Here is a 56258-nt window from a genome sequence, read left to right as displayed (position 1 = left end):
GGCGAGCCAACGGGCATGCGCCCGGTGCGCATGCACAAGGGCATCCTCATGGAGGCGGTGCGCATCACCGGGCGTTCCGGCCATTCCAGCGACCCCCGTCTCGGCAACAACGCCCTGGAAGGCATGCACAAGGCGATCGCCGAGATTCTTGCCTGGCGCCACGAACTGCAGCAGCGCTACAGCAACCCCCTGTTCAAGGTGGCCACGCCGACGCTCAACCTGGGCCACATCCACGGCGGCGACAACCCCAACCGCATCTGCGGCCACTGCGAACTGCACATCGACCTGCGCCCCCTACCGGGCATGGACCTGGACGAACTGCGCGATGCCCTGGAAACGCGGCTCGCGCGCACCCTGGCCGACACCGGCCTGGGGCTCGAGGTGTTCCGCCTGTTCGACGGCACGCCGGCCATGGAGACCCCGGCGGATGCGCCCATTGTGCGCGCCGCGGAGATGCTCACCGGCCACCCCGCCGGGGCGGTAGCCTTCGGCACCGAAGGACCCTACCTGCGCGACCTGGACATGGACGTGGTGGTGCTCGGGCCCGGCGACATCGAACAGGCCCATCAGCCCGACGAGTACCTGGCCCTGGACCGCATCCCGCCGACCCTGGACATGCTGCGTTCGCTGATCACCAGTTTCTGTCTCAAGCCGACACGCTGACGTGGCGCGTGGGCTTCCGGTATGCTCGAACATTGAGACAGGCACCCGGGTAATCCCTTGATGAAGAAGAACAACAGGCCCGAACTTTCCCAGATCAACTGGTTTCGCAACGCCGCCCCCTACATCAACGCCCACCGGGGGCGCACCTTCGTCATCGCCTTCGGCGGCGAGGCGGTGCAGGACGCGAGCTTTCCCCAGCTGATCCACGACATCGCCATGCTGCACAGCCTGGGCGTGCGCCTGGTCCTGGTGCACGGTGCGCGCCCGCAGATCGAGCAGCGCCTGCGCGCCCGGGGCCTGGAGTTCCGCTACGAGCATGGCCTGCGGGTCACCGACAGCGACGCCCTGGCCGTGGTCAAGGAAGCGGCCGGCTGCCTGCGGGTGGAGATCGAGGCCCTGCTGTCCATGGGGCTGTCCAACACCCCCATGAGCGGCGCGCGCATCCGCGTGGCCTCGGGCAACCACGTCATCGCCAAGCCCCTGGGCGTGCGCGACGGGGTGGACTACCAGCACACCGGCGAGGTGCGTCGCATCGATGCCGAGGGCATCCGCCGGCACCTGGAATCGGGGGAGCTGGCCCTGCTCTCGCCGCTGGGTTACTCGCCCACCGGCGAGGTGTTCAACCTGAGCGCCGAGGACGTGGCCACGGCCACCGCCATCGCCCTCAAGGCGGACAAGCTCATCTTCCTCACCGAGACCCAGACCCTGCGCGACGGACGCCGCCGGCCGGTGACCCAGCTCACCGCCGCCGAGGCCCAGGCGTGGCTGGACAAGCGCCGCAGCCTGGCGCCGGAGACCGCCCAGCACTTGAAGAGTGCCATCCACGCCTGCCGACAGGCGGTGGAGCGGGTACACCTGGTGGACCGGTCCCTGGATGGTGCCCTGCTGCTGGAGCTCTACACCCGGGACGGCGTGGGCACCCTGATCACCGGCGAGACCTACGAGCGCCTGCGCCGGGCCACCATCGACGACGTGGGCGGCATCCTGGAACTGATCCAGCCCCTGGAGGCAGAAGGCATGCTGGTGCGCCGTTCACGGGAACAGCTGGAACTGGAGATCGACCGTTTCTGCGTCATCGAGCGCGACGGCGTGGTGCTGGGCTGCGCGGCCCTGTATCCCTTCCCCGAGGAGGCGGTGGGGGAACTGGCCTGCGTGGCCATCCACCCGCAGTACCGTGCCGCGGGACGGGGAGATCGTCTGCTGGAGTTCGTGGAATCGGAGGCGAAAGCCCTGGGCATCGGCCGGTTGTTCGTACTCACCACCCGCACCGCCCACTGGTTCCGGGAACGGGGCTTCGAGCCCGGCGACATCAAGGCCCTGCCCCTGCGCAGACGGGAGCTTTACAACTATCAGCGCAATTCGAAGATATTCATCAAGGCGATAGGGGTGAAGCGGAAGGCGTGAGGCGCGGCAATCCGCCATGCCTGACAGAACAACAAACTACCTTTTAGCCACAGAGGTCACAGAGTCAAATCAAGACATGCATTAACGTAGGTCGGGCTTCAGCCCGACAGCGGTGCAACACGAAGCATTGGCTGTCGGGCTGAAGCCCGACCTACGCAAAGCACACGCCAATCGCTTTTTCTCTGTGACCTCTGTGTCCTCTGTGGCAAATCGCGTTTTGCCTTGCGCCTAGCGCCGCTCGTCCCGCTCGTGGCGCTCCTGGGCCTCGACGGTCAGGGTGGCAATAGGGCGGGCCTCAAGGCGCGCCAGGCCGATGGGCTCGCCGGTCTCATCACAGTAGCCGTAACTGCCGTCATCGATGCGCCGCAGGGCGGCGTCGATCTTGCCGATCAGCTTGCGGTAGCGGTCGCGGGTGCGCAGTTCCAGACTCGCGTCGCTCTCCCGGCTGGCCCGGTCGTTGGGATCCGGCTCGCGCCATTCCTCGTTGCGCAGGTTGCGGATGGTTTCCTCGGACTCGTCGAGCAGTTCATCACGCCACTGCAACAGCTTGCGCCGGAAATAGGCCAGCTGCATCGGGCTCATGTAGGGCTCGGACTCGGAGGGACGGTAGTCCTCGGGAAGATCTTCTTGCATGGGGGCCTAGCCTCCCTGGGGGGCCGTTGCAACGGCCCAAAAAGGACAGTATAGGCAGGTTATGCCGCACATCACAGGCCCGCGGACAGACGCCATCCACCCCTCTGTCATTGCAGTGCAGTCCCGCATCCGTATACTCTCGCGCCATTTCATCCAGACCGGTCAGGACAGACCATGAACCGATCCCGTCCACTCACGGTGGTGCAGATCACCGACCCGCACCTGGGCGCGCCCTCCGAAGGCATGTACGGGGTGGCCATCGACACCGGCGCGACCCTGGCCCGGGTGCTCGCGGACATCCGTGCCCGCTGCCCCCAGGCGGACCTCATGCTCGCCACCGGCGATCTGGCCGAACGCCCCGTGCCCGCCACCTACGCGCAATTGCGCAAGGTGCTGTCCGGCCTCCCCATGCCCGTGCACTGCCTGCCGGGCAACCACGATGAACCCCAGGTCATGGAAGAGGCACTCGCGGATGCACCGGGCATCGACTGTGCCCGGGTGATCACCCGGGAAGACTGGGTCGTGGTGATGCTGGACAGCACCATCCCGGGCCATGCCGGGGGCGCTCTCGATACCGACGAACTGGAATTCCTGGAAGAGACCCTGTCCCGCCACCCGGCCCGCAATGCGCTGATCTGCCTGCATCACCCGGTCGTGGCCGTGGGCAGCCGGTGGATGGATCGCATGAAACTGGCCGATGCCGAGGCCCTGTTCCAGATCACCGACCGCCACCCCCAGGTGCGCGGCCTGCTGTTCGGCCACATCCACCAGGACTTCGAGGCCGTGCGCAAGGGCGTGAGGCTCATCGGCACCCCCTCCACCTGCCTGCAGTTCCTGCCGGAAAGCGACGACTTCGCACTGGACGCCCTGCCCCCCGCCTGGCGGCACCTCACCCTGCACCCGGACGGCCGCATCGAGACGCAGGTGATCTACGTGGACGAACCGTCCAAGGCGATGCGCTCCGTATCGCGATGAAAAATCTAAAAGCAAACCGCAAAGGTCGCGAAGGGTTGCGCTAAGGTCGCAAGGGTTCTTTAGTTAAAAAGTGTTCCTTCGCGCTCTTTGCGCAGCCCTTTGCGCCCTTTGCGTTCCGGCTTTTGATCTTCAGCGATCGTTCGCCGGATCCGGCCCCACCATGCGCACCGGGAAGGGATCGGTGACACTGCCGGTGTACAGGGTCATGTGCGGGAACGGGATCTCGATGCCCTCGGCGTCGAAGGCCTTCTTGATCTCGATCTGCATGCTGTTGCGCAGGTCCAGGAAGTTCTCCCGCTTGGCCCAGACCGAGAACTGGATGTTCAGGGACGAATCGCCGAAGCCGTTGAAGATGAACAGCGGCTTGGGCTCGTCCAGGCACAAGGGATTCCTGTCCGCCACGTCCATGAGCACCTTGCGCACCCGCTCGATGTCCTCCTTGTAGGCCACCCCCACCTGCAGGTCGAAGCGGCGGATGGGGAAGCGGGTCAGCGTGGTCACCTCGCTCTTGATCAGGGTCTCGTTCGGGATGCGCACGAACAGGTTGTCGAAGGTGCGCAGCTTCACCGACAGCAGGTCCACGGACAGCACCTCGCCGGTGGTGTTGCCCACCTTGATCACGTCCCCGGCGCCGAAAGGCCGCTCGCCGATCAGGAACAGGCCGCTGATGAGATTGGAGGCCGAGGTCTGGGAGGCAAAGCCGATGGCGACCGAGAGCACGCCCGCCGCACCCAGCAGCACCGCCAGGTTGAAGCCCAGTTCGCGCAGGGCCGAGGCCGCGAACAGGCCCAGGATGAGATAGAAGGCCAGGCGCCGGAAGATCATGGCGTGGTGGGCCGTGAAGCGACGCAGCATGAGCCGCTGCACCAGGCGCGAGACCACCCGTGCCAGGACGAAGCCCACCAGCAGGAACAGGATGGCGCGCAGGGCACCCATCACCTGATCGCTGGCCAGATAGTTCAGAATCGTGTCGATCATCAATCGCTCCAAGGGAGCCATTCAAGATTCAAAATTCAAGATTCAAAGGGGAGACCAGCTGTTCTTGGCGCCTGCCGCAGCTTCAAGCTTTGAATTTTGAATCTTGAATCTTGAATCGCCGTTAACCAAATAGATCCGTAAACGCCCGCACCAGCCCACCGCGTCCTGGCTCCGTCCGCGGCCCGCTCAGCCGTTCTGCCCGGGGCGCATGGCCGGGCACACCTGGCACCACCCGCAGGGCCGCCATGTCGCTGTCCGCTGAACGGGTCAAGTGCACCTCCTCGGTCCACAGGCCCTTGTCGGTATCTCCATAGACCGACAGCAGCGGCACCGGCAGGTTGAGCTTCTCGATGGGCAGCAGTGTGCTGGCCTCATTGCGCACCTTCACCGGCGTGATCGCCCGGTGCGGACGGCGCGGCACCTGTTCCAGGTGATTGCGCGCATGGGTGCGTGCCGCGTAGCAGAGCTCTCCCTCCCGGGTGGAGGGGCCGAACCAGGTGTCGGAGAGCTGGGATACGAGTATCTCGCGCAGGCTGCGCGCCGGATCACCAAGATCCAGGGAGATCCACACGGGTGAGCTCAGGTAAAGGGTGGCCTCCTCGCCAGGGGGCACAAACACCGACTGGCGCGCGCGGATGACCACGGAGCGGTCAGCAAGCATGGGGCGCAAGCGCAGGGACGCGGGACTGTTGCCGAACACGAAGCGCTCGGCGTCTTCCTCGCCAGGCATGTTGGTGAGCCGCTCCACCAGCGCCTCGGAGGGCTGCGTCTCGTCGGCCGGCACGCGTGCGGTCCAGAGACGCCAGGAGTTACGGCTGCGAAACAGCTGCAGCGTCAGGGGTCCGATGACATAGCGCAGCCCCTCCCCCACCGGCACCTCACGGCGATCCCACCAGACCTCGGATTGCGACTTGTCGTTCACATCCTCTCCTCTTCTATTACCATCGTCCCTTGCATCAACACTAGATCAGGCCGTCGCAGTCCTGCACCGGCTTGACCGGTCGGCTGGTGTTGATGAGCAGCACCACCGAACGGCCCTGCAGGGGATAGTATTCGTGACTGTGAAAATTGCGCCGGTCCGCGCGTTCCCCATCCTCGAAATGGGTATCCACCAGCACCGCCCAGCGGGTCCGGGCTGGCTCGGCCGGAAGACGGAAGTCGATGGGCGCGTGATGGGCGTTGAACAGCAGGATCAGGTCCGAGTCCTGGATCCTGCGCCCGTACTCGTCATATTCCTCAAAGGCATCGCCGGCCACGAACATGCCCAGCACCCGCCCGAAGGGCTGATGCCAGTCCACGTCGGTCATCTCCTCGCCATCGGGACGCAACCAGGTGAGATCCTTCAGGTGCCCGCCATTGACGTGGTGTCCCCGGAAGAACTGGCGACGGCGCAGCGCCGGGTGCTCACGGCGCAGGCGGATGAGCCGGCGCACGAAACTCAGCAGCGTTCTGCGCTCGCTGTCCAGTTCCCAGTCGAGCCAGCTCAGCGCGTTGTCCTGGCAATAGGCGTTATTGTTTCCCTGCTGAGTCCGCCCGCGTTCGTCGCCCGCCGTGAGCATGGGAATGCCCTGGGACAGGAACAGGGTGGCCAGCAGGTTGCGTTTCTGGCGCGCGCGCAAAGCGCGGATATGGCCGTTGGTCGTAGGACCTTCCTCGCCACAGTTCCAGGACAGGTTGTGAGCCTCGCCATCGCGGTTGCCCTCGCCGTTGGCCTCGTTGTGCTTGTGGTTGTAGCTGACCAGGTCCTCGAGGGTGAAGCCGTCGTGACAGGTGATGAAATTGATACTGGCGTAGGGACGGCGTCCACTGGATTCGTAGAGATCCGAGGACCCGGTCAGCCGGTAGGCCATGTCCGCCATCATGGCCTCGTCGCCCCTCCAGTAGGCGCGCGCGGAATCCCGGTAGCGACCGTTCCACTCGGTCCAACCCACCGGGAAATTGCCCACCTGGTAACCGCCTTCGCCCAGGTCCCAGGGTTCGGCGATGAGCTTCACCTGGGAGAGCACCGGGTCCTGGTGAATGATGTCAAAGAAGGCGCCCAGGCGGTCCACCGCGTGCAGCTCGCGGGCCAGCGCCGAGGCGAGATCGAAGCGGAAGCCGTCCACGTGCATCTCCTGCACCCAGTAGCGCAGGGAATCCATGATCAGCTGCAACACCCGCGGATGACGCATGTTCAGCGTATTTCCGCAGCCGGTGTAGTCCATGTAGAAACGCCGGTCCTCGTTGACCAGGCGATAGTAGGCACTGTTGTCGATGCCCCGGAAACAGAAGGTCGGTCCCAGCTGATTGCCTTCGGCGGTGTGGTTATAGACCACGTCCAGTATCACCTCGATGCCGGCGCTGTGCAGGGTCTTGACCATGGTCTTGAATTCATCGACCTCACCCGAGGCGCTGTAGCGCAGGTCCGGTGCGAAGTAGCCGATGGAGTTATAGCCCCAGTAGTTGCGCAGTCCCTGGGCCACCAGGTTGCGGTCATCGACGAAGGCGTGCACCGGCATCAGCTCCACCGCGGTGACGCCCAGGCGCTTGAGATAGCTGATCACCGGCGCGGTGGCGAGGCCCGCATAGGTGCCGCGCAGGGTCGGCGGCACCAGCTCGTTGAGCGCTGTGAACCCTTTGACATGCAGTTCGTAGATCACCGTATCGTGCCAGGGCACCTTCGGATGGCGATCGTCGCCCCAGGTGAAGGCGGTGTCGATCACCTGGCAGCGGGGCATGCCCGGGGCTGAATCGCGGCGGTCCATCTGCAGGTCTTCCCTGGGCGCACCGATGCGGTAGCCGAACAGGGCGTCGCTCCAGCGCACCTGTCCCACCAACTGCTTCGCATAGGGATCCAGCAACAGCTTGTGATGGTTGAAGCGATGGCCCTGGGACGGATCGTAGGGTCCGTAGACGCGGTAACCGTAGAGCTGCCCCGGGCGGATCTCGGGCAGATAGGCATGAAACACCTGGTCGGTCTGCCAGCGCAGTTCGATGCGCTGCACCTCGCGCTTGCCCCGGGGATCGAACAGGCACAACTCCACCCGTTCCGCGTGCTCGGAAAACAGCGCGAAGTTCACGCCCTCGCCGTCCCAGGTGGCACCCAGGGGATAGGGACTGCCAGGCCAGACGGCCAACCCGGTCCGGCTCATGGGTGGGCCTCACGAAGACAGGTGATGGGTGGCGACACGGATGCTCCGGGATCGGTGCAGGACGGCCGACGCGTGTGATTCACTGTCCACGCGCAGGCCCGGGAAGATGAACTAACCCGAATGTTTCATGAATTGCGCGCGCCCTCGCTTGTCTCTTGTCCGCACAGGGGATTTTCCTCAGTCGGCCGTATAGCCCTATACGGCGCTCCCTCGGAAAATCCCCTGTGCGGCCAATATCCTGCGCGATCATCGCGCGAATTCATGAAACATTCGGGCTAAGAGTATAGAAGCCGGCTTCTTGACCTTGCAATCTTGGATGGCTGCGCAGGACGCACAGGCGACAGCGGCACGGGAATGCTGCACAATTTCGGATCGCCCGTCTCTTCCCAGGCCCTCACACACCCCATGAGCGACACCACGGACACGGATCCGCGACGCGACGCCCTCAACGCCTGGCTCTCCGGCGTGCTCGGCCCCGGCGTGCGCGCAACCCGCCCCCTGTCCGCCGATGCGAGCTTCCGTCGCTACTTCCGCGTGGGCGACGCCAGGCACAGCTGGATCGTCATGGACGCGCCCCCGGAACGGGAGCACCCCGCCGCCTTCGTGCACATCGCCGGCTGTCTCGAGCAGCTGGGCCTGAGCGTGCCCCGGGTGCTCGGCGCCGACACCGGGGCCGGCTTCCTGCTGCTGGAGGACCTGGGGGATCGCACCTTCACCCGGGCACTGGCCGCTGGCGACGACGAAGCCGCCCTCTACACCCTGGCCACGGATACCCTGGCCGCCCTGCACACCCGCTGGTGGGCCGATCACACCCTGGAACCGCCACCGGTGTACGGCGAGGAGGAACTGCTGCGCGAGGCGCGCCTCCTGATCGAGTGGTACTGGCCCGAGGTGTTTGGCACCCCGTGCCCCGAGGACGTCAGTCGCGCCTTCGAAGACACCTGGCGCGCGGTGCTGCCCGCAGCCACCCGGACCCTGATGCCGGTGCTGGTGCTGCGCGATTTCCACGTGGACAACCTGATGGTCCTGAAGGACCGCGAAGGCATCGCCGCCTGCGGCCTGCTGGATTTCCAGGATGCCCTGCTGGGATCGCCGGCCTATGACCTGGTCTCCCTGCTGCGCGATGCGCGCCGCGATGTGCCCGCCGAGCTGGCCAGCCGGATGCGCGAGCGCTATCTGGCGGCCCACCCGGAACTGGATCGCGCAGAGTTTGAATCCGCGTACTGGGTGCTGGGCGCTCAGCGCACCACCAAGATCATCGGCATCTTCACCCGACTGTGGCGCCGTGATGCCAAGCCCGTCTACCTGCGCCACCTGCCCCGGCTCTGGCGCCTGCTGGAAGAGGAGCTGGCGCAGCCGGCACTGGCCCCGGTGCGCGCCTGGTTCGAGCACTACCTGCCAGCCGCACAACGGCGCGAACTGCGAGGCTGAGACATGCACGCCATGATCCTGGCCGCAGGTCGCGGCGAACGCATGCGCCCGCTCACCGACCACACCCCCAAGCCCCTGCTCATGGCGGGTGGCCGGGCGCTCATCGAGCACCACCTGCTGCGCCTGGCGCAGGCGGGCTACCACGACATCGTCATCAACCTGGCGCACCTGGGCGAGCAGATCCAGGCGCACCTGGGAGACGGCTCGCGCTTCGGACTGCGCATCCGCTACTCACCGGAAGGCGAGGCCCTGGAGACCGGCGGCGGCATTCGCCGCGCACTGCCGCTGCTGGGCAATGAGGCCTTCCTGGTGGTCAACGGCGATGTCTGGTGCGATCACCCCCTGACACCCCCGCGCCTTGCCGAGCAGGATCTGGCGCACCTGGTCCTGGTGGACAACCCGGGGCATCACCCGAACGGTGACTTCGCACTGACACATGGACGGGTGCACAGCGAGGGCGCACCGAGACTCACCTTCAGCGGCATCGGCTGGTACCGGCCTGAACTCTTCGCAGACCACGCCGAGGGACGCTTCCCCCTCGCCCCCCTGCTGCGCGCCGCCATGGCCGGGGACCGCGTCAGCGGCGAACATCACCGCGGCCGCTGGCTGGACGTGGGCACACCGGAAAGACTCGCGCAGCTCGATGCCTGGCTTGTTGCCGGAGACGAGTCAGACGTGAAGGGATAGACGGCAACCCTGACGCTTAACTCCTCACACCTCACACCTCTCGCCCGCCCCCTCACGCATAAAAAAGCCCGGGACATGCCCGGGCTCAATCCTGTTACAGGAGGAATCCGCGATTCGTGATCAGGGCTTGATGTAGGTGTAACCCTGGGCCTGCAGGTAGGACAGGTGGGCCACGCCGCTGGGGACCACGTCGGCGGGCTTGGCGTCGTACAGATCATTGGCCAGGTCCAGCTTGCGACCCACGATGGTGTTGTTGCAGATCTGGAACTCCACGTTCTGCATCTTCAGGTTGTCCACGCTGGCGCGCAGATCGGCATTTTCCTTGGCGTTGATCAGCAGGTTCAGGCCGGCACCGTGCATGACCACCTTGATGTCCATGTTCTCGGCGCCCACGGCATTGATGTGGTTCTGGATGTTGCGCATGGCCAGCTGGTTCTGCTGGGGATCACCGCCGTTGATGTGGTAAACCACCTTCTGCTTGCCGTAATCCACGGCCAGGGCGGTGCCGGGCAGGACCATCATCAGGGCGGCCAGGGCCATCAGGGATACAAGAATCTTTTTCATGACTGCTCCACTCCTTCACTCGATCTAATGGTTATGGTTGATGCTTACAGGGGCTACTGCCTTGCTGATTCCCGGGGTCAGACCTGGATATAGGCCCAGCCCTGGGACTGGCGACGGATCACCTCCGCCACGCCAGAATTGATCACCTGCGCCGCGGGCAGCAGGCGCACGTGGATGTTCTCTTCCCGCCGCAGACGCTCGATGGTGTTGAGGCAGGCGGTGAAACTCAGGTGGTGAGGAAAACGTTCCGCGAGCATGGCCACCCGCTGTGGAAAGGGCGAGACGTCCTCGCGCAGCAGGGCCAGACCCTCGCCATGGGTCACCACCTGGATCTGCAGGGCCACACCCTGCTGCTCGGCGGCAGCCATGAGCAGTTCCACCTCGTCGAGCATGTTGGCGATGCGTTCCACGTCCGCGGTATTCACATGCAGCAGGATGCGGCTGGCTTCGCGCATCGTGCCGTGCAGGGGCTGGCTGAGATCCGCCGTGCTGACACGCACGGTCTGCGGCGCGGGCTCCTGGAGGCTCAGCCCCACGCCGGTGATGCCGGCTACCGAGAGCATCATCACCACCGCGGCGGCGGCAGGACCGAGCAGTCCGCCCCGGGCGCTGCGACCCCGGGCATGGCGCAGGGGCGGCGGCGGCACCCGCTCGTAGGCCAGGTTCACCATCTCCTTGAGCTGGCAGAGATCGCAGACCTCCCGGCTCAGCTGCTCATCCGCGGAGATCTGCTTGAGGGTGGCCAGGCGCTCCTCGGGGCAGAATTCGCCGTCCACGAAGGCGTTGAGGATCTCTTCGCTGGGCTTATCCGTTTTCATGCTGGTTCCTTACGAGCTTGAGACTGGTTGCGGCGCCGGCCTTGCGTTCGTTGCGCAGCAGCTCGCGCTTGAGCTGCTGGCGAGCCCGGCTCAGGCGGCTCATGACCGTGCCGATAGGGACCTCCAGGATCTCGGCCACCTCGCTGTAAGAAAAGCCTTCCAGGTCCACCAGGGTGAGCACCTTGCGCTGGTCGTCGCTCAGGCCGCGCACCGCCTCGCGCACGCTCTTCACCGTGGCGGCCCGTTCGGCATTCATCTCCGGGCAGTCCTCGCAGGGCAGGTCCACCTCGTACACATCCACCGTGTCCTTCTGCCGGCGCAGCCAGTCCCGGTGGCAATTGGTCATGATGCGGAACAACCAGGGCTTGAGCGCATCCTCGTCCTGCAGGGTGCGCAGACGGGAGATGGCCTTGACCAGCGCCTCGTGCACCAGATCATCGGCCCGCGCCGGGTCATGACACCAGGCATAGGCGGTCCGATATAATTGCGGCCTGAGATCCGCGATGCGGTTCTTCAGTCGCCTTTGCAGCAGCCAGTTGATGACGGCCATGGATGTTCCTGTGGATCGTTGCTGTCACTTAGGACGCCACAGCCGGAAGCCTTATTCCAGGTATTTTTCGTACTGCCTCACAAAACGGAACCCGACCCGCCCATGGCCTTTGAACCCGAACAGATGCAACGTGCCTTCGCCTTCGACCCGGAGCAGGTGCAGGCCCTGCGCGCAGGCTGGGCCCGGCTCATGGAGGCCCTGGTGTGGAGCGACCTGCGCAGCAGCAAGCTGGGCGCCATGCCCCGGCTGCGCAAGCGCTTCCTGGAACTGGGCGAGAACCTGCGCTCCGTGGTCAGCGACCGGGCCTGGATCCCCCACCCCCGGGAGCGGGTCAAGGGCGCCATGGGTGCGTGTCTCAACCTGCGCGATGCCCTCAACCAGGTGGAACAGGGCGTCCGGGGCCTGGAGGGCGGTGACGACTTTAAGGCCTTCGAGCAGGAACTGCTGGACTTCCGCCACCGCCTGCTGGTGTTCCTGGAACACCACGAGGCACTCTGGGGCGACATGCTGGAGGCCCAGTATGACGAACCCCTGGACGATGACGACGAACAAGACGACGACTGAAACGATACAGACCACCGGGCCACGGGCCCATCGAGGCAGGCTTGGGCCAGGAAATCCAGAACACCCGTTTCAGCGACCAGGACTTCGCGCGCTTCCACGAGCGCCTGGCCGAGGAGACCCGCCTGGCCCGGGACCTGGAGGCCGCCGGACGCTTCGATGACGGCCACCCCGTGGCCGGCTTCGAGATCGAGGCCTGGCTGGTGGACGGGCACGACGAACCCGCCCCGGTGAACCAGGCCTTCCTGGAACGCTTCAAGCACCCCCTGGCGAGCCCTGAACTGGCCCGTTTCAACGTGGAGCTCAACACCAGCGCCCGGTCACTGACCGGCAGCGTGCTCTCGGACCTGCACCGGGAGATGGGCGAGACCTGGGCGAAGGCCAGGCAGACCGCCCGGGCCTGCGATGCCGAGCTGGTGCTCACCGGCATCCTGCCCACCCTGCGCCCGGAGCACCTGTGCCTGGCCAACATGTCGGACATGAACCGCTACCGGGCGCTCAACGACCAGGTGGTGCGTTCCCGCCAGGGTCGCCCGCTGAAACTGGACATCGTGGGCCGGGAGCACCTGCACCACGAACATCACGACGTGATGCTGGAGGCGGCCACCACCTCCTTTCAGATCCACCTGCAGACCCCCATCGCCGTGGCCCACAAGGTCTACAACGCCTCCATCCTGGCCAGCGCGCCCATGGTGGCCCTGTCCGCCAACGCCCCCTACCTGTTCGGCAAGGACCTCTGGGACGAGACCCGCATTCCGGTGTTCGAACAGGCGGTGGAGGTGGGCGGCTTCGAGGGCGCGGCCCGGGGCCCCCTGCGCCGGGTGAGCTTCGGTTCCGGCTTCGCCCGGGAATCCATCCTGGAGTGCTTCGAGGAGAACCTGGCGCACTTCCCCGTGCTGCTGCCCATCCGCTTCGACGATCCCCCGTCCCGGTTCAGCCACCTGCGCCTGCACAACGGCACCATCTGGCGCTGGAACCGGCCCCTGATCGGCTTCGACGACCAGGGCCGCCCCCACATCCGCATCGAGCACCGGGTGGTGCCCGCGGGCCCGACCCTGGCCGACAGCGTGGCGAGCGCTGCCTTCTTCTACGGCCTGGTGGAAGAACTGGTGACCACCCCCGGCGGCGCGGAGGGGCTGATGGGCTTCTCGAAGGCCCGGGACAACTTCTACCAGGCGGCCCGCTTCGGGCTCGACGCCCACGTGGAATGGCCCGCCGGACGTAGCCGTCCGGTGCGCTCCCTGATCCTGGAGGAACTGCTACCCATGGCCCAGCGGGGCCTCGAACGCCTGGGCCTGGACGCCGACGACACCGACCGCTACCTGGACATCGTGCGCGCCCGGGTGGACAGCGGTCAGAACGGCGCCAGCTGGGCGCGGCGCTTCGTGGCCACCCATGGCCCGGACTTCCACGCCCTGGTGCACGCCTACCTGGCCCTGCAGTGCACCGACACCCCGGTCCATCTCTGGCCGGTGCCACAGACCGCCACCGGGGAGACCCCATGCTGAAGGAACTGGACCACCTGCCCGAGGGATTCCTCGATGCCCGGCCCTCGGACCTGGAGGCCCTGCTGGGCGGCCCGACCCTGATCCACTTGCCCGGCCGGCGCCCCGAGCCCCTGTTCGTCTCCGTGCTGCTGCACGGCAACGAACCGGCGGGCCTGGAGGCGGTGCAGGCCCTGCTGCGGGACCCGCCCGCCGGCGGCCTGCCCCGGAGCCTGTCCCTGTTCGTGGGCAACGTGGCCGCCGCCCGCCACGGCCTGCGGCGCCTGGACGGCCAGCCGGACTACAACCGGGTCTGGCCCGGCGGCGAGGGCGGCGACACCCCGGAGCACCGGCTCATGGCGGCGGTCACCGAGCGCATGGGTGAACTGCGCCCCTTCGCCAGCGTGGACGTGCACAACAACACCGGCCTCAACCCTCACTACGCCTGCATCAACCGGCTGGACACGCCGTTCCTGCAGCTGGCCACCCTGTTCGGACGCACCGTGGTCTACTTCGTGCGCCCCCGGGGCGTGCAGTCCATGGCCTTCGCCGAGCTGTGTCCCGCCGTGACCCTGGAATGCGGCAAGGCCGGCGATGCGCGCGGCGTGGAACACGCCCGGGAATACATCACCGCCTGCCTGCAGCTCTCGGAGATACCCACGCACCCGGTGGCGCCCCACGACCTGGACCTGTTCCACACGGTGGCGGTGGTCAAGGTCCCCGAGACGGTGAGCTTCGCCTTCAGCCGCGGCGACGCGGACCTGTGCTTCGACCCGGACATCGACCACATGAACTTCCGGGAACTGCCCGCCGGCACCGCCCTGGGCAGCGTCCGCCCCGGCGGCGGCATTGGGGTGGAGGCACGCAACGAGATCGGCGAGGAGGTCACCGAGACCTACTTCGGCATCCACCAGGACCGCCTGATTCTGCGCCGCCCGGTGATGCCCTCCATGCTCACCCTGGACGAGCGGGTGGTGAGGCAGGATTGTTTGTGTTACCTCATGGAGAGAATGAGCCTTGCGGCGGACTCAGCGACGTGAGGGACCGAGCGACTGGTGAACAGTGGCAAGTCTCAAGTGGCTAGTGGCAAGGAAAACCACACCATGCCTCCCCATGAGGGAGAGAGGGTGATTTTCCTTGCCACTAGCCACTAGCCACTTCTACCTGCTCTCAACCCGCCATCCCGACCAGATCGGTCGTCGGTTGACCTCCGCGCCCAGTTCCACCAGCCAGTCGGCAATAATGGCGTTGGAGTTGTGGCGCAGTGAGTACTGGTGGGGGTAGGCCACGAAATCCAGCTCCACCTCCGGGGTCTCGCGCACCACCTCCGTCTCGAAATAGCCATCCAGCCGTCCACGCAGGGCCGCCACGCGGGCCGCCTCCACGGACAGGCCGTGGATCTCCTGGATGGGCACCCGCACCTGGGCACGCACAGAGGCCTCCGTGGCCGGGCCTGCCAGGTGACGGCGGCCCAGGGCCGACTCGGTGGGCCAGAGCACGGCAGCGATGGCATGCCCCAGACCCGTCTCCCGCTCCGCGTAGTAGCGCCAGTCCCCGTAGGCGTAGCGGGTCATGCTGCCGTCGGGGGCAGGCAGCACCAGGCTGCTGGTGCGCCCGTGGTCCAGCAGGAACACCGGCACCGGCTCTGCCGGAGACGACGGCGCGATCACCGTGGTGGTGCCGCAGCCGGCGAGCCAGAGGACCAGGAAGATCACCAGGCTGTAGCGGCCGGGCGACGAACGACGGGCCGCCTGCGGGGAGGCCTCACGTATAATTCGAGACATGCAAAGCCCTTTTGCAACGAAACATCATCACCCCAGGGACGGAATCTCGCACCATGCATGACCTGCAGGAATGGACCCGCCGTTTACGGGATCAGGACATGCCGGTCCTGGCCCTTACGGTACAACAAATCGCCCAGGCCTCGGAGCGGGATGACAGTTCCGCCGCCGAGATCTCGCGCATCATCCTGCAGGACTCCGCCCTCACCGCCCGGGTCCTGCGCCTGGCCAACAGCAACTTCTTCAACCCCGCCGGACACCCGGTGAGCACGGTCAGCCGCGCCGTGGTGGTGCTCGGGCTGAACACCGTGCGTGCCCTGAGCGTCTCGGTGGCGATCATCAACACCCTCATGAACCCGCCCCGTGAGCGAGTCATGCAGGACATGGCACGGGCCTTCCACGCCGCCGTACAGGCGCGCAGCTTCGCCCAGGCCTGCCGGGTGCGGGACCCCGAGGAGGTCTACGTGGCGGCGCTGCTCTATCACCTGGGGCGCATGGCCTTCTGGTGCTTCGGCGGTGAAACGGCACAGCGCCTGGACGAGGCCCTGCAGGCCGACCACGGGCCCCAGGCGCGCACGGAGATGAAGGTCCTGGGCTTTCGCCTGAGCCGGCTCACCGCCAACCTGAACCGGGAATGGCGCCTCTCGCCCCTGCTCGGCGATGCCCTGGAGGGCACGGGGGACAGCCGGGTACACCACGTCAAGCGCGGCATCGCCCTGGCCGAGGCAACGGAACGGGGCTGGGACGATCCGGAGACCCTGCGCCTGCTCAAGCGCATGGCCGAGGAGGCGGGCGTGAGCCAGGAGGTGATGACCGAGCGGGCCCACGAGAACGCCCGCCTAGCCGCCGAGATCGCCGCCGATTACGGCGCCCCGGACCTGGCGAGGCTGATCCCCCGGCCCGGGGCTGCGGTCCGGGACCAGGGTCCGGAACAGGCCGAGGCCGCCCCCGCCCCCTGGCCCGAACCCGACCCGGCACTGGAACTGCGCATCCTGCGGGAACTAGCCAGCACGCTCGAAGGCCAGCCGGACGTGAACCTGATCTTCAACATGGTGCTGGAGGGCCTGCACCGGGGTGTGGGCCTGGACCGGGTGGTGCTGGCCCTGCTGGGGGCGGACCGCAAGCGACTGCAGACCCGGCATTGCCTGGGACCGGACACGGAACCCCTCAAGGCCGCCTTCGACCTGGACACGGGCGCCAGTCCCGGCGCCCTGCCGAGCAAGGTGCTCGGCTCCCCACGGGCCCACTGGCTGCGGGACCTGGACGAGGCCCGCAGTCTGGGCATTCCGGGCGCGGTGCTGGGCCCGGTGATCGAGGCCGGCGGCTGCCTGGTGATGGCACTCGCGCTGCCGGGACGCCCCGTGGGCCTCATCTACGCCGATCGTCACCCCAGCGGCCGGCCGCTCGACGCCGACACCTTCACCAGCTTCATGCACTTCTGCCAGCAGGCCAACCTGGGCCTGGCGCAGGTGTTCAGAACCGGTTCTTAAGCCACAGAGGACACAGAGGTCACAGAGTAAAAAGGCGCGGAGCAGCCAAAGTCTCCTAGCCGAAGCAGTCTCTGTGACCTCTGTGTCCTCTGTGTCCTCTGTGGCAAACAGGTCTTTCGGACACTCAGAACAGATCCAGCTGCCCATCCTTCGATGGCACACTGGGCGGAACGAACTGCGAGAGATCCAGTTCCGGCATCCGGCCTGCCAGCCCCACGCGGCGGCGCGCCAGCCGGAAGCGCTGGCGCAGCAGTTCCGCGTATGCCCCCTCGCCCACCATGCGCCGCCCGAAGCGGGCGTCGTAGAGCTGACCGCCACGGGTGTCCCTGATGCGTGACAGCACGTGCTCAGCCTTGAGCGGCACGTGGGTGCGCAACCAGTCCTCGAACAGTTCCGCCACCTCCAGGGGCAGTCGCAGCAGCACATAGCCCGCCGCCACCGCGCCGGCCCGGGCGGCCGCCTCCAGCAAGTCTTCCACCTCGCCGTCCGTGAGGACCGGGATGAGTGGCGCCATCAGCAGAGTGACGGGCACCCCCGCTTCGCTGAGATGACGCATGGTCTCCAGGCGCCGCTGGGGCGCCGCCGCCCGGGGCTCCATGCGCCGGGCCAGTTCCCGGTCCAGGGTGGTGATGGACATCGCCACCTGGGCCAGTCCCGCCCGGGCCATGGGGGCGAGCAGGTCCAGGTCCCGTTCGATCAGCGCCGACTTGGTGACGATGGTCACCGGGTGACGGGCCTCGGCAAGCACCTCCAGGAGCTCGCGAGTGATCCTAAGGCGCCGCTCCACCGGCTGGTAGGCATCGGTGTTGATGCCGAGCGCGATGGGGCTCGGCACGTGACCGGGCCGGGCCAGTTCCTCTCGCAAGCGTTCGGCCGCGCCGGACTTGGCGAACAGCTCGGTCTCGAAATCCAGGCCCGGGGAAAGGCCCATGTAGGCGTGACTGGGGCGGGCGAAGCAGTAGACGCAGCCGTGCTCGCAGCCCCGGTAAGGGTTGATGGACAGCTCGAAGGGCACGTCCGGGGAGTCGTTGCGGGAGATCACCCGCCGGGGGCGTTCCTCGGTCACCCGGGTGCGAAGGGGCGGCAGGGCCTCCCCCTGGTGCCAGCCGTCGTCCACCGGCTCACTGCGGGTGGATTCGTACCGGGCGGCGGGACTGCGGGTCGCACCCCGACCCCGCAACGGACTCTGCGTCTTGTCACTCACAGGCCGCGGATCACCCGCCCCTCGCCTTCGATGCGGCAGAAGGCCATGTGCGGGGCGTTGTGCACCACGGCGCTGCGGCCCTGGTGGTCCAGGAGGATGAGACCCGCCTCTGCGCCGGTGCGCTGGGCGAGCCACAGCAGGGCCTGGCGGGCCACGGTCTGGGGATCGGCATCGGCCCCGAGCCCGGACAGCACCCGCATGGCGAGTGCCGCGCGGATGATGGCCTCCCCCTGCCCGGTGCAGGAGACCGCGCCGCGCTCGTCGGCGTAGGTGCCGCAGCCGATCAGGGCCGAATCCCCCACCCTGCCCGGCGGCTTGTCGAACAGACCGCCGGTGGAGGTGGCCGCCGCGAGACGCCCATGGGCATCCAGGGCCACGCAGCCCACGGTCTCGTGGGCCGCCTGCCAGCGGGCCCGCTGGCGGGGCGTCACCAGGGCCGCGGGATCGACGGCCTCCAGACCCTGTTCCCGGGCGAAGGCCTCGGCGGCGGGGCCTACCCGCAGCACCGTGCGACCCTCCTCCAACACCCGCCGGGCGGCGGCCACGGGATTGAGCAGCGTGGTCACCGCCGCCACCGCCCCGGCACGCACCGTGGAGCCATCCATGATGGCCGCGTCCATCTCCACCCGTCCCTCGGCATTGAGCACCGAGCCGGTGCCGGCATTGAAACGGGGATCATCCTCCAGGGCCATGACGCCAGCCTGGACCGCATCCAGGGCGCTGCCGCCGGCCCTGAGCACTGCCCAGCCCACGCGGGCCGCCGCCTCGCAACCCTCCAGGGCCGAGGCCCGGTCATCGGCTTCGGGATAGCGGCCCGCGCCGCCGTGGACCAGCAGCACCGGGGTCATCAGCGCCCCTCGACGCGGGCACACAGGGCGTCGAACTCGCCCCGGGCCGCGGCTTCCGCCACCCGCGCCTCCACCAGTTGATCAATGAGCCACATGCAAACCTCGGTACCTCAGGCCTCTGTTCCCATGATCCATGATCCCACCCGGCCCCACAACGACACGCCCAGACGACGAAGGCCGGGAAGATTCCCGGCCTTCGTGCACTTCGTCCTTATAAATTCAGCCTTCGACCTTCTCAAGCACCTGGCTGATCACATCGCCCTTGCGGTAGTTGGGCAGCTGGCGCTGCATGTCCTCGAAGGCCCGGTCCCGGGCCTGGGCGGAGTCGTACCAGCGGAACTGCTCCCAGCCATCGCCCAGCAGGTGGGGCGCGCGCATGGGGTCGCCTTCGGGCAGGGTGACGCGGATACCGTAACGTTTCATAGCGGCTTTTCTCCCGTATGGATTCAACATAACCGTTTATTATGCCTTGAACCGCACCCACCCCGGAGACCTCGCTAACCCAGTTTCAGACTTCGCCCGAGAAACCTTCCGGCACTGATGGCCTGGCGCAGGACCTGCCGCCAGTCACCGCGGCCGGCTTCCAGGTGCAGGCGCTGCAGGCGGGTGCGTCCCGCTGCCTCGAGACGCGCCTCCAGCAGCGCCCACAACAGATCGGCATTGTAGGCCCCATGCGAATCATCCAGACGCATGGGCAGCAGATCCTCCTCTGGTATCTCCAGGTCTGCGGCGATGGCCTGCAGGGCCTCGGCGATGATCCGCGCCTTGGGACGGTCCGGATGAACAATGTCATAGGGTGGTGCCCACTCCCTGGCGGGTGAAAGCCGGTCCACGTGACTCACCACCACCAATATCGGCGGCTGGCTGCGCTCGGGATGGGCCCTGAACCAGTTCCGCAGCGCCTCCAGTGCCACCCGATCCGGGCCACGGTCGGCCCGGTGGGCGGGCACCACCCAGATCAGGCAATCACATTCCACCGCCCGCCGCACCAGGGCCTGGGGATCACGCTCAAGTCCCGGCGTGTCGATCAGCACCGCCTCGGGGACACCCTCGCGTTGCAACTGGTAACCGGTCTCCTCCGAGGTCAGGGGCAACACATCCACCCCGGCGGCCAGCTCGCCCAACAGCATGTTGATCAGGCTGGATTTGCCCGCCTTGGTCTGACCTGCGATCAGCACCCGCAGGGGCCCCGGCAAGGGCGGCTCGGAAAGTCCTGGCGTGGTCTCCATGGCGGCCAGTTCACGCAAGCGTGTGACATCCACCCGCAGCCGCCCCGAATACAGTTCGATGGCCGCGCGACCCACCTCCTCCGCCCAGATGCGCGCCCCCCTGCGACGCAGGTAATCACCGGCCTCGCCCAGGGTGGCGCCCATCAGGCGATCCCGGGCCTCGGCCAGCAGGGCCGAGACGGGATCGGCCATGCGCGCGATCCGCCAGAAGCGATTGAGATTGCGAAGCAGGCGCGCGCCACGCTCCGCGGCGGGGCGGTAATCCCAGAGACGCATCGCCTGCCCCACCCGGACCATGTGCACACCGGGCACGTGCTCCAGCAGGACCTGACGCACGCGTACGCTCACCCGTTCGCTGAGCAGCAGGGCCTCCGGGAGGGTGAAGTTCCACACCGGGTCGGGGTCATCGGGGTGGTAGTGGCGCGCCACCCCCTCGATGGCCTGGCGGGCGGCTTCCAGCATCAGCGTGCGATCCGCCAGCACCGCGGGATCCACGCTGCCGGCAAGCCCCTGGATCTCATGCCAGGCGGCTTGGTCGCGGGGCGTCCAGGCGGGGTCCGGCGGGGTTTCCGGGGAGGCGTCAGGCTGCGCGGCCCGCCCCCGGAGAGACCCCGGACGCATCCGTCGCAGCAGCAGTTGCCCGGCCAGGCCCAGCACGATGGCGCCCAGCAACCAGAACCACAGCCAGCCCCGTTGCCAGAGCCAGACCAGGCCAAGCGGCAGCAACACCAGCACGGGCAGGGCGAAGGACAACAAGCCGGCCAGGGGCAGCCACACGGACCGTCTCCGGTTCGTGGTCGTCTTCATGGCTTTGCGGGCTCCGGTGCGGGTGCCGGGCGATGCCTGCCGAGGGTCTCGCGAAACAGGGCATGGGCCTCCTTGAGCGCGCCCTTGTAGGTGCGCGCCACGCCCTCCGGATCCCGTTGTCCCAGACGACACTGTTCCAGGTAATAACAGGCCGCCCGTCCCAGGGCATAGGTCACGGTGGCGCTGGCGACACCGGCAGCCAGTGCCCCGGCCGACTGTCCGTAGACCGGGACCAGTTTGCCCAGCTGGCGGGCGTAAAAGCTCGCGCCCATGAACAGCAGCGTGCCAGAGCCCAGTGAGCCCACGAACTCCATGAGGGTCCGTCGATCCCAGGTCAGGCCGTAGAGGCCGGCCAGGCTGTGCAGCATCTTGCCCTGCAGGGTGGGCACGGTGACAAGCCCCACCACCGGCACCAGGTCGGTGACCCCGGCGGCGCCGGCATAGCCCAGGACATGGGGATGGGCGCGTGCCATGCGGGACTCCCGGGCATCACGTGCCAAGTCCAGCAACATGCCCGCCCGGGCCTCGACGCACACCTGGTCCAGGGCATTGAGGAGCGCCTCGAGGCCGTAGTCCGGATCGCTGTAACCCTCCTCAGCTCGCGTCAGATCCACCGGCACGGCGATGCATGGCGCCTCGCCCGGCAATTGCGCAAAGAGCGCGGCCTGCGCGCTCAGGGCACGGCGCAGGTCGTCGAGCCCTGGGCTCCGGGTCAGCTGATCGTAGGGGGGGTGATCCCGTCCGTCGGGATAGGCATCGTGAAGCCGGGTCTGCACCAGGATCACGGGCCAGTCCGGGTGCTCGGCCCTCACCGTGCGCAAGACCTCGAGAATGGGCTCCTGAGCGGGGTCCATCGCGCGGGCGACGGCCACCACCGCATGGGCCTGGCCGGCCACCAGTTGCACGTCCGGCTGAGGATCGTAGCTGACCTCGCCGAGACCCCGCGTGTCCAGGAAACGCACGACCGGGGCGTCCTCGGGAAACTCGTAGATGCGCGAGTCCGGGGTACAGGGCCTGAAGCCCGAGCCGATCTCGGCATCACGCCGTCCGGTGATGGCGCGGATGATGGCCGTCTTGCCCGACTGCACCTTGCCCAGCAGCCAGATCACCGGCGCCTGCTCCCTGGCCCGTTCGGCGATCTCCGCCTCGATCTCCGGTTCGGGACCCGGTCGCAGCACCGCGTCCAGAAACTGCTTCCAGTCCCATTTGAGGTCGCCAGCCTTCATGGAAGCGCTCCTGCCGGCACCCTGTCGGGCACTGGCGGATCAATCATGAGGTGCCATGAACCCGGGCGTAGGGGCAGGACCGGGACAGTTGGAATCAACGTGCCGCGGGATTCAGACACCCTATTTGCTTTTTTTGGAGGTCGCCTTCGCCTTCTTGACCTTGGGCACGGCCTTGGTTGCCTTGGCGGATTCGGCACCGGCAGTCTCGGTTTTCGACTTCTTGGACTTACCCGGCTTGTCCCCCGAGGCCTCGGCAGCCTTGGTCTTGGTTCCCTTGGCCTTCTTGGACTTGACGGTCTTTGTCTCGGTCGGTTCGGACACAACCGCCTCCGCCGTAGCCTCTGGCTTCACCGCCTTGGGCCTCGACTTTTTCGGCTTGGCGGGCTTGGCGACTGCCTCGGCTGACTCCGATGTCGGCGGCAGGGATTCAGGAAGGGCGGGCGGCGTCTCCTCGGCCTGCTGCTTGCCACCCAGCAGTCTGGGCATGCGCACGTTTTTGACAGCCTGCCCCTGACGCCCCAACCACTGTCGCACCAGGTCATAGGTCTCCTCGATCTCGCGTTCCGCCGCCGCGGCAAGGGACTCCACGGCCCGCCGACCCCGCAAGATGAGGCCCAGCTCATCGGCAAGACGGGCATCCACCTCTCGCTCGGCCTCCCACCAATCCTCCTCCGGAGACCCCCCCTGGAAACCGCGCCGTTCCGCCCGCAGATAGGCGGCTTCACGGATCATCCGCTCCCGTTCCTCGGCCGTCGGATGGGCGCCGAATACACGCTCATGGGCGGCATGGGTCAGGCCCTTGATCTTCACCTGACCCGCGCGAGCCTCGGCCATGAATCGCTGCAGGTGAGGCAGGGCTGCGTCGCCGAGGCGTTCCAGGGTGAACTCCACCATGTCACGGGCGCCCCGGCCTGCGGCGACGACCTGCTCAAGACTCGCCTTGAAGAACGGACGTACGGCCTCGTAACTTTCGGTCTGCTGTTTGTCTGGCTCACTCATGTCCTTGCTCCCTGACAACGGATACCTGCGCGATGCGTCATGATTCGGAAACTTAGCACGCCGTTCTTGACCCTTCCTTGACAAAGGTCATGCGTACTCGATGGCTGGGCGCTCAACCGTGAATGTAGACCACGGCACTGTTCAGCGCATAGATGGCCAGCAGGACCAGGCTGCCCCAACCCATGGTCTTCAGCAGGCGTGCACGCGGACGATAGAACAGCGACACGATCACCACCCCTGTCATCATCGTCACGGAAAACACCGTCACTGCATGGGCGGGCGAGGCGGCACCCAGCAAAGGCCCAGCAACGTAGAACAGGTCGTCCACCGCAAGGATCATCAGGTTGAACAGGCTGCTGCCCAACAGATTGCCAATAGCCATGTCCACCGCGCCGATGCGCAGGGCCGAAAGGGTCACCACCAGTTCCGGCACGGTGGTGACCAGGGCGACGAACAGGGTACCCACGAAGCTCTCCGTCCACCCCATCTGCCGGGCAATGCCCTCGCCCACGAAGGGCAGCCAAATGCCCGCGGCGATGACCACCACCGCCGCCAAGCTGTAACGCAGGACGGCAGTGCGCAGACTGAGACCCGGATAGCGATCTGGCTCCGCCTCGGTGAAACGCGCGACCTGGGCCATCTCATGGCGATAGACCGTGCGCACGGCGACGAAGTAACCGATCAGGATCAGGGGCGTGTAGAAACCCACGTGCCAGAGGCGCCAGTCCTGGCCCACCTCGGCGGTGAGCAGTCCGAACCCGGTGATGCCGAGCAGCAGGATGACAAAGCCGGCGGGGAGAATATGGCCGGGGCTCGCGCGCTGATACAGGGTCTCACCCCGGTGCAGTGCATCCAGCAAAGCGAGTATGGTGAGATTGAGCACGCAGGCACCGAGCACGTTGCCCACAGCGATGTCGGGCACATCGGCGATGGTCACGGAACTGATGCCGCTGGCCAGCTCGGGCAGGGAGGTGACGGTGGCGACCAGCACCAGGCCGATCCATGTGCCACCCAATCCCGTCTTGTCGGCGATCACATCGCCGTAACGGGTGAGTTGCACCCCCGCCACGCCGATCAGCACGATGCAAACGAGAAACTGGATCCAGACCCCCATGCCCTCCATGTATCGAACCTCGTGTCACCGATGAATCGCCCTGATTTTTAGTGTGACATGGATGAGGCACGGGAATTATGACAATGACTGTCACACAAGCCCGGGACGCCTTCCGTTACACTGGCATGAGCTGGCTGTCCGAGCCGTCCAGCCGCCGGCAGACCCGGCCCATCGGACGCGACTCCATGACTGACCCGAAGACCCTCCTGGGATACATCGACGGCTTGATCCACGGCGTTCGTGGACAGTCCGTCCTGCAGATCCGCTCCCGCTCACCGGGTCGCCTGCGCGTGCACCTACGCGCGCTGCACCGTCAGCCGCGGCTGTGCCGGGCCCTGCGTGAAGGGCTGCAGGTTGAGGCAGGCATCAACACCGTGCAGGCCAACCCGCGCACCGGCAACGTCTTGATTCAATTCGATCCCGACCGGCCTGCCGACGAGATCCTCGCGCTGCTGCACAAGACCGCCAGGGGCATCCTGCCCCGGCCAGCCGTCGACATCCCCACCTCGGCGACGCGCACGTCCGACTGGGATTCCTCCCCCCCATCATTGACTGAAGTCATCCATGAAGCCCGACATGATGCCCCCACCCCTGCCTGGCATGCCCAGGAACTGCGCACCGTCTTCCGGCGGCTGGGTTCCCGGCCCGGGGGACTGAGCATCGGTGAGGCCGAGGAACGGCGCCGGCGTTACGGTCCGAACCGGCTTCCCCAGCCCCGGGGACGCTCCGAGCTCGCCATGATCTCCGGGCAGGTGTTCACCCTGCCGGTGGCCCTGCTAGGCGTGTCGGCCGCCGTTTCCATCGCCACCGGCGGGGTGGTGGATGCGGCGGTGATCGCCGGCGTGGTGGTCACCAACACCGCCATCGGTTTTTTCACCGAACGACAGGCCGAGCGCACCATCGCCTCCCTGGGCAGCTTCGCGCCCCGCAACGGCACGGTGATCCGCGCCCGCCGGGCACGGGAGATCCCGGTGGAGGACATCGTGCCGGGGGACGTGGTGCACCTGCGGCCCGGCAGCCACGTGAGTGCCGACCTGCGCCTGATCAAGGCGCGCCATCTGAGCATCGACGAATCCGCCCTGACCGGCGAGAGCGTGCCCGTGTCCAAGCATGCCCGGGTCCTGGGGCGGGTCGACGTGCCGCTGGCCGAGCGCCACAACATGGCCTACATGGGCACCCTGGTGACCGGCGGCGACGCCCGCGCCGTGGTCGTGGGCACCGGGCTCGACACGGAACTGGGGCGTATCCAGTCCCTGGTGTCCGAGGCCCATGCCCCCGAGACCCCCATGCAGCGCCAGCTCGACGGACTGGGCACCCAGCTCGCCCTGCTGAGCGGCGCCGTGTGCGTGGGCGTGTTCGCCGTGGGTCTGCTGCGGGGCCAGGGGCTGATCCCCATGCTCAAGTCCGCGGTCTCCCTGGCCGTGGCCGCAGTGCCGGAAGGCCTGCCCGCCGTGGCCACCACCACCCTGGCCCTGGGCATCAATAACATGCGCAGGCACCGGGTCGCGGTGCGTCACCTGGACGCGGTGGAATCCCTGGGCTCGGTGCAGGTCCTGTGCCTGGACAAGACCGGAACACTCACCGAGAACCGCATGACCGTCGTGAGCGCCTACAGCGCGGGCGAGCGGCTGCGCGTCCAGGGCCGCCACTTCGAACGGGAAGGGGAGATCGTCGGGGTGGCACAGAGCGAGGACTTGAGACGCCTGCTCGAGACCATCGTCCTGTGCAGCGAGACGGAGCTCAAGGACGACGGTCATGAGCAGATACTAGACGGCTCCCCCACGGAGAAGGCCCTGGTGGAGCTGGCCCTGGGCGCCGGCATCGATGTGCGTGCCCTGCGCGAACGTCACCCCCGGGTGCTGCTGCGCCACCGGGCCGAGGGCCGCCCCTACATGGTCAGCATCCACGACAACGGCGGCACCCGCCTGCTGGCCATGAAGGGCAGCCCCGCAGAGGTGCTCGCCCGCTGCAACCGCCAGCAACTGACCCACGGCATCGCGCCCCTGGACGAGGCGGACCGCCAGCGCATCCTGCGGGAAAACGAACACATGGCGGGCGATGCCATGCGCGTGCTGGGCGCCGCCTATGCGGAGATCCCGGCGCGGGGAGAGCCGCCCGGCGACGGTCTGATCTGGGTGGGGCTGACCGGCATGATCGATCCCCTGCGCCCGGGGATGACGGACCTGATCCGCCGCTACCACGAGGCGGGGGTGGAGACCATCATGATCACCGGCGACCAGGGGGCCACCGCCGCCGCCATCGGCCGGGAGCTGGGTCTGAGCAACGGCCGCCCGCTCAACATCCTGGAGGCCACGCGCCTGGAAGGCGTGGATCCCCAGCTGCTGGCGGGCCTGGTGAAAAACACCCATGTGTTCGCCCGGGTGAGCCCCGCCCACAAGCTGCAGATCGTGCAGGCCCTGCAGGCCGGCGGCCGGGTGGTGGCCATGACCGGCGACGGCATCAACGACGGGCCCGCCCTCAAGGCGGCCGACGTGGGCGTGGCCATGGGCCGCTCGGGCACGGACGTGGCCCGGGCGGTGGCCGACGTGGTGCTGGAGGACGACAACCTGCACACCATGGGGGTGGCCATCGCCCAGGGGCGCAGTATCTACGACAACATCCGCAAGACCGTGCACTTCCTGCTGTCCACCAACTTCACCGAGATCGAGGTCATGCTGGCCGGCCTCGCCCTGGGGCAGGGGGCGCCGCTGAACCCCATGCAGCTGCTGTGGATCAACCTCATCAGCGACATCTTCCCGGGTCTCGCCCTGTCCCTGGAGGCCCCGGAACCGGATGTGCTCAAGCGCCCTCCCCGGGACCCCGCGGAACCCATCATCCGCGCCGCGGACCTGCGCCGCATGGGCATCGAGTCGGGGGTGATCACCGCCTCCACCCTGGCGAGCTACGCCTACGCCCTGAAGCGCTACGGCCCCGGTCCCCGGGCCAGCACCCAGGCCTTCAACACCCTCACGGTGGCGCAGCTGCTGCATGCCATCGTGTGTCGCTCCCGACACCATGGCCTGTTCAATCCGGGTGCGAGGCCCGCCAACCCGCGTCTGCAACTGGCCCTGGGTGCCTCCCTGGCCGCGCAGCTCGCGGCGGGGCTTGTGCCCGGCGTGCGCAGGCTGCTGGGCACCACGCCCATGGGGCCCACGGACCTGGTGGTTGCAGGGGCCGGGGCGGTGCTGCCATTGTTGATCAACGAGGCGGCCAAGCTGCGCCGAGCCCGCGAGCCGGGTCATGCAGACGGGCGAGCCACGGAACCCGTATCCCCATCCGCCGAGGGAACCTCGCCATGAGCCGCGCCTTCGTGTTCGCCTCCGAGTCCGTCACCCCGGGCCACCCGGACAAGCTCTGCGACCAGATCAGCGACGCCATCGTCGACCGCATGCTGGACGAGGACCCCGCCTCCCGGGTGATCGCCGAATGCGCCATCGCCTCCAGCATCCTGTTCCTCTCGGTGCGCCAGGCGAGCGAGGCGCGCTTCGATGCGGCCGACCTGGCGCGCTCGGTGATCTCCGAGGTCGGCTACACGGAGGTGGCAGGATTCAACGCCCGGGACTGCACCATCATGACCAGCCTGCAGACCCTGCCCGGCGCTCATCAGCAGCGCCTCGACGTGAGCCTGCTGGCCGACGAGGGCGCCCTGGACGGGGTCGTGGCCTCCAATCACGTCACCGCCTTCGGCTATGCCTGCGACCAGACCCCCCAGCGCATGCCCCTGCCCGTGGTGCTCGCGCACCGGCTGGCCCGGGGGCTGGACGCGCTGCGCCATGAACCGGGATTCGAGTACCTGCTGCCTGACGGCAAGGCACAGGTGGCCGTGAGTTTCGAGGATCGAAGCCCGAAGGGGCTATACAGTGTCACGGTGGTTGCCAGCCAGCGCAGTGCGGCGGGTCCTGATGCGGCGGCCCTGGAGCGCCTGTTACGCGAACGGCTGGTGGAGCCCTGCCTGGCCGACGGCGGACCGGGTCTCGATCCGCAGACCCGGGTGTTCATCAATCCCGAGGGGCCGGTGATCGGCGGTGGGCCTGCCCTGCACTCGGGCCTGACCGGGCGCAAGACCGCCATCGACGCCTATGGCGAGTACGCACGCCACAGTGGCGCGGCCCTGAGCGGCAAGGACCCCCTGCGCATCGACCGGGTGGCCAGCTACGCCGCCCGGCACCTGGCGCGCAACGTGGTGGCGGCGGGGCTTGCCAGCGAGTGCGAAGTCCAGCTGACCTACAGCATCGGCCTGCCCGGGCCTGTCAGCCTCCAGGTGCATACCTACGGCACGGGCCGGGTGCGTGAGGAACGCATCCGGGAACAGCTGGAGCACCTGGTGGATCTGCGCCTGGCCGGCGTCGTGCGTCGCTTCGGACTGCAAGGCCTGCCCCGCGCCCATGACGGGCGTTTCTACCGCCGGCTGGCGGTGTTCGGGCAGATGGGTCGCGACGATCTGGATCTGCCTTGGGAAAGGGAGGACCTGGTGGACATGCTCAAGGCCGAGACGGCCTAGGAGCCTTTCCTCGCCACTTGAGACTTGCCACTTGCCACTAAGACTTCATCCCGACCCGCGGTCGCGCATCAGGTCCAGGGCATACCACAACAGGGACGTGGCCGGGGCCATGACCTGGCCGCGACTGATCTGCACCAGGGCCATGCCTACCAGCACCAGGAAAAAGATGGAATTCACGGAACTGCCGCCGCGGGTCTCCCGCGCGATCCAGGCATCTAGCTGGCCCAGTCCCGATGCCGCCCGGCTGAAGGCGCTCGGAGGCACGTAGGGTTCCGGAGAGAGTTCCAGCAGGGTGCCCACGGCGCCCAGCAAGCTCGCCTGGAAGCCATCCCCATGGAGGATCAGCACGCTGCCGGTATCGGGACTGGCACGCACGGCAAGCACGCCTTCCAGTGCCGAGAGCTGCGGCACCAGTTCACGGAAGAAGGCGACATCGCCCCGACGCTCGGGCAGCTTGAAGCGCAACCGCCCGGGTACCCGGTGGACCAGGTAGGCGGTGCTGCTCATGGGGCGGTGCGCTTGCCCTGGGTCGATGCGGTGGCCTCCGCGGGGGCCTCGCCGGGCGAGGCCTCAGCCTCCTCCTCTGCGAAGGATGTGGCTTCACCGGACTGTGTTTCGGCCTGCGCCTGTTCCCGCTCGGCCTCGATCTCCGCCTCGGCCTCCGCCACCAGATCTTCGATCACTTCGCCCAGTTCGGCGGCCGTCTCCATGCCCTTCTCATAGGCAAGCATGCCCGCCTTGAGGGCCGCGCGGGCGGCCGGGCGGGCAAACCCGCTCAGGGCCGCCACCGCCAGGGGCGCCAGCAGCACCAGTCCTGCCCCGATGACCAGTCCCTTGGTGGTGTCATTGTTGATCCATGCCATGGCCTATCACCCCTTGCTCGGCCGGTTTCGCTCGGCCACCCAGTGTTCGATCGAACTGAAGTCCCGCTCCGGGAAATGTCGCTTGAGCACCGCCAGCAGGGCCTTCGTCGAGGCCGGGGTCGTGATGCGTTTCCTGTCGTACCGCAAGGTGGCAACCCCGGTCTGCGCATCGACCCGAAAGTCCTTGACGCCATCAATGCCCGCCACATCAGACTCTAGACGCTCGGCCAACTCCTGCTCGCCGACCAGGTCATCAATATAGAGCTTCACCCGTCCGGGCAGCACCCATCTGATCCTGACACCCTCGACCTCAATCATGGCAGCCGCTCGATCATGCGTCATATGGACGTCACATTATCGTATTACAACATGACCAGATCATTTCACTCCTAAGCCGAACATCGCCTGTTACTCAGCGGCTCAGCCTCGAGCCATTCGCCCCCATGACCCGCTCCAATTCCCTCGAACAGTTCGTACACACGCCGCGCATTGCCTACTTTTCCATGGAGATCGGGCTGCGCAGTGAAATACCCACCTACAGCGGGGGTCTGGGGGTGCTGGCCGGCGACACCCTGCGCAGCGCCGCAGACCTGAAGATCCCTCTGGTGGGCGTCACCCTCATCAGTCGCCAGGGCCATTTCAGGCAGGTCCTGGACGTGTCTGGCCGGCAGAGCGAGCTCCCGGAACCCTGGCAACCGGAACACTGGGCGGTCCCCCTGCCCGCCAAGATCTCGGTGCCCGTGGCCGACCGGGACGTCTGGGTACAGGCCTGGCTCTACGTGCTCACCGGCTCCTCGGGGTATGAGATCCCCGTGCTGCTGCTGGATACGGACCTGCCCGAGAACGCCCCGGCCGACCGGCGGATCACCGATCAGCTCTACGGCGACGGTGCGGAGTACCGGCTGACCCAGGAGATCGTCCTGGGCATCGGCGGTGCCCGCACCCTGCAGGCTCTGGACTTCCATGTCCACACCTATCACATGAACGAGGGACATTCAGCCCTGCTCGCCCTGGAACTGCTGCGCCGGGGCAAACACCGGCCCGAGCGACAGGACCCCCTGGGCGAAGTCTCCGATGTGGCCCAGGTACGGGAACAATGCCTGTTCACCACCCACACCCCCATCGAGGCGGGCCATGACCAGTTCGATTACGGCCTCGCCGACCGCCTCATGGCCCGCTTCATCAGCCCATCGGAACTGCGCCGGCTGGCAGGCAACCAACGTCTGAACATGACCCGCCTGGCCCTGCGTCTGTCCGGCTATGTCAATGGCGTGGCCAAGACCCATGCGGAGGTCTCGCAGCAGATGTTCCCGGAATACCATGTGCATGCCATCACCAATGGCGTGCATCCGGGCACCTGGACCGCGCAGCCCCTGCAGCGTCTGTTCGATCAGCGTATACCCGGGTGGCGCTACGAACCCGACCTCCTGGTGCGCGCCGACCAGATCCCTGCCAATGAAATCTGGGAGGCACACAGCCTCGCCAAACTGCAACTGATCGAATCGGTCCGGGAACGCTGCGGCATTGTCCTGGATGCACAAACCGCGACCCTCGGCTTCGCCAGGCGCATGACCGCCTACAAACGCCCCGACCTGCTGTTCAGCGATCTCCATCGCCTGCGCAGGATCGCGGAACGCTGGCCGATCCAGATCGTCATGGCGGGCAAGGCCCATCCCAAGGACGTGGCCGGCAAGGCCCTGATCGAACGGATCTTCCAGATGAAGCAGGAGCTCTCGGGCATGATCACCCTGGTGTTCCTGCCCAACTACGACATGCAACTCGGCCACCTGCTCACCTCCGGGGTCGACGTCTGGCTCAACACCCCGCTGCGCCCTCTTGAGGCCTCGGGCACCAGCGGCATGAAGGCCGCGCTCAATGGCGTGCCCAATCTGAGCGTGCTGGACGGCTGGTGGACGGAAGGCTGCATCGAGGGCGTCACCGGCTGGGCGGTCGGCAACAGCGGCGCCGAGGCCAATGGACAGGATGCGGATGCCCTGTACACCCAGCTGGAAGACAATGTGCTGCCGCTCTACTACACCGACAGGGCCGGCTGGGTCCGGGTGATGCTGGGGGCCATCGCAAAGAACGGCTACTTCTTCAACAGCCACCGCATGATGCGCCGCTACGCCACGGCGGCCTATATCCGCTGAATCCACAACGCTGTGCTAACCTTCAATCAGCGGCGCTGCATGGGTAAAACATCATGAGCGAGACCATCGTTCAGTACCCTCTCCAGGTGCTCGTGCCCGGCATGAGCGAGGATGATCATGCCAGTCTGGTCTGGGCCCATCAGGAACTGGAACACCCGAGTCTGGCCGCCCGCCTGACCAGCGTCATCGGCACGCCCATCGAGGTGGGCTTCAAACTCCTGCCCGCAAACTGGTACGCCCAGTTGCATCGCGGCGTGGAGAAGGCCCTGGGCAAGGCGCTGGACACCGCCATCTCGACCCTGGATCCGGGACGGGATCTCCATGGGCACGTGGCACGGCACCGTTTCCTCGCGGCATCCACGGGCGCGGCCGGCGGCTTCTTCGGTCTGCCCGGTCTGCTGGTGGAACTGCCCATCACCACCACCATCATGCTGCGCGCCATCGCCTCGGTGGCTCGATCGGAGGGTGAGGACCTGGCAGACCTGGAGACCCGCATGGCCTGCATCCAGGTGTTCGCCCTGGGCGCACGCACCGAGGACGACGACGCCGCCGAAACCGGCTACTTCAGCATCCGTCTCGCCCTGGCCCTGTCGGTGTCCGGCTCCATGCGCCACATCGCCACCCAGGGCCTCACGACCGAGGGGGCGCCGCTGCTGGCCAGGATGATCGCCCTGATCTCCTCACGCTTCGGGATCGCGGTCTCCAACAAGGCTGCGGCCCAGGTGATGCCCGTGATCGGCGCCGCAGGCGGCGCGCTGATCAATACCATCTTCGTCCAGCACTTCACCGACGCCGCCAGGGCACACTTCATCATCCGGCGTCTGGAGCGCACGTACGGTGAAGACAGGGTGCGCGTGGCCTACGAGGCCCTCGATCGCCAGTAAGCGCACATCGTGCCGTCGGCGTCACTGTGACCATCCCCTCTTGAATCGGCTCACCCTCTGATCGGCCGGCCGACCAGGACAGGCCCGGAGATACCCCCATGAACCCCGGCAAACATCCACTGCTGAACATGCCAAACTCGGCATCCGCCGCCTCGCGTAAAAAGGACAACGGCGCCGTGCGCCCCGTGGAGTCGTGGCTGATCAAAAAGCTGATGCGCCTGGCGGGCGAGCCGGCGATACAGGTCACCCTCTGGGACGGGCAGAGCCATTATGAGGGCGGCGGCACCGCCGAGCCCGTCGCGGCCATGCACATCCTGGACCGACGCAGCTTCTGGCGCCTTTTCACCAATCCCAACCTGCACTTCGGCGACGACTACAGCCTCGGACGCATCGAGGTGGAAGGCAGCCTGGTGGCGTTCCTGGAGGCCCTCTTCCGTGCCCGTCAGCAGCGCACCCGGCCCGGCCCGTTGCGGGACTTCCTCGCCCGCGGCCTGACCCGCCAGCGCCGCAACACCCGCGCCGGGTCCCGGGAAAACATTCACCACCACTATGACCTGGGCAACGACTTCTACCGCCTGTGGCTGGACGAGGAGATGGCCTATACCTGCGCCTACTTCCCGAACCGCTCGGTCACCCTGGAGCAGGCCCAGGCAGCCAAGCTGGATCACATCGCCCGCAAGCTGGAACTGCGACCCGGCGAGACCGTGGTGGAGGCCGGTTGCGGCTGGGGAGGACTGGCCCGGCATTTCGCCCGCCACTACGGCGTGAATGTGCGTGCCTACAACATTTCCCATCAGCAAATCCTCTATGCCCGGGAGCGGGCGAGGCAGGAGGGGCTGGCCGACCGGGTCGAATACGTGGAAGACGACTACCGCAACATCACCGGCCGCTATGACGTGTTCGTCTCCGTGGGCATGCTGGAGCATGTGGGTGCCCCCAATTACGCGGGCCTCGGCAGAGTGATCGACCGCTGCCTTTCGGACCAGGGGCGCGGCCTGATCCACAGCATCGGCCAGGACCGCCCCGAACCCACCAGCGCCTGGACCGAGAAGCGCCTGTTTCCCGGCGGCTATCCGCCCACCCTGCGGCAGATGATGGACATCTTCGAGGGCCCCGGGTTCTCGGTGCTGGACGTGGAGAACATTCGCCTGCACTACGCCCGCACCCTGGAGCACTGGCTGGAACGCTTCGACGCCCACGAGGACACGGTGCGCGAGATGTTCGACGCATTTTTCGTGCGCGCCTGGCGTCTCTACCTGGCCGGCTCCATCGCCAACTTCCGCGCCGGCAGCCTGCAGCTCTACCAGGTCCTGTTCAGCCGCCCGGGCAAGAACGACATGGCCTGGACCCGCGCCCATCTCTACCGTGACTGAGCGGATGTTTAGTCCCGTCATCATCGTCGGCGGTGGTCCGGCCGGTTCCAGCTGCGCCTGGGCACTGCGCCGACGCGGCATCGACAGCCTGATCCTGGACAAGGCCCGTTTTCCCCGCACGAAGCTGTGCGCCGGCTGGATCACGCCCGAGGTGGTCGCGGACCTGGAGATGGACATCGGGGCCTACCCGCACCGCTTCCTCACCTTCGAGGTCACCCGGGTGCACCTCTACGGCCTGCGCCTCAACATGCGCGCCCCCCAGCATTCCATCCGCCGTTTCGAATTCGATCACTGGCTGCTGGAGCGCTCCGGCGCGCAGGTCCTGAACCACGAGGCGCGGCGCATCGAGCGCCGGGATGGACGCTTCGTGATCGATGACCGCTTCGAGTGCGAGTACCTGGTGGGCGCCGGCGGCACCGCCTGCCCCGTGTACCGCGGCCTGTTCCGGGAGGTCAATCCCCGCGCCCGCACGCTCCAGGCCGTGGCCCTGGAACAGGAGCTGCCCTGTGAGTGGCGTGATGGCGACTGTCACTTGTGGTTCTTCCACAAGGGACTGCCCGGCTACAGCTGGTATGTGCCCAAGGCGGACGGCTATCTGAACCTGGGTGTCGGGGCCATGGCCGCGCGGCTCAAGGATCGGGGGGACGACATCCGCCCCCACTGGGACCGTTTCGAGACCCGCCTGCGCGGGCGCGGCCTGATCGATGGGGGCCTGGAACTCGCACCCCAGGGCTATGCCTACTATCTGCGCGACGGCGTGCAACGCCTGTGTCTGGACAAGGCCTTCGTGATCGGTGATGCCGCCGGACTGGCCACCCGGGACATGGCGGAGGGCATCGGCCCCGCCGTGCGCAGCGGCCTGCTGGCCGCCGAGGCCATCGCCGGCGAGGCCGACTACACCCTGGAGACGATCGCCGCCCACAGCCTGCCTGCCGGCCTGCCGCGCCACATTCTGGAATACAAGCTGCTGGGGCGAAGTTGATGTGTTTCGTGAGTGACGTTTTTTCCTTTCTCTCGCAGTGACACAGAGGCGCTCAGGGAAAACGGTGCTTATCGTATTTAGATCTTCCCCCGCCTCAGCGACCCTGGGAGAACAGGATGTTTTCCATCGACTGGAGAGAATCATTCGCCCTTGAGCGCAGACCTCATAAGGACTAAATTAAGTCCATTCCAATGGAGATCCCCATGCGCTATTCAGACCACGTCAAACCCATCAGCTACCTCAAGGCCAACGCCGCCGAGGTGCTCAGCAGGCTGGCCGAGGAGCGCGAGCCCCTGGTCATTACCCAGAACGGCGAGGCCAAGGCCGTGCTCCAGGACGTAGCCAGCTACCAGGAGACCCAGGAGACCCTGGCCCTGCTGAAGATCCTGGCCCTGGGCAGCCGGGAGGTGGAGCAAGGCAAGGTCAAGCCAGCGGCTGAGGTCATCGCCCGGCTGCGCAGCAGGAAAGCCGCCGACTGATGCCCCACGAGGTGCTGCTTACCGAGGGCGCCGAGCGGGACCTGGAGGCCCTCTACGACTATCTGCTGGAATTCGACTCCCGCAAGAGCGCGGATCACGTTTTAGACCGGCTGCTGACCGTGGTCGAATCTCTGGCCGAACAGCCCGAACGCGGCGTCCATCCACGGGAGCTGCTGAACCTGGGTATCCGGGAATACCGCCAGGTGTTCTTCAAGCCCTATCGGGTCATCTACCGGGTCATGGATGATCGGGTGATCATCTATCTGATTGCGGATGGACGTCGGGACATGCAGACGCTGCTGGCGACCCGGCTCCTGGCAAACCCTGGCCGCAGCTGAGACCAGCGTTCCGAGGACGCACGCGGACGTCCCGACAGAGCCGGTTCAGAATCGCTGGAAGGGATGGGGAAGAAGGTGGTGGCTACGGGTGGACTTGAACCACCGACCTCAGCATTATGAGTGCCGCGCTCTAACCAGCTGAGCTACGTAGCCGTACTGCGGAAAGGGCGGAATTTTGGCCCGCCCCCCCGTTCCTGTCAAGGCAACAGGCCGTTACCTGGCCTTTTCTTGCCTCTTATTTCTGCGCCTTTATACGTTAAAGCGGAAGTGGACCACGTCCCCTTCCTTCATCACGTACTCCTTGCCCTCCAGGCGCCACTTGCCTGCGTCCTTGGCGCCCTGCTCGCCCTTGCCGGCGATGAAGTCCTCGTAGCCCACCACCTCGGCGCGGATGAAGCCCTTCTCGAAGTCGGTGTGGATCACGCCGGCGGCCTTGGGCGCGGTGGCGCCACGCTTGACGGTCCAGGCACGCACCTCCTTGACGCCCGCAGTGAAGAAGGTCTGCAGGCCCAGCAGCTCGTAGGCGGCCCGGATCACCCGGTTGAGACCCGGCTCGTCGAGACCCATCTCGGCCAGGAACTCGGTCTTCTCGTCGTCCTCGAGCTGGGCGATCTCCGCCTCGATAGCGGCGCACACGGGCACCACCTGGGCGTGCTCGGCGGCGGCGTACTCTCGCACCCGGTCCAGCAGGGGGTTGTTCTCGAAGCCGTCCTCGTTGACGTTGGCGATGTACATGGCGGGCTTGGCGGTGATCAGGTGCAGTTCCCGCAGCAGCCGGCGCTCCTCGTCGTCCAGGTCCGCGGCCCGGGCGGCCTTGCCCTCGGCCAGCACCACCTGCACCTTCTCGGCCACGTTCTTGCGCGCCACCGCCTCCTTGTCCCCGGACTTGGCGGAACGGGTCAGCCGGTTGAGCGCCTTTTCCACGGTCTCAAGATCCGCCAGGGCCAGCTCGGTGTTGATCACCTCGATGTCGGAGAGGGGGTCCACCCGGCCGGCCACGTGGATCACGTCGTCGTTCTCGAAGCAGCGCACCACGTGGGCGATGGCGTCGGTCTCGCGGATGTGAGCCAGGAACTGGTTGCCCAGGCCCTCGCCCTGGGAGGCGCCGGCGACGAGCCCCGCGATGTCCACGAACTCCATGGCGGTGGGGATCACCTTCTCCGGCTTGACGATGGCCGCGAGCGCGTCGAGGCGAGGATCCGGCACCGGCACCACGCCCACGTTGGGGTCGATGGTGCAGAAGGGATAGTTCTCCGCCTGGATGCCCGCGCGGGTCAGGGCGTTGAACAGAGTGGACTTACCGACATTGGGTAATCCGACAATTCCGCATTTGAGCGACATGGCATGGAGTTCCGGTTATGTGTGCTTGGTGCTTGGTGCTTGGTGCTTGGTAATGCACCCCACAAAGCACGAAGTACAAAGAACAAAGTACAACTATTTTGAATGCAGTTTATGCATGGCCCGCTCCAGTTCCCCCGCGATCACCTCGGACATCACGTCCAGCCCGTGATCGATGGCACGCAGGATGTCGGCCTCGTCATCCCGGGAGGGGCGCTGCAGCACGTAGTCCACCACCTGGTCCTTGTGCCCGGGATGCCCCACGCCCAGGCGCAGACGCAGGAACTCCTTGCCCAGGTGCGCCATGATGTCGCGCAGGCCGTTGTGGCCGCCGTGACCACCGCCACGCTTGAGGCGAACCTCGCCGGGGGGCAGGTCCAGCTCGTCGTGGACCACCAGGATCGACTCCACCGGGATCTTGTAGAAGGTGGCGAGCAGCTTCACCGACTGGCCGCTGCGGTTCATGAAGGTCTGGGGCTTGAGCAGCCAGACCTCCTGGCCGCCCAGGCTGATGCGCGCCGACTCGCCGGCGAACTTGTTCTCCTGGCGGAAGGTGCCGCCGTGGCGGCGTGCCAGGGCGTCCACAAACCAAAACCCGGCATTGTGCCGGGTCTCGGTGTATTTGGGGCCGGGATTTCCCAGCCCCGCCACAAGTTGCACGGGTTGACTGCCCGGCACGGCTCAGGCCGCCATCAGGAGGCTTCGCCGCCCTCGGCCGCCTCGCCGCCCGCCTCTTCCTCTGCGGCAGCGCCACGGGGCTTGAGGATGCTCACCACCGGCAGGTCGTGATCCGGGCCATGGGACAGGGCCACGATGCTCACGCCCTCGGGCAGGGAGATCTGGGACAGGTGCAGGGAGTCGCCCACGTTCAGGCTGGCCACATCCACCTCGATGAACTCGGGCAGATGCTTGGGCAGGCACTCCACTTCCACTTCCACCATCTGGTGGCTGACCATGCCGCCGCCGGTCTTGACACCCACGCAGCTCTCTTCATTGGTGAAATGCAGGGGCACGTGCACGCGGATTGCGTGGTCTTCGCTCACGCGCAACAGGTCCAGGTGCAGGATGATGGGCTTGCAGGGATGACGCTGCACGTCGCGCAGGATCGCCTTCTCGGCCTTGCCGCCCAGCTTCACGCTCAGGATGTGGGAATAGAAGGCCTCGTGCTCCAGGTTCAGCATCACCGCGTTGTGGTCCAGGGTGATGGGCTGGGGATCCTTGCCCTCTCCGTACAGGATGGCAGGCACCTTGCCGGCGCGGCGCAGGCGGCGGCTCGCACCCTTGCCCTGGTCCGCACGCGGTTCAGCCTGCAGTTCGAAACTCACACTCATGACATTTCTCCAGTCAAACAACAAAAAACCTGTCCCGCGACCAGGACAGGGACTCAAATGAAGTGGGAAGGGGGAATCGGGAAGCTGGAAGTAACTGCCTTTAACTTCGCACTTCCCAATTCACACTTCGCACTTTAAAAAGACTTAGTCCACAAACAACGAACTCACCGACTCTTCCCGGTTGATGCGCCGGATGGTCTCGGCCAGCATCCCGGCCACCGACAACTGGCGGATCTTCGAGCAGGCCTGGGCCTCGGGGCGCAGCGGGATGGTGTCGGTCACCACCAGCTCGTCCAGTTCCGACTTCTCGATGTTGGAGATGGCCGGACCGGAGAGCACCGGGTGGGTGGCGTAGGCCATCACCTTGGCGGCGCCGTGTTCCTTGAGGGCCCGGGCCGCCTCGCACAGGGTGCCGGCGGTATCCACCAGGTCGTCGATGATGACGCAGCTCTTGCCTTCCACGTCACCGATGATGTGCATCACCCGGGACTCGTTGGGCTTGGGACGGCGCTTGTCGATGATCGCCAGTTCGGCGTCGTCCAGGCGCTTGGCCACGGCCCGAGCGCGCACCACGCCGCCCACGTCCGGAGACACCACGATCAGGTTCGGGTGCTTCTGGCGCCAGATGTCGCCCAGCAGGATCGGTGAGGCGTAGACGTTGTCCACGGGCAGGTTGAAGAAACCCTGCACCTGGTCCGCATGCACGTCCACGGTCAGCACCCGGTCGGTGCCCACCGCCTCCAGCATGTTGGCCACCACTTTGGCGGAGATGGGCACGCGGGCGGAACGCACCCGGCGATCCTGGCGGGCGTAGCCGAAGTACGGGATCACCGTGGTGATGCGCCCCGCCGAGGCCCGGCGCAGGGCATCCACCATGATGAGCAGTTCCATCAGGTTGTCGTTGGTGGGCGCGCAGGTGGACTGCAGGATGAACACGTCGCGGCCGCGCACGTTCTCCAGGATCTCGATCTGGATCTCGCCGTCGCTGAACCGGCCCACCACCGCCTTGCCCAGGGGGATGTTGAGGTGATTCACCACATCCTGGGCCAACTGCGGGGTCCCATTGCCCGCGAAGATCATCATCTTGCTTCTGTCAGCCACGGCAGACCTTTGGCGCATAGCGGCGATGACCGGCGTTAAGCCATCGACAGTTGTCAAAAATGTAAATCAGGGCCGGCGTTTCGGTCGAACCTCTACGGCTCTCATCCTGCCGTCCTACTCGCCAGGCATCCGCCCGACCGGACACCTCTCTTGCTTCGTTTGGCTGGGCCGGCAGGATTACGCCGGGCTTCCTGCCCGGCGCCCCTTCGGGGCCAGCGCCCTGTGGGCGCTGTTCCGAAACGCTCCCGGCGTTTCGGTCGAACCTCTCTCGGTTCTCATCCTGCCGTCCTACTCGCCAGGCATCCGCCCGACCGGACACCTCTCTTGCTTCGTTTGGCTGGGCCGGCAGGATTCGAACCTGCGAATGCCGGGATCAAAACCCGGTGCCTTACCGCTTGGCGACGGCCCAAGATAATTCCGCCGCAGCGGTCAGCCTCAGCCCTGGGCGAGGCGATCCAGCAGCGGCGATCGATTGAGTCCCCGGGCGACGAAGCCCCTCCAGCCTTCCGGCAGGCGGCCCAGCAGGGCCTCGGCCCCGGCCTGGTCTTTCAGGGCGGCGAACACACAGGCGCCGGTACCGGTCAGGCGGGCCTCGCCCGCGGCCTGCGCGAGCCAGTCCAGCGCCCGCGCCACCTCGGGGTACCGCGCCCGGACCAGCGGCTCGAAAACGTTGCCAGCCTTGCCGGAAATAAAGTCGGGTATTGTGATTGGCGGGCAGTTTCGTGTCAATTGCGGGTCGCCGAACAGGGCCGCGGTGCTGATGGAAACACCGGGATGGATCACCAGGTACCAGGGCTCCGGCAGGGTGACCGGTTCCAGGTGTTCCCCCACACCCTCGGCCCAGGCCGCGCGGCCGCGCACGAACACCGGCACGTCGGCCCCCAGCTCCAGGCCCAGGGCCGCCAGGCGATCGCGGGACAGGCCCAGGCCCCAGAGGTGGTTCAGGGCCACCAGGGTGGTGGCCGCATCGGAACTGCCGCCGCCCAGCCCCCCGCCCAGGGGCAGGCGTTTGTGCACCCGCGCCACGACGCCCCCCGGGTAGCCCATCTCGGCCTTGAGGCGGCGCGCGGCACGCACCACCAGGTCCTGCTCCGGTTCGACCCCCGGCAGCGGCGACTCAAGGCGCACCGCGTCCTCGTCCAGGCACAGGAAATCCAGGGTGTCGCCTACGGACAGGGGCTGGAAGACGGTCTGCAGCAGGTGATAGCCGTCGGCACGCCGGCCGGTGATGTGCAGGAACAGGTTGAGCTTGGCCGGGGCCGGCCAGTCGGTGCTCCAGGGGATCACTGAGCAGCGCTCACGGGCTCGAGGGTCCAGGCGTCCACCAGCAGGCGCAGGCGGATCTCCTGACCGTAATGCAGTTCCAGGCGATCCGGCAGGCTCGGGGAGACCGACTCCCGGTAACGCTGGTACTGCACCTGCCAGCCGGATTGCTCCAGCAGGGTGAGCCGTCCGCGGGCATCGAAACTGCGCTCGCTGGCCGCCCCGGGTGCGGGCAGGCCCAGGATCCAGTGGCGCAGTCCGCTCACCGGAAGCCGGTAACCCAGCACCTCGCGCACCAGCCGGTCCGGGTCCGGGGCGTTGTAGTACTCACCGTCGGAGGTGCGCAGATCGACGCCCGCCTCGTCGCCACGCAGTCGGCCGGCATCCCGTCCGAAGGGGCCGAAGAACTGGATGTCGTAGTCCCCGTTGCGTTCCTTCCAGCGCACGTTGGCGTGCCACTGCTGGCCGTCGGCATCCAGGGCGATGCGCCCGCTCAGTGACCACTGCCCCAGGGCCTGCACGGCGGCCTGATGCGCATCCCAGGCCCCGGGCACGGCCTCTTCCACCACCGGGGGACGCACGGCACAGCCGGCGAGCAGCAGGAAGGCGAGCAGCAGCGTGAGCCGGAGCCATCCGCGCCGGGAGCCTGTGCTGCGGCAAGCCCCGCTCAGGGTCCGGCCTAGCCCGCATCTCTCACCACCGTTCGTAGCGAGGGCGTCGAGATGCCGCTGTGACGGGGCGCGCGGAACGGAAGACGGCGCCGGCGTAGCCGACACTACGTCAAGCCGGCTGATGTGAGCACGCCCCGTCTCAGCGAGCAGATCGGCGGCCGCAGTAGAAGGGTGGTGAGCGATGCGGGCTAGGAGATTCAGGGCGCTCACTGTTCGAAGCGGTCCTTCACGCGCAGCAGACGGTCATGGTCCGGGTCCTGGGCCAGGGCGTCCTCAAGGACGCGGCGGGCCTCGTCACGCTGGCCCCGGTCCCAGAGGAGCATGGCCAGGTTGCTGGCGATCTCCGGGTCGTACAGGGTGTCGTAGGCCTGGCGCAGATAGATCTCCGCCTCGTCCAGACGACCCATGCGGTAGAGCACCCAGCCGAGGCTGTCCAGGATGGCGGCGTCCTCCGGATGCTGCTCGTGGGCGCGGCGGATGTAGCCGTAGGCCTCGTCCAGCCGATCGGTGCGGTCCGCCAGGGTGTAGCCCAGGGCGTTGAGGGCGGCGGCGTTGTCCGGGTCCCTAGCCAGGATGGCGCGCAGGTCGGCCTCCAGGATGTCCAGGCGATCCAGCTTCTCGGCCGCCAGGGCGCGGGCATAGAGCAGTTCGCCGGAATCCGGCTGCTCCAGCAGCGCCTGGTCCAGGGTCTCCATGGCCGCCTGGTATTGCCGGGCATCGCGCAGCACCTGGGACTCGGTCACGTACAGGCGCACCCGCCAGTCGGGCTCGTCGGCATCCCGGCGCATCTCGCGCAGCATGTCCAGGGCCGCATCCACCTGTCCGGCCCGGCCCATGAGCAGGGCCTTGCGCACCCGGGCGTCGCGGAAGTGATCACCGTCGCCCACGCCGCGGTAGTGGCGCAGGGCGTCGTCGCTGCGCCGCTCGGTCTCGGCGATGCGCCCCAGGTAGTAGTTGGCATCGTTGGACCGGTGCCCCATGCCCAGCAGGCGCGTGAAGTAGGACTGGGCATCCTCGTAGCGCTCCATCTCGAGACTGAGCAGGCCCAGGGTGTAGAGCAGGTCGCCGTCTCCGGGACGGCGTGCGATGAGCTGTTCGAACTCGGCGCGGGCCTCGTCATAGGCCCCGGCCTGGATGAGCAGACGGCCGTAGGCCAGGCGCAGATCGGTGTTCCCTGCGTCCGCCGCGACGGCCTCGCGCATGATCTGCACACCCCGGTTCAGGTCCCCCATCTGGGTGTAGGCGCGGGCGCGCAGCACCTTGGCATCGGACAGGGCCGGATCCAGGGCCAGGGCCCGCTCGGCGGCCTCCAGGGCCGGTTCCGGGCGGCGCATCTGCAGGGCCAGTCGCGCCAGGGCCAGCTGCATGCTGGCATCGTTGGGATAGCGTTCGGCCAGTTGCCCCATCACCTCCAGGGCCGCCGCCTGGTTCTGGGAGCGGGACAGGAGATTGGCCACGGTGGCATGACCCGCGGCCCGCCCCTGGGGACTGTTCTGGACCACCCAGTCCAGCTGCTCCACGGCCTCGGGCACGCGGCCCGCGTTGACCAGAAGGGCCCCCAGCACCTGCCGGCCCTCGACGCTCGCCGGCGCCAGTTCCACCCAGCGCATAGCGGCCCGCAGCGCCGCCTCGCGCTGATCGGCGAACAGGGCGATGCGGGTGGCCCGTTCGGAGACCGCGGGATCCTGGCTGTTCAGCGCGGCCATCAGGTAATGGCTGACCGAGAGATCCAGCGCCCCCATCTGGCCCGCCAGCTCACCCACCAGCAGCAGATACAGCAGTTCGGCGCGGGCGTTGTCATCCTCGGGCTGGTCCTGAACCCGCAATTCCGCACCCTGCAGGGGCTGCAGGGCGCCGTTGGGCCTGGGTGCCTGCTGGGCGCAGGCCCCCAGCAGTGCGGTCAGGAGAAGCAGAACAAGCAGATTGCGCATCAGGACATCCCGTGCTGGCAGGCTTTAGTGTTTAGTTAAGATTATGAGACGGGTCGGGAAATCGGCTTCCGTGCACCGCATGTAATCACTATAAACCCTTTGCCGACCCGCGATCATCCGCGGCCGGCCCCCGTAGTGCGCACCCAGGGACTGCTGATGCCGTCCAGCAGTCAAGCGCGCGCACCTGAGGCTTTAGTCGCCACGAGATCCCAGACGTTCCCTGCACCCCGCAGAGACGGACATTCAAGCCCGGATTTCCTGCGGGCGCTCAACGGCTTGACCGGCCTGCGCGCTTGTCAGCACCGGCGCCATGGCGCAGAATTTGCCGTTGCTCAGCCATCTGCACGCCATGCTGTTTACCGTCGGCATCAATCACAAAACCGCCCCGGTCGGTATCCGGGAGCGGGTGGTCTTTCCCCCGGATCGGGTCGGGGAGGCCCTGTTGCGCCTGCGCGAGGCGGGCGTGGACGAGGCGGCGATCCTGTCCACCTGCAACCGCACCGAGATCTATTTCCACCAGGCCCCGGCCCAGGACGACCAGCGGGTGGTGCACTGGCTGGGGGATTACCACCACTTCGATCCCCGGGACCTGCAGCCCTACCTCTATCACCATCAGGAAGCGGACGCGGTGCGCCACACCCTGCGGGTGGCCTGCGGCCTGGATTCCCTGGTGCTGGGCGAACCCCAGATCCTGGGCCAGATGAAACTGGCCTACCAGAGCGCCAGCGATGCCGGCACCCTGGGCCGGCACCTGGGGCGGCTGTTCCAGCACGCCTTCTCGGTGGCCAAGAACGTGCGCACCTCCACGGCCATCGGCGCCAGCGCCGTGTCCGTGGCCTTCGCCGCCGTGAGCCTGGCGAAACAGATCTTCGGCGACCTGCGCCCGCTGACCGCCCTGGTGATCGGTGCCGGCGAGACCATCGAACTGGCCGCACGGCACCTGTCCAGCAACCAGATCGGCAAGGTGATCGTGGCCAACCGCACCCTGGAGCGGGCCCGCAGCCTGGCCGTGCAGTTCGGCGGCGAGGCCATCACCCTCACGGACATCCCCCTGCGCCTGGCGGAGGCGGACATCGTCATCTCCTCCACCGCCGCGCCCCTGCCCATCCTGGGCAAGGGCGCCGTGGAGCGGGCGCTCAAGGCCCGCAAGCACAAACCCATGTTCATGGTGGACATCGCCGTACCCCGGGACATCGAGCCGGAGGTGGGCAAGCTGGACGACGTGTACCTGTACACCGTGGATGACCTGGAGGAGGTGATCCAGGAGAACCTGGAATCCCGCCGCGAGGCGGCCCACCAGGCCGAGGAGATCATCGAGACCCAGGTGCTGGACTTCATGGGCTGGTTGCGCGCCCAGGACGCGGTGGGGACCATCCGCGCCTTTCGGGACAAGGCCGAGCACATCCAGCAAGAGGTGCTGGACAAGGCCCTGCACATGGCCGCCCAGGGCAAGCCCCCGGAGGAGGCCCTACGCTACCTCGCCCACACCCTCACCAACAAGCTGCTGCACGACCCCTGCACCGGCATCAACCAGGCCGCCCGGGACGGGCGCCAGGAACTGCTGGACGCCGCCCACAGCCTGTTCAATCTCCCCGAGGCCCCGTCCAGGACCCCGGACGACAAGGCGTGAAGCCCTCCCTCCTTCACCGTCTGGAGGGCGTCTCCGAGCGCTTCCAGGAACTCGCGGGCCTGCTCTCCGAGCCGGAGGTCATCTCCGACAACGCCCGGTTCCGGCGCCTGTCCATGGAATACAGCCAGCTGGAACCGGTGGTGGAGGCCTTCCGCCGCTACGAGCGCGCCCAGGCGGATCTCACCGCCGCCCGGGAGATGCAGAAGGACTCGGACCCGGACCTGCGCGCCATGGCCGAGGACGAGGCAGCAGCCGCCGCGGAGCGCCTGGAGGCCCTGGAGCTGGAACTGCAGAAACTGCTGATCCCCAAGGACCCCCACGACCACAGCAACCTGTTCTTGGAGATCCGCGCCGGTACCGGCGGCGACGAGGCGGCGATCTTCGCCGGCGACCTGTTCCGCATGTACAGCCGCTACGCCGAGAACCGGGGCTGGCAGGTGGAGATCCTGTCCCAGAGCGAGGGTGAGCACGGCGGCTACAAGGAGATCATCGCCCGGCTGATCGGCGAAGGGGCCTACTCACGGCTCAAGTTCGAGTCCGGCGCCCACCGGGTGCAGCGGGTGCCCGCGACCGAGTCCCAGGGCCGCATCCATACCTCGGCAGCCACGGTGGCGGTGATGCCCGAACCGGACGAGGTGGAGGCCCCGGAGATCAACCCGGCGGACCTGCGCGTGGACACCTACCGGGCCAGCGGCGCCGGCGGCCAGCACGTGAACAAGACCGACTCCGCCATCCGCCTCACCCACCTCCCCACGGGCATCGTGGTGGAATGCCAGGACGAGCGCTCCCAGCACAAGAACCGTGCCCGGGCCATGAGCCTGCTGGCGGCTAAGCTGTTCGAGGCGGAACAGGCCCGCCAGCAGGCGGAACAAAGTGCCACCCGCAAGAGCCTGGTCGGCAGCGGCGACCGCTCGGAACGCATCCGCACCTACAACTTCCCCCAGGGACGCGTCACCGACCACCGCATCAACCTGACCCTGTACAAGCTGGACGCAGTCATGGCCGGCGACTTGGACCCGGTGATCGAGCCGCTGATCAATGAACATCAGGCCGAGAAACTGGCGGCGCTGGCGGATGAGTAGGGACAATTCAAAATTCAAGATTCAAAATTCAAAGGGATGGCAGGTTTCCCCTTTGAATTTTGAATTTTGAATTTTGAATTTTGAATTTTGAATTTTGAATCTTGAATTTTGAACTGGAATCTCCATGCCCACGGTACGCAGCCTGCTGGCCGAGGCCCCTGCCGGGGAGATGCGCCGTGAGGCGGAGATCCTGCTCGGCCATGTCCTGGGCCGGGACCGCGCCTGGCTGATCAGCCACGACACCGACCCCCTCCCCCCGGAACCGGTGGCCCGCTATCGCGCCCTGTGGGCGCGACGCCAGGCCGGCGAACCGGTGGCCTACCTCACCGGCCGGCGCGGCTTCTGGACCCTGGATCTCGCCGTCGGTCCCGAGGTCCTGATCCCCCGGCCCGAAACGGAACTGCTGGTGGAAACGGCGCTTGGCCTGATCCCGACGGACGCCGCCTGGGACCTGGCGGATCTGGGCACCGGCAGCGGCGCCATCGCCCTGGCCCTGGCCACCGAACGCCCCGCCTGCCGGGTGGTCGCCACGGACATGAGCCCCGGCGCCCTGTCGGTGGCCGAGGCCAATGCCCGGGACCATGGGCTCACCAACCTGCGCCTCGTCCTGGGCGAATGGTGGGCACCGCTCGCCGGCGAGCGCTTCCACCTGGCGGTCTCCAATCCGCCCTACGTGGCCGAGGGCGACCCGCACCTGGGCCGGGGCGACCTGCGTTTCGAGCCCCCCGCGGCCCTGGCCTCGGGCCCCGACGGCCTGGACGATCTGCGCCGCATCATCAAAGCCGCCCCGGACCACCTGCACCCCGGCGGCCACCTGCTGCTGGAGCACGGCTACGACCAGGGCGAGGCGGTGCGCGCCCTGTTGCGCACTGCGGGCTTCACGGAGATACAGACCCGGCGGGACCTGGGCGGGAATGAGCGGGTCACAGGGGGAAAGTGGGAAGGGTGAATTGGGAAGTGGGAATGAACGCCTTTCACTTCGCACTTCCCAATTCACCCTTCCCACTTCCCATATTCCCCTACCTTCAACCTTGATTAATCCCTGTTCCCAGCTACTATCGTGGTCATGGACTCGGCCGAAGAATTCATCCGCCACCGGGAGCTGGCGTTTCGCGGACCCCACCGGGACAACGACCAGGCGCGCGCCGCCTGCCTGTTGCTGTCCGACACCGACGCGGTCCAGGATGTGCGCGTGCTGGGCCCCAACCGGCTGGTGGTCACCTACGACCTACGTGACGTGACCTACTCAGAGCTGGAGTCCGCCCTCACGGAGATGGGCTTTCACCTGGACAACAGCCTGGTGATGAAGATCAAGCGCGCCCTGTACAACTACTCCGAGGATACCATCCGCGCCAACCTCGGCATCCCCACCCAGTGCTTCGGCAACTGCGCCCGCAAGATCTTCATCAATCACTACCGCCAGCACGAGCACGGCTGCCGCGATCACCGGCCGCGGCACTGGCGGGAGTATCTGTAAGTCAATTCAAAATTCAAGGTTCAAAATTCAAAGGGAAACCCACTGAATTTGGGGTGCTTCGCCTTTGAATCTTGAATTTTGAATCTCGCCTTTCTGGTATCTTTCGTTCATGAACGACGAACAGCTTTTGCGCTACAGCCGGCAGATCATGCTGCCCCAGGTGGAAGTGGCCGGGCAGCAGCGGATCATGGACGCCCACGCGCTGATCATCGGCGCGGGCGGACTGGGGGCGCCGGTGGCCCTGTACCTGGCCGCAGCGGGCGTGGGCACGCTCACCCTCGCCGACCCGGACATCATCGAACTCTCCAACCTGCAACGCCAGATCATCCATCACACCAACGACATCGGCCGGCCCAAGGTGGTCTCCGCCGCCGACAAACTGGCCGCGGTCAATCCCGAGGTCAAGGTCAATGCCGTGCAGGCGGCCATGGACGCGGACAGCCTGGACGCGGCGGTGCGCGATGCCAGCATCGTGCTGGACTGCACTGACAACTTCACCACCCGCTTCGCGGTCAACGCCGCCTGCGTGCGCCACCGCAAACCGCTGATCTCCGCGGCGGTGATCCGCTTCGAGGGCCAGATCACGGTGTTCGACCCCGCCGAACCGGACAGCCCCTGCTATCGCTGCCTGTACAAGGATGGCCCAGAGCTGGAAGAACGCTGCAGCCAGACCGGCGTGCTGGCGAGTCTGCCCGGTGTCATGGGTTCGTTGCAGGCCACCGAGGCCATCAAACACATCATCGGCCTGCCCACCCTGCGCGGCCGCCTGCTGGTCATGGACGCCATGACCATGGAATGGCGCAGCATGAAACTGCGCAAGGACCCGTCGTGTCCGGTCTGCGGTTCTTGAACATCTGCCGCAGAGGCGCGGAGACGCAGAGATACGAGAGAAAAGGCGACTGATCTCGGGCCAACTGTTTATCTACAGCTGCCCGACGATGTTTTGTTGCGAGCCTTCAAGAATTTCTCTGCGCCTCCGCGCCTCTGCGGCAAAATCCTGAAGCCCTTCAATGCCGCGTACGACTCCCCGGCGGCGGCTCGCCCTCGGTGAACAGTTGTTCCACGTCCACCGCGTCGAAGCGGTAGCCGGCGTTGCAGAACTCGCAGTGCACCTCCACCTGGCCTTCTCGATCCATGATGGCGCGAAGCTCAGCCTTGCCCAGACCACGCAGCATGTCTGCCACGCGATCCCTGGAACAGCTGCAACGGAAACTCACCGGGCTGGCGTCCAGCAGGCGTACGTCCTCCTCGTGGTAGAGGCGATGCAGCAGGGTCTGCACCGGCAGTTCCAGCAGTTCCTGATCCTTGAGGGTATCCGCCAGGGTGACGGCACGATGGAAGGCATCGGGGTCCCGGTCCTCGCCGGGCAGTGCCTGCAGCAGCAGCCCCGCCGCGCGCTGGCCATCGGCGGCCAGCCACAGGCGGGTGGGCAACTGTTCCGAACGGGTGAAGTAGCCCTCCAGCGCGGCGGAAAGGCTGGCCCCCTCCAGGGGCACGATGCCCTGGTAACGCTCCCGGCCCTGGCCCGGATCGATGGTCATGACCATGCGCCCGTCGCCGAACTGCGCGGCCAGGTCTCCCGCCGGGACCTCCGACTGCCAGCGCGCCAGACCGCGCACCGTGCCATGGCCGCTGGCCTGCACCACCAGGAGATTCACCGGCCCATTGCCGGTCACCTGCAGGATCAGAGAGCCGTCGAACTTGATGGTGGCGGACAGCAGGGCCACCGCCGCCAGGGCCTGACCGAGCAGATCGCGCACCACCGGCGGATACGCGTAGCGCTCCAGCAGCGCTTGCCAGGTGGCGTCCAGGTGCACCCACTCGCCACGCACGTTAGTGGTCTCGAGCAGGAATCGGTGGAGGGTATCTGTCATGGCAGTGGCTAGTGGCAAGTCTCAAGTGACAAGGAAAACCGGGGCAGTGCCTTTGACGTTCCTTGCCACTTGAGACTTGCCACTTGAGACTGTTCTACTGAAGCTTCTTCTTCAACAGATCGTTCACTTGCCCCGGGTTCGCCTTGCCGCCCGTTGCCTTCATCACCTGACCGACGAAGAAACCGAACAGCTTGTCCTTGCCGGAGCGGTACTGCTCCAGCTGGCCGGGGTTGTCGGCCATGACCTTGTCGATGATGGCCTCGATGGCGCCGGTGTCGGTGATCTGCTTGAGACCCTTCTTCTCGATCACCTGGTCGGCGCTGCCCTCGCCGTTCCACATGGCCTCGAAGACATCCTTGGCGATCTTGCCGGAGATGGTGTTGTCCTCGATGCGCTCGAGCATCTGGCCCAGGGCGGCTGCGGACACCGGGCTCTCGGTGATCTCCTTGTTGTCCTTGTTGAGCGCGGCGGAGAGTTCACCCATGACCCAGTTGGCGGCCAGCTTCGCATGGCCACCGCAGGCCTTGACCACGGCCTCGTAGTAGTCGCCCATCTCGCGGCTCGCAGTGAGCACGCCGGCGTCGTAGGCGGACAGGCCGTAGTGGGTCATGAAGCGGTGCTTCTTCTCGTCGGGTAACTCCGGCAGGGTACCGCGCACGCCCTCGATGAAGCCGGCATCGATCTCCAGCGGCAGCAGGTCCGGGTCGGGGAAGTAGCGGTAGTCGTTGGCCTCTTCCTTGGAGCGCATGGAACGGGTCTCGCCCTTGTCGGGATCGTAGAGACGCGTCTCCTGCACCACGGCGCCGCCGCCCTCCAGGATGTCGATCTGGCGCTCCACCTCGTAGTTGATGGCGCGCTCCACGAAGCGGAAGGAGTTGATGTTCTTGATCTCGGCGCGGGTGCCGAACTTCTCGGTGCCCTTGCGGCGCACCGAGACGTTGGCATCGCAGCGGAAGGAGCCTTCCTGCATGTTGCCGTCGCAGATCTCCAGGTAGCGCACCAGGGCGTGCAGCTTCTTCAGATAGGCCACCGCCTCCTTGGCGGAGCGCATGTCCGGCTCGGAGACGATCTCCAGCAACGGCGTGCCGGCGCGGTTGAGATCGATGCCGCTCATGCCGTGGAAGTCCTCGTGCAGGCTCTTGCCCGCGTCCTCTTCAAGGTGTGCCCGGGTGATGCCGATGGTCTTGGTCTCGCCGTCCTCCAGCTCGATCTCGAGCTTGCCGAGGCCCACCACGGGGAGTTCGTACTGGGAGATCTGGTAACCCTTGGGCAGATCGGGATAGAAGTAGTTCTTGCGCGCGAACACCGAGCGCGGCGAGATCTCCGCACCGATGGCCAGACCGAACTTCACCGCCATGCGCACCGCCTCGCGGTTGAGCACCGGCAGCACGCCGGGCAGGCCCAGGTCGATGGCACAGGCCTGGGTGTTGGGCGCCGCGCCGTAGGCGGTGGACGCGCCGGAGAAGATCTTACTCTTGGTGGCGAGCTGGGCGTGAACCTCGAGCCCGATGACTGTTTCCCATTCCATGCTTTGAACCTCGAATGACGTAAGGTGTGAGGGGTTAGGGGTCAGGGGTGAAAGGCCAAGTCGATCCGGATGGTCTCGCTTGTGCCTCACGCCTCACGCTTCACCCCTTACGCAAACCCCTCCGGGATTCTTCGATGCCAGTCCGTGACTGATTGATACTGATGGGCCACCCCCAGCAGGCGCGCCTCGTCGAAATAGTTGCCGATCAGCTGCAGGCCCACGGGCAGGCCGTCGCTGAAGCCTGCGGGGATGGACATGCCGGGCAGGCCGGCCAGGTTCACGGCGATGGTGTAGATGTCCGAGAGGTACATGGTGACCGGGTCGTCGGTCTTCTCGCCCAGCTTGAAAGCGGTACTCGGCGAGGTGGGGCCGAGGATCACGTCCACTTCCTCGAAGGCCCTGGCGAAGTCGTCGGCGATCAGGCGGCGGATCTTCTGGGCCTTGAGGTAGTAGGCGTCGAAGTAGCCGGCGGACAGCGCGTAGGTGCCCACCATGATGCGACGCTTGACCTCGGCACCGAAGCCCTCGCCCCGGGAGCGGGTGTAGAGGTCCATCAGGTCTTTCGGGTTCTCGCAGCGATAGCCATAACGCACGCCGTCGAAGCGGGCCAGGTTCGAGGAACACTCCGCCGGGGCCACCACGTAGTAGGCAGGCACGGAGAGACCCGAATTGGGCAGGCCCACTTCCTTCACCTCGGCGCCGAGTTTCCTGTACTGCTCGATGGCTTCCTCGATCGCCTTGGCCACACCGGCGTCCAGGCCCTCGCCGAAGAACTCACGGGGCAGACCGATGCGCAGGTCCTTGAGCGGTTCGTTCAGGCGCGCGGTGAAGTCCTCTTCGGGGCGCTCGATGCTGGTGGAATCCCTGGGATCGAAACCGCTCATGACGTTGGCCAGCAGGGCGCAGTCCTCGGCGGTGGCGGCCATGGGGCCGCCCTGATCGAGGCTCGAGGCAAACGCGATCATGCCCCAGCGGGAGACGCGGCCGTAGGTGGGCTTGAGCCCCGTGATGCCGCACAGGGCCGCGGGCTGACGGATGGAGCCGCCGGTGTCGGTGCCGGTGGCGGACGGCGTGAGCCGCGCGGCCACGGCGGCGGCGGAACCGCCGGAGGAACCACCGGGCACCCGCGCCGTGTCCCAGGGATTCTTCACCGGGCCGTGGAAACTGGTCTCGTTGGAGGAGCCCATGGCGAACTCGTCCATGTTGGTCTTGCCCAGCATGGGGCAGCCCTCGGCCTTGAAGCGCTCCACCACGGTGGCATCGTAGGGGGCGATGAAGTTGTCGAGCATCTTCGAGCCGCAGGTGGTGCGCACGCCGTCGGTGCAGAAGATGTCCTTCTGGGCCATGGGCACGCCGGTGAGCGGACCCGCCTCCCCCCTGGCGCGGCGGTCGTCGGCCGCTTTCGCCTGGGCCAGCGCCTGCTCGGCGGTGACGGTGACGAAGCTGTTCAGACCGCCGTCCAGCGTCTCGATGCGCTTGAGGAAGTGTTGGGTGAGTTCGACGCTCGAGCACTCGCCCTTGGCCAGGGCGGCGGAGAGTTCTGCGATGGTTTTCTCGTGCATGATGGGAACCAGGGCAAGGGAATGGGGTGCGCAGGGGCGCTCATCGCCCCCGTCGCCTGTCCGCCCTCAGGTCATTCGATGACCTTGGGCACCAGGTACAGACCGGCCTCCACGGCGGGCGCGATGGACTGGAAGCGCTCCCGCTGATCGGCCTCGCTGACCACGTCATCGCGCAGCCGCTGGGCGGTGTCCTGGGGATGGGCCATGGGGGCCACGTGGTCGGTCTTGACCGCCTCCATCTGCTCCACGAAATCCAGGATGCTGGAAAGACTCCTGGCGTAGGCATCCACGTCCGCGTCGCTCACGGCGAGGCGGGCCAGGTGGGCGATCTTGCGCACATCGTCATGGGACAGGGACATGCAGGGCTCCGGACAGATAGCGGGCGGGTTCTGTGAAGCCGGTAAAAGTAGCACAAAGCTCGCCTTGCCCAAAGCCCACCCCGTTGCTAGAGTAGCGGCTTCCTTTGCCCCGGGCTACATAAGAAATCTCATGTTCAACCGCGCTTTAGGCTTCCTGTCCAACGACCTCTCCATCGACCTTGGCACCGCCAACACCCTGATCTACATGCGGGGCAAGGGCATCGTGCTCAACGAGCCGTCGGTGGTGGCCATCCGGCAGGACCGCGGCCCGGGCGGCCCGCGCAGCATCGAGGCGGTGGGCACGGCGGCCAAGAAGATGCTCGGGCGCACGCCGGAGAACATCACCGCCATCCGCCCCATGAAGGACGGCGTGATCGCCGACTTCACCACCACCGAGAAGATGCTGCAGCACTTCATCAAGACCGTGCACCAGCACCGCTTCTTCCGCCCCAGCCCCCGGGTGCTGGTGTGCGTGCCCTGCGGCGCCACCCAGGTGGAACGCCGCGCCATCCGTGAATCCGCGGCCGGCGCCGGCGCGCGCAAGGTCTATCTCATCGAGGAACCCATGGCGGCCGCCATCGGCGCCGGCATCCCGGTGGACGAGGCGCGCGGCTCCATGGTGCTGGACATCGGCGGTGGCACCTCCGAGGTGGCCGTCATGTCCCTGAACGGCATCGTCTACTCCTCCTCGGTGCGCATCGGCGGCGACAAGTTCGACGAGGCCATCACCGCCTACGTGCGCCGCAACTACGGCATCCTCATCGGTGAGGCCACCGCCGAGCGCATCAAGCACGAGATCGGTTCCGCCTATCCCGGCAAGGAGCTGCTGGAGATCGAGGTCAAGGGCCGCAACCTGGCCGAAGGCGTGCCCCGCAGCTTCACCCTGAACAGCAACGAGATCCTGGAATCCCTGCAGGAGCCCCTGCACGGCATCGTCAGCGCGGTACGCACGGCCCTGGAGCAGACCCCGCCGGAACTGGGCGCGGACGTGGCCGAGCGCGGCATCGTGCTCACCGGCGGCGGCGCCCTGCTGCGCGATCTGGACCGCCTGCTCATGGAAGAGACCGGCATCCCGGTGGTCATCGCCGACGACCCGCTCACCTGCGTGGCCCGGGGCGGCGGCCGGGTGCTGGAGATGATGGACGAGCACGGGGCAGATTTCCTGGCCGTCGAATAACCGCAGCAATCACCCGGGGGACCAGCCATCAAGAAGCCGCTGTTCAACCTGGGCCCATCCCCGGCAGTGCGCCTGGCACTGCTCGCACTCGTCTCCATCGGCCTGATGTGGGCCGACCACCGTCATCAGCACCTTCAGGAGTTCCGCTCCACCGTCGCCATGCTGGTCTACCCGGTGCAGGCCGGCGTGAACCTGCCGGTGCAGGCGGGCGCCTGGGTGCTGGAACAGCTGCGCAGTCATCAGACCCTGGTGGAGGACAACCGCCGCCTGCGTGAGGAACACCTGCACCTCAACGCACTGATGCTGCGCTTCGAGGCCCTGGAGGAGGAAAACGCCCGGCTGCGCGAGCTGCTGGACACCTCCGTGCGGCTGCGCGACCCGCTGATGGCGGCCGAGATCATGGCCGTGGACCTGGACCCCTTCCGCCAACAGCTGGTGATCAACCGCGGGCGGGTGCACGGCGCCTACCCGGGCCAGCCCCTGATCAACGCCCAGGGGGTGGTGGGGCAGGTGCTGGAGAGCCACCCCCTGCACAGCATCGTGCTGCTGATCTCGGACCCGAGCCACGCCCTGCCGGTGCTGGTCAACCGCACCGGGCTGCGCACCCTGGCCGTGGGCACCGGCAACCCCCAGCTGCTGGAACTGCGCTACATCCCGCCCGCCGAGGACATCGAGCCCGGCGACATCATCAGCACCTCGGGGCTGGGCGGGCGCTTCCCGGCGGACTATCCGGTAGCCCAGGTCACCCGGGTGGAACGCATCCCCGGCGAATCCTTCGCCCGGGTGGAGGCCCGCCCGCTGGCCCGCCTGGACCGCTCACGGGAGGTGCTGCTGCTGCGCCCGGTCAACGGCAACGGCGACGCCACGGAGCGCCCTGCTGAGATCGAGGCAGAGGCGCCCGCCGCGGAATCGACCCCGGAGGATCGCCCATGAGCAATCCCCGCGGCTGGGTCTGGGCCATCCCGCTGACCTTCATCGTGGCGCTGGCGCTCACCGTCGTGCCCCTGCCCGACTGGGCCGCCCCCTGGCGTCCCCAGTGGCTGGCCATGACCCTGATCTACTGGAGCATGGCCCTGCCCCGGCGCATCGGCGTCGGCCTGGGCTGGTTCCTGGGCCTGCTGCTGGATGCCGCCACCGGTGCCCTGCTGGGCCAGCATGCCCTGGGCTTCGCCCTGATCGCCTACCTGAGCATCCGCATGCATCAGCGGGTGCGGGTGTTCCCCCTCTGGCAGCAGGCCCTGACCGTGGGCGGCCTGCTCGCCCTGCACCTGCTGCTGGTGCTCTGGATCCTGGGCATGACCGGCCGCGCCCCGGGCACCTGGCTGTACTGGGCGCCCCTGGTAAGCAGCATGATCCTGTGGCCCTGGCTGTTCGTGCTGCTGCGCGACGTGCGGCGGCGGTGGTGTCTGGCTTTGAGCTGAATTAGGGGCAATTCAAAATTCAAGATTCAAAATTCAAAGGAACTCGGGTACCGCCCCTTTGAATCTTGAATCTTGAATCTTGAATCTTGAATCTTGAATCTTGAATCTTGAATCTTGAATCTTGAATTTTCACTAGTGTCCGGTTAAGAATCGAACAGATTCAATCGGTTACGAGACTCAGGGTCATCGCAGCTGTAGTTTGCATCCAAGAATGCCGCATTTAACGGCATTTTCTCGAACAGCGTGATCGAGAAAATCTGTAGCAAAGTGTAGAGAGAAACCTGCGGGTCCAATCGTTTCTTGACAATGGCCACCAACACATAGACCGACACGGCGCTCCAGATTTGTGTCTTGACCGCATTCTCT

At 66.8% G+C, this 56258-nt stretch carries 54 protein-coding genes, 2 tRNA genes and 1 pseudogene (1 of these 57 running past the window's edge); 25 read left to right on the top strand and 32 right to left on the bottom strand.

The window, feature by feature from the left end; all coding sequences use genetic code 11:
• Both argE and argA read left to right on the top strand, forming a co-directional pair.
• Positions 1–663 carry the 3' portion of an acetylornithine deacetylase gene (gene argE, locus D580_RS0105105; RefSeq protein WP_026289724.1) on the top strand. Its footprint begins 498 nt before the window's first position, so only the last 663 of its 1161 coding nucleotides appear in the window; its start codon lies off the left edge, out of view; it ends in the stop codon at positions 661–663.
• 60 nt (positions 664–723) lie between these two features.
• Positions 724–2067 carry an amino-acid N-acetyltransferase gene (gene argA / locus D580_RS0105100; RefSeq protein ID WP_018953353.1) on the top strand — a complete coding sequence of 448 codons (1344 nt, stop codon included), beginning with the start codon at positions 724–726 and terminating at the stop codon, positions 2065–2067.
• 228 nt (positions 2068–2295) lie between these two features.
• Here argA and dksA read toward each other — a convergent pair whose 3' ends face one another.
• Complete coding sequence (dksA, locus tag D580_RS0105095; protein ID WP_018953352.1) at positions 2296–2700, bottom strand: RNA polymerase-binding protein DksA; 405 nt, start codon at positions 2698–2700, stop codon at positions 2296–2298.
• 174 nt (positions 2701–2874) lie between these two features.
• Here dksA and cpdA point away from each other — a divergent pair, with 174 nt between their 5' ends.
• Entirely contained in the window at positions 2875–3675 is an 801-nt protein-coding gene (gene cpdA, locus D580_RS0105090) for a 3',5'-cyclic-AMP phosphodiesterase (protein ID WP_018953351.1), read from the top strand.
• Between the two features lie 129 nt (positions 3676–3804).
• On the opposite strand, the gene D580_RS0105085 is transcribed toward cpdA, so the two are convergent.
• From D580_RS0105085 to glgX, 3 genes are all read right to left on the bottom strand, one after another.
• Positions 3805–4653, bottom strand: a complete 849-nt coding sequence (locus D580_RS0105085) for a mechanosensitive ion channel family protein (protein ID WP_018953350.1) — start codon at positions 4651–4653, stop codon at positions 3805–3807.
• A 121-nt stretch (positions 4654–4774) separates the two neighbouring features.
• The gene (locus tag D580_RS0105080) at positions 4775–5575 is read right to left on the bottom strand and encodes a hypothetical protein (RefSeq protein WP_018953349.1); all 801 of its coding nucleotides are present in this window, start codon (positions 5573–5575) and stop codon (positions 4775–4777) included.
• Positions 5576–5615: 40 nt separating this feature from the next.
• Complete coding sequence (gene glgX, locus D580_RS0105075) at positions 5616–7784, bottom strand: glycogen debranching protein GlgX (RefSeq protein WP_018953348.1); 2169 nt, start codon at positions 7782–7784, stop codon at positions 5616–5618.
• 405 nt (positions 7785–8189) lie between these two features.
• Here glgX and D580_RS0105070 point away from each other — a divergent pair, with 405 nt between their 5' ends.
• Both D580_RS0105070 and murU read left to right on the top strand, forming a co-directional pair.
• Positions 8190–9215 (top strand): aminoglycoside phosphotransferase family protein, encoded by a 1026-nt coding sequence (locus D580_RS0105070; RefSeq protein WP_231363496.1) that lies wholly within the window; start codon positions 8190–8192, stop codon positions 9213–9215.
• A 3-nt stretch (positions 9216–9218) separates the two neighbouring features.
• On the top strand, positions 9219–9902 hold the full coding sequence (murU, locus tag D580_RS0105065) for an N-acetylmuramate alpha-1-phosphate uridylyltransferase MurU (RefSeq protein ID WP_018953346.1): 684 nt from the start codon (positions 9219–9221) through the stop codon (positions 9900–9902).
• A gap of 120 nt (positions 9903–10022) precedes the next feature.
• On the opposite strand, the gene D580_RS0105060 is transcribed toward murU, so the two are convergent.
• The 3 genes from D580_RS0105060 to D580_RS0105050 form a co-directional block, all read right to left on the bottom strand.
• Positions 10023–10466, bottom strand: a complete 444-nt coding sequence (locus tag D580_RS0105060; RefSeq protein ID WP_026289723.1) for a DsrE family protein — start codon at positions 10464–10466, stop codon at positions 10023–10025.
• A 77-nt stretch (positions 10467–10543) separates the two neighbouring features.
• On the bottom strand, positions 10544–11284 hold the full coding sequence (locus tag D580_RS0105055) for a hypothetical protein (protein ID WP_018953344.1): 741 nt from the start codon (positions 11282–11284) through the stop codon (positions 10544–10546).
• Positions 11271–11834 (bottom strand): RNA polymerase sigma factor, encoded by a 564-nt coding sequence (locus D580_RS0105050; protein WP_018953343.1) that lies wholly within the window; start codon positions 11832–11834, stop codon positions 11271–11273. The genes D580_RS0105055 and D580_RS0105050 overlap by 14 nt, the downstream gene beginning before the upstream one ends.
• A 102-nt stretch (positions 11835–11936) precedes the next feature.
• Between D580_RS0105050 and D580_RS0105045 the strand changes: the two genes are divergently transcribed.
• Genes D580_RS0105045 through D580_RS0105035 form a run of 3 tightly spaced genes read left to right on the top strand, consistent with a single transcriptional unit; the run spans position 11937 to position 14919 of the window.
• Complete coding sequence (locus tag D580_RS0105045; RefSeq protein WP_018953342.1) at positions 11937–12398, top strand: hypothetical protein; 462 nt, start codon at positions 11937–11939, stop codon at positions 12396–12398.
• A gap of 41 nt (positions 12399–12439) precedes the next feature.
• Positions 12440–13903: a glutamate--cysteine ligase GCS2 gene (locus D580_RS0105040; RefSeq protein ID WP_018953341.1), complete on the top strand. Its 1464-nt coding sequence runs from the start codon at positions 12440–12442 to the stop codon at positions 13901–13903.
• Positions 13897–14919, top strand: coding sequence for a M14 family metallopeptidase (locus D580_RS0105035; protein WP_018953340.1), 1023 nt, complete (start codon positions 13897–13899; stop codon positions 14917–14919). The genes D580_RS0105040 and D580_RS0105035 overlap by 7 nt, the downstream gene beginning before the upstream one ends.
• 120 nt (positions 14920–15039) lie before the next feature.
• Here the strand turns inward: D580_RS0105035 and D580_RS0105030 are convergent, their stop codons facing one another.
• The gene (locus D580_RS0105030; protein WP_051081778.1) at positions 15040–15663 is read right to left on the bottom strand and encodes a hypothetical protein; all 624 of its coding nucleotides are present in this window, start codon (positions 15661–15663) and stop codon (positions 15040–15042) included.
• Between the two features lie 53 nt (positions 15664–15716).
• Between D580_RS0105030 and D580_RS0105025 the strand changes: the two genes are divergently transcribed.
• The gene (locus tag D580_RS0105025) at positions 15717–17150 is read left to right on the top strand and encodes an HDOD domain-containing protein (RefSeq protein ID WP_018953338.1); all 1434 of its coding nucleotides are present in this window, start codon (positions 15717–15719) and stop codon (positions 17148–17150) included.
• A gap of 124 nt (positions 17151–17274) precedes the next feature.
• Here the strand turns inward: D580_RS0105025 and D580_RS0105020 are convergent, their stop codons facing one another.
• The 7 genes from D580_RS0105020 to D580_RS0104985 form a co-directional block, all read right to left on the bottom strand.
• Positions 17275–18354: a PA0069 family radical SAM protein gene (locus tag D580_RS0105020; RefSeq protein ID WP_026289722.1), complete on the bottom strand. Its 1080-nt coding sequence runs from the start codon at positions 18352–18354 to the stop codon at positions 17275–17277.
• Complete coding sequence (locus D580_RS0105015; protein WP_018953336.1) at positions 18351–19202, bottom strand: isoaspartyl peptidase/L-asparaginase family protein; 852 nt, start codon at positions 19200–19202, stop codon at positions 18351–18353. The genes D580_RS0105020 and D580_RS0105015 overlap by 4 nt, the downstream gene beginning before the upstream one ends.
• A 219-nt stretch (positions 19203–19421) precedes the next feature.
• Positions 19422–19625 carry a hypothetical protein gene (locus D580_RS0105005; RefSeq protein ID WP_018953334.1) on the bottom strand — a complete coding sequence of 68 codons (204 nt, stop codon included), beginning with the start codon at positions 19623–19625 and terminating at the stop codon, positions 19422–19424.
• A 74-nt stretch (positions 19626–19699) separates the two neighbouring features.
• The gene (locus D580_RS0105000) at positions 19700–21238 is read right to left on the bottom strand and encodes a GTPase family protein (protein ID WP_051081777.1); all 1539 of its coding nucleotides are present in this window, start codon (positions 21236–21238) and stop codon (positions 19700–19702) included.
• Positions 21235–22464 (bottom strand): YcjF family protein, encoded by a 1230-nt coding sequence (locus tag D580_RS0104995; RefSeq protein WP_018953332.1) that lies wholly within the window; start codon positions 22462–22464, stop codon positions 21235–21237. The genes D580_RS0105000 and D580_RS0104995 overlap by 4 nt, the downstream gene beginning before the upstream one ends.
• Before the next feature lie 120 nt (positions 22465–22584).
• Positions 22585–23463 (bottom strand): DUF2934 domain-containing protein, encoded by an 879-nt coding sequence (locus D580_RS0104990; protein ID WP_018953331.1) that lies wholly within the window; start codon positions 23461–23463, stop codon positions 22585–22587.
• A gap of 112 nt (positions 23464–23575) precedes the next feature.
• Complete coding sequence (locus tag D580_RS0104985; protein ID WP_196799723.1) at positions 23576–24577, bottom strand: sodium:calcium antiporter; 1002 nt, start codon at positions 24575–24577, stop codon at positions 23576–23578.
• Between the two features lie 83 nt (positions 24578–24660).
• Between D580_RS0104985 and D580_RS0104980 the strand changes: the two genes are divergently transcribed.
• Both D580_RS0104980 and metK read left to right on the top strand, forming a co-directional pair.
• Positions 24661–27876, top strand: coding sequence for a cation-translocating P-type ATPase (locus D580_RS0104980; RefSeq protein WP_196799722.1), 3216 nt, complete (start codon positions 24661–24663; stop codon positions 27874–27876).
• Positions 27873–29078 carry a methionine adenosyltransferase gene (gene metK / locus D580_RS0104975; protein ID WP_018953328.1) on the top strand — a complete coding sequence of 402 codons (1206 nt, stop codon included), beginning with the start codon at positions 27873–27875 and terminating at the stop codon, positions 29076–29078. The genes D580_RS0104980 and metK overlap by 4 nt, the downstream gene beginning before the upstream one ends.
• A gap of 45 nt (positions 29079–29123) precedes the next feature.
• Here the strand turns inward: metK and D580_RS0104970 are convergent, their stop codons facing one another.
• The 3 genes from D580_RS0104970 to D580_RS0104960 are packed head-to-tail and all read right to left on the bottom strand — an operon-like array spanning position 29124 to position 30259.
• Positions 29124–29585 carry an HMA2 domain-containing protein gene (locus D580_RS0104970; RefSeq protein ID WP_018953327.1) on the bottom strand — a complete coding sequence of 154 codons (462 nt, stop codon included), beginning with the start codon at positions 29583–29585 and terminating at the stop codon, positions 29124–29126.
• Positions 29582–29941 (bottom strand): DUF5132 domain-containing protein, encoded by a 360-nt coding sequence (locus D580_RS15210; RefSeq protein WP_018953326.1) that lies wholly within the window; start codon positions 29939–29941, stop codon positions 29582–29584. The genes D580_RS0104970 and D580_RS15210 overlap by 4 nt, the downstream gene beginning before the upstream one ends.
• 6 nt (positions 29942–29947) lie before the next feature.
• Positions 29948–30259: an HMA2 domain-containing protein gene (locus tag D580_RS0104960; protein ID WP_026289721.1), complete on the bottom strand. Its 312-nt coding sequence runs from the start codon at positions 30257–30259 to the stop codon at positions 29948–29950.
• 125 nt (positions 30260–30384) lie between these two features.
• On the opposite strand from D580_RS0104960, the gene glgP reads away from it, so the two are divergent.
• From glgP to D580_RS0104930, 6 genes are all read left to right on the top strand, one after another.
• Positions 30385–32091 (top strand): alpha-glucan family phosphorylase, encoded by a 1707-nt coding sequence (glgP, locus tag D580_RS0104955; RefSeq protein WP_018953324.1) that lies wholly within the window; start codon positions 30385–30387, stop codon positions 32089–32091.
• A 53-nt stretch (positions 32092–32144) separates the two neighbouring features.
• The gene (locus D580_RS0104950) at positions 32145–32975 is read left to right on the top strand and encodes an EcsC family protein (protein WP_018953323.1); all 831 of its coding nucleotides are present in this window, start codon (positions 32145–32147) and stop codon (positions 32973–32975) included.
• 98 nt (positions 32976–33073) lie between these two features.
• Positions 33074–34348 carry an SAM-dependent methyltransferase gene (locus tag D580_RS0104945; protein WP_018953322.1) on the top strand — a complete coding sequence of 425 codons (1275 nt, stop codon included), beginning with the start codon at positions 33074–33076 and terminating at the stop codon, positions 34346–34348.
• Positions 34349–34352: 4 nt separating this feature from the next.
• Positions 34353–35330 (top strand): NAD(P)/FAD-dependent oxidoreductase, encoded by a 978-nt coding sequence (locus tag D580_RS0104940; RefSeq protein ID WP_018953321.1) that lies wholly within the window; start codon positions 34353–34355, stop codon positions 35328–35330.
• Between the two features lie 203 nt (positions 35331–35533).
• Positions 35534–35809, top strand: a complete 276-nt coding sequence (locus D580_RS0104935) for a type II toxin-antitoxin system Phd/YefM family antitoxin (protein WP_026289720.1) — start codon at positions 35534–35536, stop codon at positions 35807–35809.
• On the top strand, positions 35809–36147 hold the full coding sequence (locus D580_RS0104930) for a type II toxin-antitoxin system RelE/ParE family toxin (RefSeq protein ID WP_018953319.1): 339 nt from the start codon (positions 35809–35811) through the stop codon (positions 36145–36147). Before D580_RS0104935 ends, D580_RS0104930 begins: the two co-directional genes overlap by 1 nt.
• A 76-nt stretch (positions 36148–36223) precedes the next feature.
• On the opposite strand, the gene D580_RS0104925 is transcribed toward D580_RS0104930, so the two are convergent.
• The 9 genes from D580_RS0104925 to D580_RS16950 form a co-directional block, all read right to left on the bottom strand.
• A tRNA-Met gene (locus D580_RS0104925) sits at positions 36224–36300 on the bottom strand.
• Between the two features lie 96 nt (positions 36301–36396).
• Positions 36397–37488 (bottom strand): redox-regulated ATPase YchF, encoded by a 1092-nt coding sequence (ychF, locus tag D580_RS0104920; protein ID WP_018953318.1) that lies wholly within the window; start codon positions 37486–37488, stop codon positions 36397–36399.
• 93 nt (positions 37489–37581) lie between these two features.
• Entirely contained in the window at positions 37582–38163 is a 582-nt protein-coding gene (pth, locus tag D580_RS0104915) for an aminoacyl-tRNA hydrolase (RefSeq protein WP_026289719.1), read from the bottom strand.
• A gap of 14 nt (positions 38164–38177) precedes the next feature.
• On the bottom strand, positions 38178–38816 hold the full coding sequence (locus tag D580_RS0104910; protein WP_018953316.1) for a 50S ribosomal protein L25/general stress protein Ctc: 639 nt from the start codon (positions 38814–38816) through the stop codon (positions 38178–38180).
• Positions 38817–38960: 144 nt separating this feature from the next.
• Positions 38961–39935, bottom strand: a complete 975-nt coding sequence (locus D580_RS0104905; RefSeq protein WP_419581639.1) for a ribose-phosphate diphosphokinase — start codon at positions 39933–39935, stop codon at positions 38961–38963.
• A 316-nt stretch (positions 39936–40251) separates the two neighbouring features.
• A tRNA-Gln gene (locus tag D580_RS0104900) sits at positions 40252–40326 on the bottom strand.
• A 26-nt stretch (positions 40327–40352) separates the two neighbouring features.
• Positions 40353–41204, bottom strand: coding sequence for a 4-(cytidine 5'-diphospho)-2-C-methyl-D-erythritol kinase (gene ispE / locus D580_RS0104895; RefSeq protein WP_018953315.1), 852 nt, complete (start codon positions 41202–41204; stop codon positions 40353–40355).
• Positions 41201–42061 carry a lipoprotein insertase outer membrane protein LolB gene (lolB, locus tag D580_RS0104890; protein ID WP_231363495.1) on the bottom strand — a complete coding sequence of 287 codons (861 nt, stop codon included), beginning with the start codon at positions 42059–42061 and terminating at the stop codon, positions 41201–41203. The genes ispE and lolB overlap by 4 nt, the downstream gene beginning before the upstream one ends.
• The gene (locus D580_RS16950; RefSeq protein WP_018953313.1) at positions 42058–43782 is read right to left on the bottom strand and encodes a tetratricopeptide repeat protein; all 1725 of its coding nucleotides are present in this window, start codon (positions 43780–43782) and stop codon (positions 42058–42060) included. Before D580_RS16950 ends, lolB begins: the two co-directional genes overlap by 4 nt.
• Before the next feature lie 349 nt (positions 43783–44131).
• Here D580_RS16950 and hemA point away from each other — a divergent pair, with 349 nt between their 5' ends.
• The 5 genes from hemA to D580_RS0104860 all read left to right on the top strand — a co-directional run bounded on the left by hemA (position 44132) and on the right by D580_RS0104860 (position 48821).
• Positions 44132–45412 carry a glutamyl-tRNA reductase gene (gene hemA, locus D580_RS0104880; RefSeq protein ID WP_026289716.1) on the top strand — a complete coding sequence of 427 codons (1281 nt, stop codon included), beginning with the start codon at positions 44132–44134 and terminating at the stop codon, positions 45410–45412.
• Positions 45409–46494, top strand: a complete 1086-nt coding sequence (prfA, locus tag D580_RS0104875) for a peptide chain release factor 1 (RefSeq protein ID WP_018953311.1) — start codon at positions 45409–45411, stop codon at positions 46492–46494. Before hemA ends, prfA begins: the two co-directional genes overlap by 4 nt.
• Before the next feature lie 124 nt (positions 46495–46618).
• Entirely contained in the window at positions 46619–47443 is an 825-nt protein-coding gene (gene prmC / locus D580_RS0104870; RefSeq protein WP_018953310.1) for a peptide chain release factor N(5)-glutamine methyltransferase, read from the top strand.
• A 117-nt stretch (positions 47444–47560) separates the two neighbouring features.
• Positions 47561–47971, top strand: a complete 411-nt coding sequence (locus D580_RS0104865) for a hypothetical protein (protein ID WP_018953309.1) — start codon at positions 47561–47563, stop codon at positions 47969–47971.
• 109 nt (positions 47972–48080) lie between these two features.
• Positions 48081–48821 carry a HesA/MoeB/ThiF family protein gene (locus tag D580_RS0104860; protein WP_018953308.1) on the top strand — a complete coding sequence of 247 codons (741 nt, stop codon included), beginning with the start codon at positions 48081–48083 and terminating at the stop codon, positions 48819–48821.
• A 157-nt stretch (positions 48822–48978) separates the two neighbouring features.
• Here D580_RS0104860 and hslO read toward each other — a convergent pair whose 3' ends face one another.
• From hslO to gatC, 4 genes are all read right to left on the bottom strand, one after another.
• Positions 48979–49845: an Hsp33 family molecular chaperone HslO gene (hslO, locus tag D580_RS0104855; protein WP_018953307.1), complete on the bottom strand. Its 867-nt coding sequence runs from the start codon at positions 49843–49845 to the stop codon at positions 48979–48981.
• A gap of 94 nt (positions 49846–49939) precedes the next feature.
• Positions 49940–51418, bottom strand: a complete 1479-nt coding sequence (gene gatB, locus D580_RS0104850) for an Asp-tRNA(Asn)/Glu-tRNA(Gln) amidotransferase subunit GatB (protein ID WP_269208097.1) — start codon at positions 51416–51418, stop codon at positions 49940–49942.
• 62 nt (positions 51419–51480) lie between these two features.
• Positions 51481–52935, bottom strand: coding sequence for an Asp-tRNA(Asn)/Glu-tRNA(Gln) amidotransferase subunit GatA (gene gatA / locus D580_RS0104845; protein WP_018953305.1), 1455 nt, complete (start codon positions 52933–52935; stop codon positions 51481–51483).
• Positions 52936–53006: 71 nt separating this feature from the next.
• Positions 53007–53294 carry an Asp-tRNA(Asn)/Glu-tRNA(Gln) amidotransferase subunit GatC gene (gene gatC / locus D580_RS0104840; protein WP_018953304.1) on the bottom strand — a complete coding sequence of 96 codons (288 nt, stop codon included), beginning with the start codon at positions 53292–53294 and terminating at the stop codon, positions 53007–53009.
• A 130-nt stretch (positions 53295–53424) separates the two neighbouring features.
• Here gatC and D580_RS0104835 point away from each other — a divergent pair, with 130 nt between their 5' ends.
• From D580_RS0104835 to mreD, 3 genes are read left to right on the top strand one after another with little or no spacing between them, the layout of a single operon-like run.
• On the top strand, positions 53425–54471 hold the full coding sequence (locus D580_RS0104835) for a rod shape-determining protein (protein ID WP_012637099.1): 1047 nt from the start codon (positions 53425–53427) through the stop codon (positions 54469–54471).
• A 27-nt stretch (positions 54472–54498) separates the two neighbouring features.
• Positions 54499–55404 carry a rod shape-determining protein MreC gene (mreC, locus tag D580_RS0104830; RefSeq protein ID WP_155999727.1) on the top strand — a complete coding sequence of 302 codons (906 nt, stop codon included), beginning with the start codon at positions 54499–54501 and terminating at the stop codon, positions 55402–55404.
• Positions 55401–55892, top strand: a complete 492-nt coding sequence (mreD, locus tag D580_RS0104825) for a rod shape-determining protein MreD (protein ID WP_012637097.1) — start codon at positions 55401–55403, stop codon at positions 55890–55892. The genes mreC and mreD overlap by 4 nt, the downstream gene beginning before the upstream one ends.
• Positions 55893–56035: 143 nt before the next feature.
• On the opposite strand, the pseudogene D580_RS15205 reads toward mreD, so the two are convergent.
• A pseudogene (locus D580_RS15205) lies at positions 56036–56258 on the bottom strand (IS4 family transposase); the annotation flags it as partial.

This window comes from Thioalkalivibrio sulfidiphilus (genome assembly GCF_000377945.1).
GTDB classification, from domain to species: domain Bacteria; phylum Pseudomonadota; class Gammaproteobacteria; order Ectothiorhodospirales; family Ectothiorhodospiraceae; genus Thioalkalivibrio_A; species Thioalkalivibrio_A sulfidiphilus_A.
This window is presented reverse-complemented; position numbering and strand designations above follow the sequence as displayed.

Bases quoted from the DNA above. Each gene is read 5' to 3' on its own strand.
- D580_RS0105070 (WP_231363496.1), top strand. From the start codon at position 8,190: ATGAGCGACACCACGGACACGGATCCGCGACGCGACGCCCTCAACGCC.
- D580_RS0104935 (WP_026289720.1), top strand. From the start codon at position 35,534: ATGCGCTATTCAGACCACGTCAAACCCATCAGCTACCTCAAGGCCAAC.
- D580_RS0105015 (WP_018953336.1), bottom strand. From the start codon at position 19,202: ATGACCCCGGTGCTGCTGGTCCACGGCGGCGCGGGCCGCTATCCCGAA.
- D580_RS15210 (WP_018953326.1), bottom strand. From the start codon at position 29,941: ATGGCATGGATCAACAATGACACCACCAAGGGACTGGTCATCGGGGCA.
- mreD (WP_012637097.1), top strand. From the start codon at position 55,401: ATGAGCAATCCCCGCGGCTGGGTCTGGGCCATCCCGCTGACCTTCATC.
- D580_RS0104980 (WP_196799722.1), top strand. From the start codon at position 24,661: ATGACTGTCACACAAGCCCGGGACGCCTTCCGTTACACTGGCATGAGC.
- D580_RS16950 (WP_018953313.1), bottom strand. From the start codon at position 43,782: ATGCGCAATCTGCTTGTTCTGCTTCTCCTGACCGCACTGCTGGGGGCC.
- dksA (WP_018953352.1), bottom strand. From the start codon at position 2,700: ATGCAAGAAGATCTTCCCGAGGACTACCGTCCCTCCGAGTCCGAGCCC.
- glgX (WP_018953348.1), bottom strand. From the start codon at position 7,784: ATGAGCCGGACCGGGTTGGCCGTCTGGCCTGGCAGTCCCTATCCCCTG.
- D580_RS0104930 (WP_018953319.1), top strand. From the start codon at position 35,809: ATGCCCCACGAGGTGCTGCTTACCGAGGGCGCCGAGCGGGACCTGGAG.
- argA (WP_018953353.1), top strand. From the start codon at position 724: ATGAAGAAGAACAACAGGCCCGAACTTTCCCAGATCAACTGGTTTCGC.
- D580_RS0104910 (WP_018953316.1), bottom strand. From the start codon at position 38,816: ATGAGTGTGAGTTTCGAACTGCAGGCTGAACCGCGTGCGGACCAGGGC.
- murU (WP_018953346.1), top strand. From the start codon at position 9,219: ATGCACGCCATGATCCTGGCCGCAGGTCGCGGCGAACGCATGCGCCCG.
- D580_RS0104990 (WP_018953331.1), bottom strand. From the start codon at position 23,463: ATGAGTGAGCCAGACAAACAGCAGACCGAAAGTTACGAGGCCGTACGT.
- D580_RS0104940 (WP_018953321.1), top strand. From the start codon at position 34,353: ATGTTTAGTCCCGTCATCATCGTCGGCGGTGGTCCGGCCGGTTCCAGC.
- D580_RS0104995 (WP_018953332.1), bottom strand. From the start codon at position 22,464: ATGAAGGCTGGCGACCTCAAATGGGACTGGAAGCAGTTTCTGGACGCG.
- D580_RS0105055 (WP_018953344.1), bottom strand. From the start codon at position 11,284: ATGAAAACGGATAAGCCCAGCGAAGAGATCCTCAACGCCTTCGTGGAC.
- D580_RS0105035 (WP_018953340.1), top strand. From the start codon at position 13,897: ATGCTGAAGGAACTGGACCACCTGCCCGAGGGATTCCTCGATGCCCGG.
- D580_RS0104950 (WP_018953323.1), top strand. From the start codon at position 32,145: ATGAGCGAGACCATCGTTCAGTACCCTCTCCAGGTGCTCGTGCCCGGC.
- D580_RS0104835 (WP_012637099.1), top strand. From the start codon at position 53,425: ATGTTCAACCGCGCTTTAGGCTTCCTGTCCAACGACCTCTCCATCGAC.
- cpdA (WP_018953351.1), top strand. From the start codon at position 2,875: ATGAACCGATCCCGTCCACTCACGGTGGTGCAGATCACCGACCCGCAC.
- gatA (WP_018953305.1), bottom strand. From the start codon at position 52,935: ATGCACGAGAAAACCATCGCAGAACTCTCCGCCGCCCTGGCCAAGGGC.
- D580_RS0105085 (WP_018953350.1), bottom strand. From the start codon at position 4,653: ATGATCGACACGATTCTGAACTATCTGGCCAGCGATCAGGTGATGGGT.
- D580_RS0105045 (WP_018953342.1), top strand. From the start codon at position 11,937: ATGGCCTTTGAACCCGAACAGATGCAACGTGCCTTCGCCTTCGACCCG.
- D580_RS0104860 (WP_018953308.1), top strand. From the start codon at position 48,081: ATGAACGACGAACAGCTTTTGCGCTACAGCCGGCAGATCATGCTGCCC.
- glgP (WP_018953324.1), top strand. From the start codon at position 30,385: ATGACCCGCTCCAATTCCCTCGAACAGTTCGTACACACGCCGCGCATT.
- D580_RS0104960 (WP_026289721.1), bottom strand. From the start codon at position 30,259: ATGATTGAGGTCGAGGGTGTCAGGATCAGATGGGTGCTGCCCGGACGG.
- ychF (WP_018953318.1), bottom strand. From the start codon at position 37,488: ATGTCGCTCAAATGCGGAATTGTCGGATTACCCAATGTCGGTAAGTCC.
- D580_RS0105000 (WP_051081777.1), bottom strand. From the start codon at position 21,238: ATGAAGACGACCACGAACCGGAGACGGTCCGTGTGGCTGCCCCTGGCC.
- hslO (WP_018953307.1), bottom strand. From the start codon at position 49,845: ATGACAGATACCCTCCACCGATTCCTGCTCGAGACCACTAACGTGCGT.
- D580_RS0105050 (WP_018953343.1), bottom strand. From the start codon at position 11,834: ATGGCCGTCATCAACTGGCTGCTGCAAAGGCGACTGAAGAACCGCATC.
- D580_RS0104985 (WP_196799723.1), bottom strand. From the start codon at position 24,577: ATGGGGGTCTGGATCCAGTTTCTCGTTTGCATCGTGCTGATCGGCGTG.
- D580_RS0104905 (WP_419581639.1), bottom strand. From the start codon at position 39,935: ATGCGCCAAAGGTCTGCCGTGGCTGACAGAAGCAAGATGATGATCTTC.
- D580_RS0104945 (WP_018953322.1), top strand. From the start codon at position 33,074: ATGAACCCCGGCAAACATCCACTGCTGAACATGCCAAACTCGGCATCC.
- gatC (WP_018953304.1), bottom strand. From the start codon at position 53,294: ATGTCCCTGTCCCATGACGATGTGCGCAAGATCGCCCACCTGGCCCGC.
- D580_RS0104970 (WP_018953327.1), bottom strand. From the start codon at position 29,585: ATGAGCAGCACCGCCTACCTGGTCCACCGGGTACCCGGGCGGTTGCGC.
- D580_RS0104865 (WP_018953309.1), top strand. From the start codon at position 47,561: ATGGACTCGGCCGAAGAATTCATCCGCCACCGGGAGCTGGCGTTTCGC.
- D580_RS0105060 (WP_026289723.1), bottom strand. From the start codon at position 10,466: ATGAAAAAGATTCTTGTATCCCTGATGGCCCTGGCCGCCCTGATGATG.
- D580_RS0105030 (WP_051081778.1), bottom strand. From the start codon at position 15,663: ATGTCTCGAATTATACGTGAGGCCTCCCCGCAGGCGGCCCGTCGTTCG.
- hemA (WP_026289716.1), top strand. From the start codon at position 44,132: ATGCTGTTTACCGTCGGCATCAATCACAAAACCGCCCCGGTCGGTATC.
- D580_RS0105005 (WP_018953334.1), bottom strand. From the start codon at position 19,625: ATGAAACGTTACGGTATCCGCGTCACCCTGCCCGAAGGCGACCCCATG.
- D580_RS0105025 (WP_018953338.1), top strand. From the start codon at position 15,717: ATGCATGACCTGCAGGAATGGACCCGCCGTTTACGGGATCAGGACATG.
- metK (WP_018953328.1), top strand. From the start codon at position 27,873: ATGAGCCGCGCCTTCGTGTTCGCCTCCGAGTCCGTCACCCCGGGCCAC.
- prmC (WP_018953310.1), top strand. From the start codon at position 46,619: ATGCCCACGGTACGCAGCCTGCTGGCCGAGGCCCCTGCCGGGGAGATG.